Source organism: Marinomonas maritima (assembly GCF_024435075.2).
Taxonomy (GTDB): domain Bacteria; phylum Pseudomonadota; class Gammaproteobacteria; order Pseudomonadales; family Marinomonadaceae; genus Marinomonas; species Marinomonas maritima.
In genome coordinates this window covers 62,672-120,204 of the sequence record NZ_JAMZEG020000004.1, presented here as the reverse complement: position 1 = coordinate 120,204, position 57,533 = coordinate 62,672, and the positions used below count along the sequence as shown (strand labels likewise).

Sequence of the window (57,533 nt, the reverse complement as noted above, 5' to 3'; positions counted from 1 at the left end):
CAACTGACTCGCTCTCGTCATACATCGCCTATTGCTAAGTTTGTTTTGCATTTGGACACGCCGTACACCAAAGCCTTGGAATCGTTAAGTCATTACCAACTTGGCAGTGAGTTATTGGCTCATGGGGTGGTGAATGACGATATTTTGGCTCAGTACTTGAGTTTGACCGCTCGTTTTCAAAGCCTTTTAGCAGAATACGATTTGCCTTTTTCTACTTTGCGCGATGAGCAAGAAAGCGGCTTGTTCTGGTCGTTAAGTGAAGCCCGTGAAGGCAGTACGGTACTGGAGTTTGTTTTGCAGTATTGGCAGGTGTTTACGGGCGTGGGCGTGGGGACGAGCATTTATCGATTTGTGATGGATTATCCTAAGTTGTCGGATGGCTTTAAGCGCTTGAAAGACGACATCAAAACTTTTTTACCAGAACAAAAAGAAGAGCAGGCTTCGATGATGATTGTCGAAGAGGTAGAAAACGAATTGAAAAAATTAAGAGACAACCGTGAGTGAGTTGATCGATTATTTAAAAACATTGGCTTTGGATGAGATCCAAGAGTGGGCGGGCGATAAAATTTATGCTCGTGGTAAAGGCATAGTTAAGCATGTAAGTGATCTTGCTTTGACCATCAATGATGCCTTGTCTGCCAAGGTTCAAGGCACAGAAAAATATAACACGGACGTGTTTCTAGAAGACGGTGAGTTGACGTCGTTTTGCTCTTGTCCTTATGAGTATGGCGAATGCAAACACGCGGTGGCGGTAATCTTAGCAGCCGCCAAACAGCTCAACGCTGGTAAAGATATCCCCCAAGATGATATGCAGAGTGCGACACCGAGAGACATTGAGTTGTCTTTTATTGATAACTCGTTAGAAAGATTGAAACCATCGTCCAAAAAAGAGGCGTTAGATCCGACTCATCCACATACGTTAGACGCACTGCACAAAATGCTTTCCAAGCAGCCGAAAGCCGCACTGGTAAAACAGCTATTGCTGTTATCGATGAAGAATTATGAGATCGAGCAAAGTCTTTGGACATTGGCGGATAAAACGCCAAACCTTGTTAAGGTGAAATCTCAAGTTGATTCACTAAGGCGTAAGATCAAAAAAGTGACCGCAGAAGAAAGTTGGCAAGATTACTGGAACCATAAAGGGCATACGCCAGATTACTCGCCCATACGCGTAGGTTTTGAGACATTGCTCAAACAGAATGCGTTCGATGAAGTGGTTGAATTAGGCGGTGAGCTTTGGACCTTAGGCATAGAACAAATTCAGCACAGTGATGACGAAGGTGAACTTGCCAGCGAACTAAGCCGTACTATGTTTATCGTCTTGGAAGCTTTGCCGAAAACCAGTATGAAGCCGGTTATCCAGCTTTTTTGGTGGATTGATAGAGAGTTGCAAGATGACTATGGGTTGTTGCAAGACTTAGATCTTGTTTACAACCATGAGTGCTATCAAATCGAGTATTGGCAAGAGGTGGCGATGGTTTTAAATCAGCGTTTAGCGACTTTTTCTAAGTCTAAAAAACAGGACTATGAGTATAAAAGAGTCGTTGATATGTTGGCCCTTGTTTATCAAAAGGCGGGCGATGACAACGCCATTCTTGCCATGATGGAAAAACAGGTTCGCAACACCCAAGACTATGCAAAACTGGTCGAAGCGTTTGTGAAACAAGGCAACATGAGAAAAGCCAAAGAATGGTGCTTGGTGGGTTTTAACGACACGCTACAATCAAAACCAGGCATTGCTCGTCGCTTAAAAGATCAATTAATCGAATGGCATAAAGAAGAAGGCGATATTACGCAAGTGGCTGCCTTGTTGGTGGATGATTTCTTGGCGTCGCCAACGATGGAAAACTTTCAAATTATTGGGCGTTTATTCAAAACGAAAGCCCCGCTTATTGATGGTCTGTGGGCATCGGTTCGAACAACGATTTTGGATCTTGTTGAGCATGGTGATCCCGCGACGGATGTGTTGCCCGCTGACTGGCCTTTGCCGAAACCCGACGTGAGTTCTTTAGTCGAGCTAAAGGGGTATTGGAGCCAGACTCAGATTGAAGATCTAATGATTAAGGTTGCCGTCCATGAGCAGCATTTTGATGAAGCGGTAGATCGTTTTGGTAATCGTGTTGGTTTTCAAATTATGACAGATAGCTTGGCTAGATCGTTAGCGATTGCCGTATCTATTTCACATCCTGAAACTTCCATTAACATCTGGAAAGCCTGTACGCTTACCGAGATTGCAGCAACCAAAGCATCGGCGTATCAAAGAGCAGGCAAATATCTCCTTCAACTACGCAAAGTCTATGAACAGCATCAACGACTTGATGAATGGCTGAAATTCGTCAAAAGCTTGAAAGCAGAACACAAACGCAAGATTCGCCTACAAGAGGTATTGGATAAGCTGCTTAGCTCGAAGCGCAGCGCCAAGCTAATAGAGTAATTTTGATCATCTTGGTTCTATTTACGCACTATCACAATTATGTATTGAAAATACAGTTGAGAATGACTACCATTTGAATAATATTTTATTCAGTGGAGAGTGTCGTGGAAGATTCAGTGCAACAGAAAATTGTTGATTTTTTGCAGGTCGGTGGGCCTGTTGTTTGGATATTGATGGTGTTTTCTGTCGTTGCTCTGACGATTGTTCTGCTGAAATTATGGCAGTTTTCCTCACTTCGGGCTGAAAGCCTTAAGACCACTGAGTTGGCATTGGACGAATGGCGTCATGATAACGGTGAAGGGGCGCTTGAAAGACTTGATGAAAAACGCCCAATAGATGCCCTTGTTGGGTACACCATGCGAGCTTTGCTAAGTGCCAATCAAAGTGTTGATTTGATTCGTGAAGAAGTAGAGCGCCGCGCGATGAAGCAATTGAATCAATTACGTTCTTATCTGCGCCCTTTAGAAATTATTGCGACTTTAAGTCCACTACTTGGTTTGCTTGGTACGGTATTGGGGATGATCACCGCGTTCCAACAAATGGAAGGTGCTGGCAATCAAGTAGATCCGTCGGTTTTATCCGGTGGTATTTGGCAAGCACTTCTAACCACCGCAGTAGGTTTGGCGGTAGCGATTCCTGTGGTGACACTACAAAGCTGGCTGGAACGTAAAGTTGAACGTGTTGCTCATAATATGAATGATGCAGTCACTCGGGTGTTTACCAGCAAAGAAGCAAAGCATTTGGTAGAAAAAGCCGCCAAAGAGATGCTTCATGCCGCTTAATCTTTCTCAGCCCAAACGTAAGAATGCGATTAGTTTAACGCCACTGATTGATGTGGTGTTTATCTTATTGCTGTTCTTTATGTTGACCTCCAGTTTTGTTCCTTGGCGTATTGTTGATACGCCATTGTCTGTCGCTTCTGATGTCCTAGTGACGCCACAGGAAAAAGACAATGTGGTTCTGACATTGAAGCTAAATGATGATCAGGTTTGGATGAATGATCAACCGATTCGTTTTGCCGATCAGGCGCGCTTTCAAACGTTGATTGCTGATCATAGCGAGGGCATTTTTATCATCAAGGCGGAAGAAGGGGTGACGCTTCAAACCTTGATGCATCTTGCTGATCGTCTAAAACTGAATGGCGCAAAAACCGTATCGATTGCGAATGCTTTTGCTATGCCGGGGGCAAAATGAAAATAGGCGAAAAATACGCCGCAAGAGCTGCTAGCAACGATGACAACATGGTGCCATTGATTAATGTGGTTTTTCTAATGTTGGTCTTCTTCATGGTGGCTGGTCAAATCAGAAAAGCCGATCCTATTCCGGTGATTCCACCACACTCTATTAATGATACTCGTGCTGTGACAGACCCTAATGTCGTTATCGTGGTGGGTGTTGATGACGGTCTTTATGTTGATGATCAATTGTTCGCTATAGACGAGATACAGTCTTATCTAGAAGCTCAATTTATATCGACGATGAATAAAGAGCGTTTTTGGGTGCAGATTAAAGCCGATGGCGGGATTTCATTAGAAAAATTACGACCTGTGTTTAATCAGGTGCGTTTAGCGGGTCTCACGAAAGTCAGTTTGGCAACGCAGCTAGAGCGAGGAAAAGAATGATTTCCACGCGACATTGGATTATTGCAGGTAGCTTGGCTGTTTCGGTTCATGCTGGTGCTTTTTACACGGTATTTTATAACCCGACAGAAGGTAGCCAAGCGGCGGGCTCGCAAGGTATTGAGTTTGATCTTGGCATGATGGGAGATCTTGGTGTTGCCGCTCAAACAACGGCGGTACAAGAAGAGGCAGCAGAAGTTGAAGAAGTGGTTGAGGAGCCGATTGAAGAGATTCAAGAAGAAATTGAACCGGAAGTGGAGCCAGAACCAGTTGTAGAACCTGAACCTATCATCGAGCCAGAACCGATAGTAGAGCCAGAACCAATCGTTGAGCCTGAGCCAATTATTGAACCTGAAATAATCTCAGAACCGGAACCGGTTGTGGTGAAACAAAAATCTCCTATTGAAGTAAAAAAACCAGAACCCAAACCCAAACCAGAGCCAGAGCCGAAACCTGAGAAAAAGCCTGAGCCAAAACCGAAGCCAGAGAAAAAACCGGAACCAAAAAAAGTTGAAAAGCCTGTCGTTAAGGCTGAGCCTAAAAAAGTGGCGCCGCCTTCAATGGCGAATCAAAAAGCAACAACGGGTCGAGCTAATTCTGCCAACAGTGGTGGTAACGCTGGCGCGAAAGCCAGTTATTTCTCTCAGCTAAAATCAGTACTTGCGCAAAACAAACGTTATCCAAGAGCATCGCGCCGTCGCAATGAAGAAGGTGTTGTGTCTTTGTCCTTTGTGGCGCACGCGGACGGTTCTGTGTCGGATGTGAGTATCAGCAAAAGTTCTGGGCACAAGCGTTTGGATAATGCCGTGCTGGACATGATTAAACGAGCAACCCCTTTGCCTAAGTTCACTAAAGGTATGGAAGAAAGTGAATTACGGATCAACCTGCCGGTCTCTTTTAAACTCAGTGACTTAAGGTAGCTGGCTGGTTAAGAGGAATGGCTCAAAAAAGTAACGCCGCGCTTTAGCAATAAAGCGAGGCGTTTTTACTATTGAATAATAGCTTATTGGGCAATCAGTTTTTGAGGAACAAGGTGTTGTGGCAGTAGCAACCACACCTTGCCGAAATGTTTGAGCTGTCCAGCATGGAAGTGCGCTTCCTCGCCGATACCTTGATACCAATCAATGTGCCCCGACCCCTTAATCGCGCCACCTTTGTCTTGCGCAAGTAAGAGACGAAACTCGTGTCCGACTAAGTTTCCATAAGCATCGAGCTTAGGTACTTGTGCCAACAATATTGAGCCAAGAGGAATGACGCTAGGGTCGACAGCCGCAGAATATAAAGGGGTTAATGGTACATTGGCGGCACCCACGGGCGCTTGAGGCCCTTCACTGAAAAACAAATAACTTGGGTTGGTCGATAGGATTTCGCGATTACGTTCTGGATGGTCACTTAGCCACTGACGAATACTTTGAGCCGAGATATTGGCGCGGTCTATCTCGCCCCTCTCAATGAGTTCTTTGCCTAAACTTCGATAAGCGTGGCCGTTTACGCCACCCCAAGACAACAGTTTTTGTTCGCCATCTTCGTATTCAATAACGCCGGAACCTTGCACGTGTAAGAAAAAATTGTCGACTAAATCAGCTGTATAGGCAATTTCTAATTGTTGCCCGGCTAGCGCGTTTTCGAAGTCAATTTCTTCTCTTGAAGGGAACTCCCCTTTGGCATTGCGTTGTGTCGGCTTACGATAAAGCGGATAGCGATACACTTCGTCAGGTAAGTGGCGTACCGATAGGATAGGGACATAATAGCCCGTGATCTGTACGTTACCTCTTTGATCTTGTCCTGCGAGTTGGTGAGCGACTAGTTGGGGTTGCTGTGTTGGGTAGCGCAGCCAATTGTCTATTTCTGTCGCTACTCGTTTTAAATCGGCGACACTCGTTTGTGTGTTTTGAAGTAAATAGGGTTTATCGGATAAGCGATTCAAATATGCGATTTGTTGCTGCAAGCCCGCTTGGAAACTGATGTCTGGATACGGTAGACCAGGCGGTAGGCTTTCTTTTAAATACAAGGATTCTCTTTTGAGCGCCGTGGTGTCTCGGCCATTATTTTCAAAATCATTGGAGCTATCGATTTCATTAAAGCTGCAACTTGCCAGTAAACTAAAAGAAACAAGGCAAAGTGGACGAAGCAGGGAGCGAGAGTACTTTTTTTTGGGTAAAACATGCTGAAAAAAAGAAGAAAAATTCATAAGCCCTATGTCTATAAAATAAATGAGTAAAATGAAGCTGCGTGGCGTTTTGACCACAAGTGAAGAGCGAGGTTCATCTTGAATAGGAATCGATGCTAAAGCAATGTTTAGCAGGCAGTTTTACATTTTATTGTATGTTGCACGCTGGATTCTAAAGGGTATATTGCAGGGCTCATGAGTTTTTAAAACATGAGGTATTCGTAAGCTTGTCTTAAGTCGATGAACAGGTCTTGATCTCCACCTCGGTCTGGGTGGTGTTGCTGTGCTAATTTACGGTATTGCTGCTTGATGACGGTTTTTGTTGGGTTAGTGCTTTGGATTTGCAGCGTTTTGAGTGCAGACTCTCGATTGCCGCTTAAGCTGATGCCTTTATAAAAACTATTCAGCAAGTGAGATACTTCGTCTATCCCTGTTTTTTCGTATTCTTCCCAGTCTAGGTAGTAAGCGGCCAGTTTTGCGTCTACGCTATCGCTCAATGTGGTGCTGTCAGATCGATTGATTTGCGTGGCACTGACTAAGTGAATACGCATGGCACTGATATAAAGCGTTAGATTATCTTCTTGCCAAAGACTACTTTGGAGTTGATACAAGGCATTCATGATGAGAAAGTGCTGACGAAACAGCAGTAAGTTGTTGTCTTCTGCAAGTTGACTAAACTCCGGAAGTTGCTCTTTTAGTGCTTTAAGAATATCAAATTCACTAACACCATTAGGGTGGTTTTTTAAGATTACTAGAATCGGTCCAACTAAAGGGTTCTTCATATCTGACTCTTATTGTGTAAGTTGTGATACACAGTGTATGTGATGAAGCAGAAATGGGTCAAAGCTGAGCGTGTTTTTTTATTATTTTGGAATCTGGTAAAAACAGACTATGTTGTGGATTATCGTTATTTTGATCGCCGTCGTGCTGATCGTTGGGCCCAGTGCTTGGGTGAAATTTACGCTGAAACGCTATGCGACGGAGCGCAAGGATTTACCGGGAACGGGTGGTGAGCTGGCGACGCATTTAGTGAAACGCTTCGAACTGAACGACGTAAAGGTGGAAACGACACAAGAAGGACAAGATCATTTTGACTACGGACAACACGTAGTTCGTCTTAGTCCAAGTGTGTTTAATGGTCGCTCGTTAACGGCTGTGGCCGTCGCGGCTCACGAAATCGGGCACGCCATCGCGCATGAGAAGAAACAAAAAATATCGCATTTAAGTTCTCGTTATTTACCGTTTGCCCATGCAGCCCGAAAAATCACAACGGGTTTGTTAATCGGCTGGCCAGCCATCTCCTTGTTATTACATTTACCTTATGCCGTACCATTACATGCACTCGTCGTCGGTTTGTCGGGCTTGTTAGCCGTTATCGTGCAACTGGCCATACTGCCAGAAGAATGGGATGCCAGCTTTAACAAAGCATTACCGATCCTTGCCGAAGGCAACTACATACCGCAGGAAGATTTACCCAAAGTGAAGAAAATCCTAACCGCCTGTGCCATGACCTACGTCGCCGCAGCTTTAATAAAAGTGCTCTTCGTTTGGCGCTGGTTTAAGCGCTAGTGTTTTAGAGAAAGCGCGAATAATGCCTAAGACTCAATTTATTGGCGAGCATCCGAACAAAGCTAGAGAAGCCTTTCGTCTCATTTTTTGTAGTGGTAAGGCTGTGTGGGCTCGACGTAATGTCATGTTAAGTATGAATGCATTTTTCTGATGTGATTAATTCAATATAAGAACGTATAGTGCGTTTAACTGATAATGTTGAAATTTAATTAGCACGTACCTGAATTAATAAAAGCTTATGAACTCATTGCACTTGAAAGCACTCTTATTGGCCGTCGAAACAGGTTCCATTTCTTCTGCTGCCCGTCAATTAGGGAAAAAGCAACCTCAGGTTAGCCAATGGATTTCTGATTTGGAAATCGACCTTGGAATTAATTTTTTTGACCGAACCGGTAATAAAACCACTTTAAGCAAAGATGGTGAGCGCATATTGCCATACCTTACGCATGCCATGAGCCAAGTGGATAAATTTGTTCAAAGTGCTGAGATGATTGCGCAAGGTGAATTAACGGTGATGACTATCGGAATTGAAAACTATATTCCCGATATTGCTTTCACACAGCCTCTTGTACTGACATTAGATTTTCCTCATTTAAGTATTGAAGTGTATAGGGAAGAAAGGCATCAACTGACACAAGATTTGAACGAAGGTAATGTCGATATCATTATTACTCATGAGTCCGACACTCTTCATCACCAGCGTTTTGAGTATTGCCGATTAGGTCATTACAAAGAAGTTTTAGTGAGCAGTCCGGATCATCCTCTTGCGGCATTATCTGTGGTGAGTACCAGTGACTTAAGCCAATACCGCGAGTTAATTTGGGGAGAAACGAATAAAACAAGCAACCTTCAACATCCCGATAGAAACAGTGATGGATTTAGTCCGATTTACGGCTTTTTTTCGGATATTCGACCACTTATTGCGATGTTGAAACACAGAAAAGGCTTCGCGTTTTTACCCGAACAATGTGTGAATGATTACATCGAAAATCATCAACTGATTGCACTGAGCTGTGATTTTGAACCTGTAGGAATTGAGCGAAGAGTTGAACTGTGTTGGCGAAATGGATTAGTGCTATCTCAGCTTGGTAGTCAGGTAATAGAGGCCTTTAAAACCACTCACCAACTCGTAGACAAATCTGTATTTTAAGTCATTTTTCGGAATTAACGTCAAGACTGGGATTGTATTTCAGATTTAGACAGGGGTTCTGGCTCAATCTGAAGATTATGTTTTGGTTTATGCTCTGGAGTAGAAACAGGCGCGGCAATTAGTGCGTCCCACCAATCGTATGCGTACAAAGATGCGTAAATGGGAAGGATTGCCCAAAGTAGTGGATCATCCCACACTGTTGAAGTAATTCCAACGGCGGCGATTGCCAAAATGATAAGTTCAGAGATGCCAGTAAACAGTAGCAATTTAGTTATGTGAGCAAGCGTACGTTGAAGTCGATGGTTAAGTTGAGTTTTTTGATAAGTAGCCTCAAAAACACCAATAATACCTGCCGCCATCAATAGCCCTATCACTGCTAATATTGCAGACTGATTTTCTTGATCCATCTGGCGCATACTATCAAAAGTATAACTAAACAATACGGGCACAATGAATATCAGTAGAAACAGTTGCCTTACTGCTACCTCAATATAAAAACGTTTTTTTTGCACACTGATCTCCATAAAAACGGTGCAGAGCAAGCCCTACACCTATGGTTTTATTCTACTGCATTGAAGACGATATCACCTTGTAGTACTGTCATTAAGACTTCTGTGTCTGCTATATCATCGGCTGATAAACGGGTAATGTCTTTTTTTAGGATGGCAAAATCGGCCGATTTCCCAACGGTTATTGAACCCGTAATATCACTAATCCCTAAACTATCAGCAGCATTGATTGTGTAGGAATCTATCGCCGCTTTCACGTCTGGCAAGCCTGTTTCACCCATTTTCAAACTATTCGCGATGCCAACTAATGGATTGATGTCATGAACATTCCAATCACTACTTAATGTAACATTCGCACCGGTATTAAAAATGGCTCTTGGATTCATCAATGCGTGAGTTCGCTTAGCGCCTAAGAAGGGTTCTGCCCACTCATAATCATGGTGTACGATATAATCAGACCCTACTTGGAAATCGGCTGTCGCATCCAGCTCTGCGAAGCGAGAGACGTCTTCTGAGTTCACTAATTCCACATGCGTTAACGTATAAGGCTTTTTCGAACCTTGGTTGCGAACATACTCAATAGCATTTAATGATTCGTGAACGGCGCCATCACCAATCGCATGGATATGAGCGCTGTAGCCAATCTTGTTTAATGCATCAAGCCAGGTTTTCATTTGGTGTGGAGGAATATAGTTAATGCCGTAAGGTTCATCTGGAATATATGTGTCTAAGTATGGTGCGAGTGTTTTTGCCGTACCAGTAATAATAATACCATCGCTGTACATTTTGACTTGATCGACCAATAACAAACGCGACTTGTCACTCGACTGTACTTGCTTTAAAAACGTTAACTGAGATGCCATCGAGTCAGTCGGATAAATCCACGGGCGAAGTGACACGCGAGCGGTTAAATCATCATTTTTCTCGGCTTGTTGCCACACCTCATACCAACCGCGTTTCCAATACAGTCGCCCATCACCAATAGTTGTTATGCCATGTGCTGCCGCTTCTTCAAGGCCATTCATTAAGCCAGCGTAGCTTTGGTCAAACTGATTTTCCAAGCTATTCCAAGCCATCTCCATGATCATATCGCCCGCGTTATCAAATAAAATGCCGTTTAACTCACCGCTCTCTTCATCTTTGAGAATTTTTCCTCCTTGAGGTTCTGGAGAGTCTTTGGTAATACCTGCTAATTTAAGAGCTGCTGAGTTGACCCACATTGAATGTGAGGTTTGCTCCATAAGAACGACAGGCTGTGTCGGGAAAATACGATCAATCACTTCCAATGGAGTGTAGCGATTATCTTCACTTAAGATTGCATCCAAAGAAAAGCCGTAACCCATAAGCCAACTATCAGATTTAGCCTTTCTACTGCAAGTCATTAAATACGGGATTTGCTCTTCAAGTAATGCGTCCCTATCTAATTCACAGTTGCCACCGGCTTCTGAAGCTGCTTCAAATACATGGTTGTGATTATCAATAAAGCCGGGCATGACATAAGCCTGTTCGAGATCTATAAGCTCAGTTTTTGTCGTTCGATATGTATTCGCTTCTGTCGCTTTACCAACAAACACAATATTGCCTTTGTGAATGACAATAGCATCGGCATTGTCATGACCGTAAATTTTTGCGTTTGTTAAAATCATGTCGGCTTGTTCAACCGCCAGTGCATTAGTACTCATGATTAGGCTTACTATTGCTGCCATAGGGTAATTTCGGTTCATTATTCATTCCTTTCATATCCCATATAATGATAGATATAGGAGAAGTGTGTTGTGATGAAGAAAGTGTAGTGCAGTATAAAAGCAAAATAAAAATAGTGAGTATAAGACGATAGGGATAGCGGGAAATTTGGAAGCCATCACTGTTAGAGGCATTATCTGTTTCGCTGCTAACCCGCAAAAACTTTCTTGTAGCCTATTTTAAGTAACAACGCTGTAAGGGTATTAACAACGGATAAAAATTCGTCATCACGTAACCGAATTCAGAACTTAAATAAAATCATCTTCTTAATGTCATCAAAAAAACATGAACTTCGCTTAAATTCGTCTTACTATGAAAACTGACTGTTTGGTTAGTATTCTTAATAAGAAAGATATTTGAATGAATGGAGTAATGTCATGACGTTTTTTGTTCCTAAGGGCGCGGCGCTTTTCGCCTCTTCTTTGCTGTTTACTGCAATGGCGCAGGCTTCTACCATCGACTTGCGAGTGATGGAAACCACGGATATTCACATGAATTTAGTGGATTACGATTACTACGGCGATAAGCAAAGTGATTCTGTAGGCTTGTCCCGCGTTGCCACTTTGATCAAAGCGGCGCGTGCCGAAGTGACGAACTCGGTATTGGTGGATAACGGTGATTTATTACAGGGCACGCCGTTGGGCGATTATGTTGCTAAAGGTCGAGTGCTGCGCTTTGGTGAGACGCATCCGGCGTTTAAGGCGATGAACTTGCTGGATTACGATGTGGGTAATATTGGTAACCACGAATTTAACTATGGCTTAGACTTTTTAATGAAGAGTTTAAGTGGCGCTAACTTTCCGTACGTAAACTCGAATGTCTATGTGGACGATGGCGACAACGATGCGTCTAACGATCAGCCTTACTTCCAGCCTTATATTATCAAAGACAAAACCTTCGTCGATTCTGACGGCAAAAAACAAACGGTCAAGATAGGTTACATTGGTTTTGTGCCGCCACAAATTATGACGTGGGATAAAGACAATTTAACCCATAAAGTCATTGCCAAAGACATTATTGAAAGCGCGAACAAATACGTACCGGAAATGAAAGCCAACGGCGCAGACGTGATTATCGCGATTCCGCACAGTGGCATGATGAATTCTCCTTATATGAAAGGTGAAGAAAACGCGTCTTATCATTTAGCAAAAGTGGACGGCATTGATGCGGTGTTATTTGGTCACTCTCATCGAATCTTCCCCGGTGATAAAGCATTAGATGCCTTTGAAGGTGTCGATGGTGAGAAGGGGACAGTATTTGGCAAGCCAGCGACCATGCCGGGCTTTTGGGGGTCTCACCTTGGGGTGATTGATTTAACACTGGAGCCGGCTGGAGACGGTTGGAAGGTTGCTGATGGCAAAGCTGAAGTACGTGCTATTTCACGTCGTGAAGGCCGTAAAACGGTGGCCTTGGTCGAAGCGGATACCAGTATTAATGACGCGGTGAAAACCGAGCATGAAGGCACTTTAGTGTACATGCGCCGTAAAGTAGGGGAGTCCACTGCCGACATCAACAGTTTTTTTGCGTTGGTACAAGACGACCCATCCATTCAGATCGTGAACAATGCGCAGATTTGGTATGTGGAAAATATCGTTCGTGGTACGTCCTATGAAGGCATGCCGATTCTGTCTGCGGGTGCGCCATTTAAAGCAGGCGGCCGAGGCGGTCCAGATTATTATACGGATGTGCCTAAGGGTGATATTGCGCTAAAAAACGTCAGTGATTTGTATATTTATCCGAACGATTTAAAGGTGGTGAAGCTGACGGGAGCTCAAGTTGTCGAGTGGCTGGAAGCGGCAGCGGGACAGTTTAATCAGATTGATGCCAATTCAACAGCACCACAAGACTTGATTAATAGCAGCTTTCCTACCTACAACTTTGATGTGATTGACGGTATTTCTTATCGTATCGATGTGACACAGCCAGCTCGTTACAATGCAGATGGTGAAATCGTTCATAAAGACGCGCATCGTATTAAAAATGTGATGTTTAATGGCGAGGCATTAAGAGCGAAAGAGGAATTCTTGGTCGCAACGAATAACTATCGAGCGGGCGGTGGCGGGCATTTTCCGAATTTATCGGGCGATACAATTGTGATTGATGCGCCAGATAAAAACCGAGATGTAGTGGCAAACTATTTGTTAAGCCAAAAAACCATTAATCCAGCGGCGGATAATAATTGGTCGTTTACGGATTTTGGTAAAGCGAAGGTGCTTTTTACTACCTCACCTAAGGCGAAAGAGGCAGCCAGTAAAAATATGACCTATCAGTCTTTGGATGAAAGTGGTTTTGCTGTGTTTGAGCTGAAATAATCATAGTGTAAGCCCTTTTTAGAGCTAAAATTCATATAAAAAAAGCCCGCTTGATGCTATCAAGCGGGCTTTTTTGTGGGGATATTTTAGATGAGGATCGAAGAAATAAGGAGGTATCTAAGGTAGGTATATATTCTTGACCTTATGGTTGAATTGTACGTTTTCTATACTATGCTTAACAAACTGTCGGGCTAATAATGAGAGAATTGTCACGACAAAAAAACAATAAATCTTTGAATTTAAAAGAGTTTAGGATGATTTTGTGAGATAAAACAGCATAAAGGAATTGCATCATGACGTTTAAAAAGCAAGTATTGTTAATCCTCATCTGCGTTGGTTTATTGCCCGCTTTAGCGATAACAGGGGTAGCCTTATTTATTTCTTCTAGTTCTATGACGGAAATGGCTTATAACCAATTATCGTCATTACGGGAAACTAAAAAAGACGCGATTAAAGAATACCTTACAGGGCTAGAGGATGAAGTCTATTTACTCTCAAGAAGCCCTCAAATCCAACAAGATATGCAAGCCTTGGATAAGGCTTTTGATGACGCTAGAAACTATCCATATTCAGCGCAACAACCTGCATTTTATGACATCAAAAAGACAACGCTTTCTTATTATGACCAGTACTTTAAGCCGTCTTTAGAGGCAAACAGTCTAGGTGTGAGTTTGCCAGCTATGTCGTCAATTGTAGGGGGTATTTCAGATGCAGGCTTGTTATTGCAATATGGTTATATGGTTGATAACCCTAATGGCGTTGGGAAAAAGGATGCCTTAGACAGTTCTACATTAGGATTGCAGTACGATACAGAGCATAAGCGTATACACCCTTACTTGTCGGAGGTGCAAAAACAATTTGGTTTTTATGATTTATTTTTGATCAACCCAAAAGGAGAGGTTATTTACAGTGTGTTTAAAGAGGTTGATTTTGCAACATCTTTAGTAACCGGACCCTATAGAGACTCAGGACTCGCTAAGGCTTTCGAACGTGCTGTGCAAGCATCAAAAGACCAGCGTATTTTTAATGATTTTTCTTTGTATGTGCCTTCATATAATGTGCCAGCAGGGTTTATTGCCGTTCCTATTATCGGGGCGAAAGGAGAGCGGTTAGGTGTGTTAGCCGTTCAATTTCCTATTGATAAATTGAATGCTCTAATGACTCAGCGTGCAGGATTAGGGGAAACAGGCGAAACCTATTTAGTGGGTGATGATCTTCGAATGCGATCAGATTCTTACTTAGACCCAATTTATCATTCGGTACAAGCCTCTTTTCAGCAGAAGGAAGGCAAAGGGCTTGTGGATACTCAAGCAGTCCAGCGAGCCCTACAAGGGGAGACAGCGACTGATATTGTTCAAGACTATAATGGTCATCCTGTGTTGTCTGCCTTTACTCCTTTGAACGTAAACGGACTTAATTGGGTTTTGGTAGCTGAGATGGATGAAGCCGAAGCATTAGCCAGTACAAAACAGCTACTGGAAGTTATTTTGGTGTTAATTGTTGTGGCAACGGTACTGGTTATTCTGACGGCATTTGGTGTTGTACGCATGGTGTTAAACCCTTTAGGTGCAGAGCCAAAAGAGATGCAGCATATTGCAGAGCGTATTGCGAATGGCGACCTGACAGTAAAGTTCGACACGAAAGTGCGTAAGCAAAGTGTGTATGGGGCGATGGGGTTAATGTCGGCCAATTTACATGATTTGGTCAGCCAAATTCGCCAAAGTGTCCTTACTCAAACCGCCACATCACAAGAGTTAGCGGCTATCTCAGAAGAGACAAGCATTAATGTGCAGTCTCAACATATGAATACAACACAAGTCGCGGCAGCAATGCATGAAATGACCATGTCGGTAAGTGAGGTATCAAACAATATTCAGGAGGTGGCTCGTGCCACGAGCGATGCCCAGCATCGTGTCAGCGAAAGCGTTGCTGCTGTATTAGGTGCCGCTCGAGATATGCATGATGTTGCAGATGAATTACGTCGCTCTCAATTAATCGTGAGTGCTTTAAATCAAAGTGCAGCCGATATTTCAGTGGTTATTGAAACCATACAAGGCATTTCTGATCAGACAAACTTACTTGCTCTAAATGCTGCCATTGAAGCGGCACGAGCAGGAGAGTCTGGTCGAGGTTTTGCGGTAGTCGCAGATGAAGTGAGAGGCCTTGCCCAGGGCACGCAGCGAGAAACAGAGCAAATAAGCGCGATTATTGATGCATTACAGCGTGGTGCGAAAGAGGCGCAAACCGTATTAGATGATAATGTGAAGCACGCAGAGAAAGTGTCTAATCAAGCAAAAGGTACGGTTGACCAATTGGAAGAGGCTATGCATTTTGTTGATAAAGTCGATGGGATGGCCATTCAAATTGCCAGTGCATCGGAACAGCAAAGTTCGGTGGTGAATGATATCAGTAAAAACGTGGAGGCTGTCAGCCAGGCTTCATCACAAAATGAGCAGGCCATCAATGAAATTTCCCAGTCGAGCGAGCAGATTTCTCAGTTATCGACAGCATTAAATGACTTGGTGTCGCGCTTTAAGCTGCAATAAAGAGGTAGTCATCAATAAAGCCCCAAGAGATGCGTACAAATCTTGGGGCTTTTACGGTTAGATAGACTAACGTTGCTTGGTTTCGAACTCTGGGTGAATCCAAACGGGCACGTTTAAGCTTGGTAATGCGTCTTTCCCAAGAATCATATCCGCGGCTTTTTCGGCCACCATGATGGTAGGTGCATTCAAGTTACCGTTGGTGATCGTCGGGAAAATTGACGAATCCACTACACGCAGGTTGTCAATGCCACGAACTTGGCAAGCTTCGTTTAACACGGCCATAGGGTCGCTGTCGCTACCCATCTTACAAGTACAAGAAGGATGATAAGCACTTTCTACGTTTTCTTTCACCCACTGGTCGATGTCTTCATCACTTTGAATACTAATGCCGGGTTGAATCTCTTCGCCACGGTATGTATCCAATGCGGATTGCTCAAGCACCTCACGAGTAAGGCGAATGGTATCGCGCCAATCTTGTTTGTCTTGTTCGGTTGAAATGTAATTGAACAATATACGTGGTTTGGCTGCTGGGTCTGCGGATTCAATCCACAATTTCCCACGACTTTCTGGCTTGTTTGGTCCAACGTGCACTTGAAAACCGTGCCCATCAACCGCTGCTTGACCATCGTAGCGCATGGCGGCTGGCAAGAAGTGGTATTGAATGTTTGGCCATTTCAAACCCGCACGAGAGCGAATAAAACCACAAGATTCAAAATGGTTGGTTGCGCCTAAACCGCTTTTGAACAAGATCCAGCGAGTGCCAATTAAGCCTTTGCTGATCAAGTCCAGTTTGCCATTTAGGGTGACTGGTTGCTTACAGCGATATTGGAAGTAGACTTCTAAGTGATCTTGTAAGTTTTCCCCGACACCGGGCAGTTCATGCACCAGCGGCACACCGGCTTTTTCTAATACGTCTTTTGGACCCACTCCAGACAGTTGCAATAACTGTGGTGAGCCAACGGAACCTGCGGACAGGATGACTTCTTTGCTGGCATGCACTTGGCTGACTTGGCCTTTCTTACTGAACTCAATGCCAGCGGCTTTTTTACCTTCCGCTTTGTTACTTTCAAATAAGACTTTGTGGCTCAGTACGCCAGTTTTCAGTGTGAGGTTAGGACGTTGCATCGCACGACGTAAATAAGCGTTAGACGTGGAAGCACGTACACCATTTTTCACGGTCATGTGCATTGGGCCAAAACCCTCTTGACGATGACCATTATAATCCGCTGTTTCGCCGTAACCTGCTTGGTTACCTGCATCAATAAATGCTTGATACAGTGGATTGTAGGTCATGTCGTTGCCGTTGTTGGTCGACAAGGGGCCGTCACCACCGCGATAAGTGTCTGCGCCGCCTTTCCAAGATTCGGCTTTTTTGAAGTACGGTAAGCAGGTTTGGTAATTCCAGCCCGTCGCACCGTTTTCTTCCCATTGGTCAAAATCGCACGCGTGGCCGCGAACATATACCATGCCATTGATGGAAGAAGAGCCGCCCAATACTTTACCGCGTGGGCAATGCATTTCGCGATTATCCAGTCCTGGTTCTTTCTCTGTGTGAAATTGCCAAGCGTATTTGTCTGAGTTCATTGGGTAAGACAACGCCGTTGGCATCTGGATAAAAATGCTTTTATCCGAGCCGCCCATTTCTAATAACAGAACGGAGTGTTCGCCGCTTTCTGTTAGTCGGTCTGCCAATACACACCCAGCAGAACCAGCACCAACGATAATGTAATCGTATGTTTCGTTTGCCATGACTTTTCTCATATCTTAAGAGTTAAGAGTCTCGCTTAGTAAGGTTTTTGAATGTCGTTTAGGTCAACAAAAACACTCTTGTTTTGTGTGTAGTGGTATAACGTATCGATACCATTCTCACGGCCAACACCAGACTCTTTGTATCCGCCTACGGGCATTTCTGCAGGGGAAGAGCCCCATGCGTTTATCCAACAAATACCGGCCTGCATTTGATTAATCACACGGTGTGCGCGAGCGAAGTCTTTCGTGAAGACGCCAGCAGCCAATCCAAATTTAGTATCGTTTGCACGCTTGATCACGTCGTTTTCATCAGTAAAGCTTAATACTGACATCACTGGGCCAAAAATTTCTTCTTGCACTTGTGGCATGTCATCGGTGCAATCAGTAAAGACCGTTGGCGCCACGAACGCGCCTTTGTCTAAGCCGTTTTCAATGACTTGGTAACCGCCACAAAGCAAGGTTGCGCCAGCGTCCTTCGCGGCCTGAATGTAGCCGAGAACCTTGTGCATGTGGTCTTTTGAAATCAAAGCGCCCACTTGTGTTTCCATGTCCATTGGGTCGCCAATGATCATCGCTTCTGTGCGCGTTTTTAGTTCTTTGGTGAAAGCGTCCATGATGTCTGCGTGAACGAATACGCGTGTGCCGTTGGTGCAAACTTCACCTTGTGTATAGAAGTTAGCGAGCATCGCTGCAGAAACCGCTTGATCAACGGGCATGTCAGGGAAAATGATCATTGGGGATTTGCCGCCCAATTCCATGGTCACATCTTTGAGAGACTGTGCAGACGCGGCCATGACTTTTTTGCCTGTACCGACTTCACCAGTGAAAGAGACTTTGTCGATGCCTGGGTGAGCGGTGATCATTTGACCTGTGCGACCATCACCTTGAATCACGTTAAACACGCCATCTGGTAAACCGGCTTGAGTGTAAATTTCAGCCAATTTAAGCGCGGTTAAAGGCGTTTCTTCGGAGGGTTTGAAAATCATCGCGTTGCCAGCGGCCAGTGCTGGGCCCGATTTCCACATGGCGATTTGAATAGGGTAGTTCCACGCGCCGATGCCAGCGCAAATGCCTAATGGCTCGCGGCGAGTGTAGAAAAAGTTGCCGTTGCCAAGGTCTTGGTATTCGCCTTGAATCTTGTCAGTTAGGCCAGCGTAATATTCAATGACGTCAGCGCCTGTTTCGATGTCGACACAAATGGCTTCTTGAAGCGGTTTACCGGTGTCCAGTACTTCTAAACGTGCGAGTACTTCGTTGTTTTCACGCAGTAATTCAGCGGCTTTTTTAAGGATACGACCACGTTCAACAGGGCTCATTGCGGCCCAGACTTTTTGGCCCTTCTTGGCGGATTCAACAGCAGCATCTAGCTCGGCTTGACCGGCGTGCTCAACGGTTGCAATCACTTCCCCTGTGGCAGGGTTAATGGTTTCAAAGTGTTCTCCGCTAGTGGATGCATGGTAGCGGCCGTGAATGTATTGCTGCTGATGTGCCATGATGTGCCTCTTATTGGTTAGTCTGTTTCGATGCTCTTTATGGAACCATCGAGGTATTAATGTTTTTTGTTAAACGTACGTTTAATAAAAACCATTGTACACATTTTTGATCTGTAATGGCAGTCGGGTATCAAGAGAAAGGCGTGAAGAGGACGTTTACAAGCCGTTTATGGCGCTAATAAGTCAGTTGGTGAAAAAGGCTTTTATATAGGAGGAATTGCCTCTTTTTGACGGTGGAAATAAAAAGAGGCATAGGAGAGTTATAGGCTTAGCACACCGTTTGAATCTTGGCTGATGGGGCTCGGAACATAGGCGTCTGCCATGTCATCGTTTAGCCAGTACTGATTGTCAACAAGGTAGCGGAATTGGTAAGTGTGATTGATTTCTAGATTTAAGGTGGAAGCAAAAATACCGGACTTTTGTTTGCGTAATGGGTGCGCTGAAGCATCCCAATCGTTAAAGTCGCCAACCACTGAAACGTTTTGGCCATCACCAATTATGTCTGCTGATAGCGCAAATTTCACTTTGCATTTTGGTTTGGTTTTTAAATATGTTTTCTCGATCATTTCCAGCTCCATGGCCTAGTCATAGGCAAAAAATTAGGCTACTGCAAAAGCCTGAGGGTTGATGAAACGACTATTTAAAATAGTCTCTTTAAATAAGCTCTTTAAATAAAGAACAGGCAAAACTTACGCCATATTACTTAAGTAATTAATCTATCGAAGAAAAGTGTATTACGTGCTGTTTAAAAAGCCTTTAGTTGGGTAGGCATCGCCTCTTTATTGGGTATAAATGCCCTGTTATTGGGCTTACGAAATGAATACATCCCGAGACGTAAATTCACAATTAGATGCGTTTAAATGTTCTACACTCAAAAGACACCAACAATAATAATGAGGTGTTTTTATGGATATTCAAATGATAGTTCTCATTGCGCTTAGTGTGATGTTGGTTATTAAAATTGTGTATCTGGTTGCTTTTAAACGCTCAGATCATGAACATCATCATCATTCCCATAGTGACCATTCTCATAGCCATCATCACGATCCACGGTCGTGAACGAGTAATAGAACTAGAGGCGACTCACTTCGTTGTGCCCTCGGTAGCGTTTGTTTTTCGCTTCTTTGACTGTATTGAGGTCTACTAGGACTAAACCGTCCACGCAGTAGCCAAAGTCTGAATCGACACCAAAGTCTAAGAAGCGAACTCCGCCCGACTCACATAGCTCACTGTATTGCTTAAACAGCGTAGGTACGCTGGCGCCAAAATGGCTGAGTTGTTCTTTTAAAATCTTGAAATCCTCATCGTAGTTGTCGCCACTAAACAGGGCTGAAATGATGTCAGTGTGTTCAGTATTGACCTGATAAGGTGTAAAAGAACGCGCTAAGTGTTCTTTGTCTGCGAAATACAATCGGTAGAATGACACGATGAAATCTTTTGCCACTTGTGGGTAGCTATTGCTCAAACTCACAGGCCCGAACATGTAGCGTATTTCTGGATGCCGATCTAGATAAGCGCCAATGCCATACCATAAATAATCTAAGCTGCGTTTGCCCCAATATTTAGGTTGGATAAAGCTTCGTCCTAGTTCGATGCCTTGTTCAAAGTAAGGCTCCATATCACACGAATACTGGAACAGTTCTGCACTGTATATTTTATTGGTTTTTTCTTCTTTCATGTAGCGTGCGACTTCGCCAATACGATAAGCGCCGACTATTTCTAATTCTTCTTCATCCCATAAAACCAAATGCCGATAGTACTGGTCGAATTTATCTAGATCAGAACGCTCTCCTGTACCTTCGCCGACTTTACGAAAGGCGATTTCGCGTAAGCGCCCGATCTCTTTCATCGTGACCGACACAGAGTCGTAATCGAACAGATAAATTTGTTTGTTGTCTTTGGTGCTACCAAGGTGTTCAGACTGTTTAAGTTCTTGTCGTATGAGCTGTCTATTCTGTGGGTGCTCAACTGTTTTTTCTGTTTTCAACAGTGGTTTTTTTCCCTTGGCGATACGGTACAGATGGCGTTTCACCAGTTTATTTTTTTCTTTGTCGCTTAAAGGTAATTTTGCTAATTCTTGAATGGGAATCGCCTGGCCTACTTGCATAGGAATCTTACGATTCTTTTGACGGAACATCTCATTGGCAAGCTGGATAGTAGATAGCGGGCGATACAAGAGTGAGCTTGTGTAAAACAACATAGAGTTACGGCCACCTATGTGCACCGGCAGTAATGGGCTATTGGTTTTTTGCGCCAGTTTTAAGTAGCTCTGATTCCACTGTTGGTCTTTTACACCACTTGGCGACATACGAGACACTTCGCCGGCGGGGAAAATAATTACGGCTTCTTCATTATGTAAGCAGTTCATAATGGCTTTCAGTTGCTGACGGCCCGTTTTCCCTCCTAGATTATCGACGGGTAAAACGAGACTTCTCAAGCCATCAAATCCCATTAATAAATCATTGGCGACGATTTTGACATCGGGTCGTATTTCACCAATGAGTCGGAGTAACGCTAAGCCGTCTAAAGCACCTAGAGGATGATTAGCAATGATCATCATACGGCCACTGGCAGGGATATTTCGGCGATCAACTTGACTTACTTGGTAACTAAAGTTGAAGTGATCCAGTATGCGGTCAATAAACTCGAAGCCAACACAGCCGTCGTTTTTTTCCAGGAATTGGTTTACTTCATTTTCGTGGAATAAGCGTTTTAAGACGCTTAACGTAGGGCGTGTAATAAATGGGCTTTTATCGAAAAACTGAGGAGATTTACTGGCAATCATTTGCTCGACTTGTATCACAGTGTTGCTCCGCTCTAATAAGTATTTTTAGTTCCTATTAGTGAGAGTAGAGCGTCAATATGACAGAGTCGTGACATTTAGATGGCGAAAATATGACCAGTCATTATGGTGACTGAAAAATGAGAAGGGCGTTAGCTGGTGGCGCGTGTAAAGCATCGTGGGATTAGCCAGAGGGTGTTTGGTCGTCTTCTTTTTCGAATTTGTAAAAGAAGTTCCATAAACAATATAAGGTAATACCTACTGCAACGGTGGCCCAAATTGGTTCATTTGATACCCATTCAAGAACAGACCATGCTACACATAATAGAGTGACAACCACTCGACGCCATTTAGGGCGAAAAAAAGCGCGATCAGATTCGGTAAGCATAATATTCCTGTGTCGGTAAGAATGTCATTGTAGAATTGTCTAGCATAGCAATTTGATCCGCCAACCTATATGCATTTAAGAACGGGCTTAAAGCAGCATTTATAGGGTTGGCGTACAAACGAAAATAGCGTGGAGTATTTTGGATAAACCAAATACTTTTAAGCTTGTTGTGGTTTCGTTTTGCTATTTCCTAGAGATATATGGCGTGATCCTGTTAGCTGAGACTGACCGCTAACCCCTGAATTGATTTTATCTATCTGCCCACCACGAGCAAGGAACTCTTGCATTTGCTTTTCAATGGATTCTGACGTCTCCGAAGCGGCCGGCTGTTTCTTCTTAGTTGCCATGATAAATAGTCCTTGTTTTTAATTTGAACAAGGACTATACCAGAATTTCACAAAATTTGCTCGTTCTAAGCTAACGTCTACAATCGTGCACCTATCGTTAGCTATGGTGGCTTGGCTCATGCTCTTTTTTACACATGGGAGTACGGGTGGTAACGACGAATGATTGGGTTTAAGAGGCGGGTGAACCAGCCTGTAAACTCAATCGGCGCGTCCAACACAGTTAAGCAAATACATTCGGCATCTTTAGTAACAATCGGCTTATGTTTATGGCTGGCATCGCGATTGATAAAGTCACCTTGACGGTAAACGCCACTCTCGTCAGAAAATGCGCCTTCTAACACCAAGGTAATTTCATCTCCAGTGTGAGTATGAGTAGGCATATGTGCTCCTGCTTTTACTCTTGTTAGCGCAATTTGTGCACCGCCTTCTTCGTTATAAAGCGTCGCGATTTTAAAAGAAGGTGATAAGCGTAGCCAAGTGAGGTCGTCGTAACCTTTTGTAATGAACTGGCGCAAGCTGTTGGGGATATTATAATCGTCCCACTGGCTGCTGCTGGCTACTTGTGCTAGTTGATTATCGACACTTTTTTGAACTGGCTGTTCGACTAGATTCTTGAAGAAATTGTCCTTCAAATTACTTAACTGACGGCTTTCTGTTTTTGCTTGATCAAAAAGGTGAGACCCCAGCATTTCTAGTTTTCTAATTTGCTGTTGGCATTCTGGGCAATGCTCTAAATGCGTAGACACACACAAAGAATGCACCAAAGGCAATGAACCCGCAGCGTAGTCGGTTAATATTTCTATCGATGGATGGTAGTTAATCATCGGTACTACCTCTTAACGTAAATAGTGAGTTTGTGTAAAGCAAGACGAACGCGCGACTTTATTGTGCCAAGAGGAAGTGATAATTCTTCGGCGGCTTCCTTATGGGTTTTGCCTTCTAGGTATACTTTCGCTAATACTTGCTTTTGGTCTGATGGCAATTTATCTAATCCTTGTTGAATGCGTTCTTGATCTCTTTTTTGCTGTGCGTCTTTAAACGGATCGGCATTTTCATCCACCACATTACGCCACAAGTATTCTGGGTCGATGTCTGATTGATGTCGGCTGTTTTTGCGTAAGTAGTCGATTCGGGCATTTCTTGCCAAGGTAAAAACCCAGGTATTAAGCGAAGCCGCTTCAGGCTTGTAGGTGTGTGCTTTATTCCAGATACGAATCATCACTTCTTGAGCAATATCATCGGCCATTATGTTAGAACCGGGTTGTGCGGCCAGACAAAATGACCTCACTCTTGGAACATAGTGATCAAACAAGCGCGCTAAGGCGGCTTGATCTCTGTGTTGAGCAATGGCAAACATGTCAGCCACTCGCTGTTCATCGGGTTGTAATGTTTTTGCGCGTTCCATTGATTGCTCCAGAAAGGAAGACGGTCATGACGCTTTGTGCGCTTTGGTACAGTTACGAGCCTAGTGTCAGTGTGGATCACTTTTTTTGTAGTGAACAGTAGAAAAAATACGTCTATCGAATAATGCCTTTCTCTTTGTCTATCGTATCCGAAAAAAATAGTGATCCAATTGTCTGTTTGATACGTTTATCTATTTATGCAATATGAAATGAAGATCCTCTTTTTAAAAGCAACAGTGAAGGTAAGTGGCGAGTATGACGGACTCTAAAATGGACGCAAATTCTTTGTTGATAGAACGCTTTAAAGCCTTCTATCAAGATGTTAAGCATCCACAACTCGATAAAATAGATGACGTTTACACGGATGATGTGTGGTTCAAAGATCCTGTCCATGAGTTGCGAGGCGCGGAGAAGTTACACGCCTACTTGTCCGCCATGTGTGTCAATGTACACAGCGGCCGCTTTGAGTACTTAGATCAGGTTGTGTCTGACAATACAGCGTATATTAAATGGAATATGCACTTTAAACACCCGAAATTAGGCAATAAAACCATTACCGTGCGCGGTGTTAGTCAGGTGCAATTTAATGAACGAATTTACTACCATGAAGATGTTTATGATTTAGGTGAGCTAATCTACGAACATGTGCCTTTGCTGGGTGCGGTCGTCAAAGGGTTAAAAAAACGTTTAGCGTTATGATGCCGGGAGAAATAGATGAGTCAAGTAACAGAAAACGGTGTAGTTTGGGTGACAGGGGCAAGTTCAGGGATTGGCCTATCGCTTACCAAACGTTATTTAGACGAAGGTTGGCGGGTTTTTGCCAGTGCAAGAAGCCAAGGAGGCCTTTCTGAATTGTTAGCAACGAATGATACCCTAACGTTTATTCCTTTCGACATTACGGATGAAAGCCAAGTGGATTTGGTTCGAGAAACGCTGAGTCTCTACACGCCTTATTTAGATTGTGCTGTATTAAATGCAGGGACGTGTGAATATTTAGATATGAAGGATACGGACCCAGACTGGAAAATGATGGATCGAGTGATGGCGGTTAACTTCTTTGGTTTGGTAAACAGTGTCGATGTTTGTTTGCCATTGCTTAAAAAGTCGGCGCGTCCTCATCTGGTTGGCGTCAGTTCTCAAGCGGTTCAAGCGGCTTTCCCACAAGCGGAAGCGTATGGTGCTAGCAAAGCCGCCGTTCGATACTTTTTATCTGCGTTAAGAATGGACTTGAAGCAGTTCAACATCGATGTAACATGCTTATTACCCGGTTTTGTCGACACGCCATTGACTCGAAAAAATACCTTTTCCATGCCTTTTCTTATGTCAGCAGACGACGCGGCAAATCGAATGTATTCGGCGTTGGCGTCTCGCCCTTTTGAATATGCGTTTCCTAAACGACTATCGGCCATGTTGTGGGCTGGAAGACATTTTCCCAAATTATGGCTCTCCTTGTTAACACCTAAAAAAACAGCCAGCAATTGACTTAACAAATACATCAGCGTGTCTGGTTAATGACGACACACATTTAAGGAGACAATGAGTGAGAATTGCCATTATAGGGTCGGGAATTTCAGGTTTAACCAGTGCCTATCTTTTACAACAACAGCATGATGTAACGGTATTTGAATCCGCAGGCCGTATTGGCGGACATACCGCCACGGTAGAGGTTGAGGAAGGTGGACGTACCAGAGCTATAGATACAGGTTTTATTGTTTTTAATGACTGGACGTACCCTAATTTCATTCGTTTGATGGACGAGCTTGGCGTTCCTTCTAGAGCGACTGAAATGAGCTTTAGTGTGAGTTGTCAGCGTACCGGACTTGAATACGGCGGCAATGATTTAAATACCCTGTTTGCCCAGCGCCGCAATATTTTCAACATTCCGTTTCTTGGCATGTTGAAGGACATTTTACGCTTCAATAAAGAAGCCATCCAAGATTTAGAAGGTGGTCAGTTAAAAGAAGGTGTGACATTAGGCGAGTATCTAAAAGAAAAGGGCTATGGCGCTCGTTTTGCCAGTCATTATTTGATTCCCATGGGAAGTGCCATTTGGTCATCGACACTCGACGAAATGATGGACTTTCCTTTGGTGTTTTTTGTTCGCTTCTTTAAAAATCATGGATTGTTGAGTGTGAATGACCGTCCGCAGTGGCGTGTGATTGAAGGCGGTTCATCAGCGTATTTACAGCCGTTAGTTGCTAAATTCAAAGACAGAATCCAGTTAGGAGCGCGCATCGCTCATGTCCAGCGTTCTGGTCATGATGTCGTGATTCAATTTGAAGATGGCGCTCAGCAGACCTTTGATCAAGTGGTGTTCGCTTGTCATAGCGACGAAGCATTACGTTTGTTAGCAGACCCAACACAAGATGAACACGCGATTCTTTCTGCTATTCCTTATCGAAATAACGATGTTGTGCTGCACACTGATACCAGATTGCTGCCGAAGAAAAAATTGGCTTGGTCAAGCTGGAATTACCATCTCGGTGCAGATCAAACCAAACCCGCGACACTCAGCTACAACATGAATATCTTGCAGCATTTTTCCAGCGATACTACATACGTGGTTACCTTGAATCAGACCGATATGATTGACGAAGACAAGATAATAGGGCGTTATCAGTACGCTCATCCTACTTTTTCGTTGGAAGGCATTAAGGCTCAAGATCGTTGGGCAGACATTAATGGCGTCAAAAATACATGGTTTTGCGGTGCGTATTGGCGCAATGGTTTCCATGAAGATGGGTGTTGGAGTGGTGTGCGTGTCGCCAACGGACTGGGCATTACTTGGTGAACAAAATGGATGGTAAGACAGAGGGTGATTTGAAAGGCAATTACGACCCCAAACACAGCGCTATTTATCATGGCACGGTTCGTCATCGTCGATTCTTACCTCGTGGCCATGCCTTTCGTTATCGTATTTTTATGATGTACTTTGACCTAGATGAGTTAGACGATGTGTTAGCAATGAGCCCTTGGTGGTCTATGGCGCCTTGGTCTTTAGCGAGGTTTTCCCGTAAAGACTATTTTGGCGATTCTGCCTTACCGATCAAGCAAGCCGTACAGGAAGAAGTGAATCAACGCCTTGGTTTAAGGCTATCTGGTGCGGTGCGAATGCTCACTAACTGTCGTTATTTTGGCTTCATTATTAACCCCATCACCATTTATTACTGCTTTGATGAAAATGAACAACTGCAAGCCATGCTGCTTGAAGTCACTAATACGCCGTGGGGCGAAAGTATTGCCTATGTATTAAAGTGTGATCCAAACAGCGTAACGCAACGTATTCAGTTCAGTAAAGAGATGCATGTGTCTCCTTTTCATCCTATGGATCATTTTTATGACTGGCGCAGTAATGTGCCGAATAAGAAATTAGCGGTGCATATGCAAAACAAAGAGTTGGCTGGTGAAGAATGCGTGTTTGATGCCACGTTATCACTGTCTCGTATGCCGTTGACGTCGTCCTCTATGGCCAAGGTACTGTTTAGTTACCCTGTCATGACGGCGCAGGTGGCATTTGGAATTTATTGGCAAGCACTTAAACTTTGGGTGAAAAAAATCCCTTTTCATCCACGCCCTACTAACTCATCGTCTACCACTAAGTAGCAAAACACATTAGGAGACTAATCATTATGAACTCCGTCAGTATGGATAATCGTAAAGTGAGAAAAAATAGAACAACAACATGGTTTGATAACCTAGCGCGTAAAATGGTATTTACCATGTTAGAACGACTCGAAGTCGGCCATCTTACTCTAGAAGAGAATGGTGAGATCTATCTATTTGGCGAAGCAAAAGAAGAGTCAAAATACATCGCTCACATACATATCCACGATATTCATACTTACCGAGATGTGTTTTTAAACAGCAGCATTGGTGCAGGCGAAGCTTATATGAAGGGCTGGTGGTCTTCTTCTGATGTGGTGTCGGTGATTCGTTTGATGGTCGCCAATCTTAATATTATTAATAAAATGGACGCAAAGCGGCCGATTTGGAGCCGTATTGGCGCAAAAATAGCTCATAGATTAAACGCCAATACCAAAGATGGATCGAAAGAAAATATTTCGGCTCATTACGATCTAGGTAATGATTTTTTCTCGCTCTTTCTTGATCCTACGATGATGTATTCATCTGCCGTTTACCCTCAAAAAGAGGCGTCTTTAGAAGAAGCATCTGTTCACAAATTAGATCGTATTTGTCAGAAACTTCAACTTAGCGAAGACGACCATCTATTAGAAATTGGAACGGGTTGGGGTGGTATGGCGATCCATGCTGCGAAACATTATGGCTGCCAAGTAACCACGACGACCATTTCTAAAGAACAATATGAATTTGCTAAAGCACGAGTCGAAGCGGAAGGGTTACAAGATAAAATCACCTTGTTGCTAGAAGACTACCGAGACCTAAAGGGCCAATACGACAAGTTAGTGTCTATCGAGATGATTGAAGCCGTTGGACATGAATACTATGACAGCTACTTCATGAAATGCAGTGAGCTATTAAAGTCACATGGTGTGATGGTTATTCAAGCCATTACGATTGCCGATCAACGTTATGATTATGCTCGTCGTTCTGTGGACTTTATTCAGCGCTATATTTTCCCCGGTGGTTGCTTGCCATCTAATCAAGTGATTGCTCATAAAATCGCCTCTAAAACCGACATGCAAATAGTAGGGTTGGAAGACATTACCGAGCATTACGCAAAAACCCTTGCCGATTGGCGGACACGCTTTCATGCGGCGCGTCATGAAGTCGTCGAAATGGGCTTTGACGATGTTTTTTGTCGGATGTGGGATTTCTACCTTGCCTACTGTGAAGGCGGCTTTAAAGAGCGAGCGATCAGTACTGGGCAGTTTATTTTTGCCAAGCCAGATCATCGGCTCTCTATTGAACAAAAATAGACGAGACGAATAACATGCAGCGTTTAATCAATGCGGTTCTGTTTCAGTTGGTATGGTTCGTTTGTTTATTGGCGGGCAATGTTTGGGCACTTGTGGCGACAGCGGCGTATTTGTTGCTGCATGACCGCTACTTTATGCACACTCGTAGAGAGTGGCGTTTGCTCGGCGTGTTTTTGGCACTTGGCGTCATCATTGATGGTGCTTTGTTTCAGCTAGGATTTTTTTCCTTTGGTGCCAATGTCACCAGCCAGACTAGTTTTCCACCTCTGTGGCTACTTTGTCTGTGGGTTAGTGTTGCTACTTTATTTGCTCACAGTTTGGCTTTCTTGCGTTCTCGTTATTTATTGGCTGCTACAATGGGTTTGATCGGGCCGACATTGAGTTATTTAGCTGGAGCAAATCTGGCAGGCATTACCTTAGCAGATCCAATTTGGTTATCTCTATTGGTGGTGGCTTGTGTTTGGTCAATGGTTCTGCCATTCGGGCTTTTCTTAGCCGAGAAATGGACACTATTTCAAAAGTAAGGATAAATCATACAATGAAGCATTCTCTTAATTCTTTATCGAAAAAGTGGCCTTTAGTCATGGCACTTTTTACGTTTTTATTTAGCTCGGTTACTACAGCTGAAGCGCTTTCTTCTAATATTGTTGGCAGTGCTTACAGTTTAAAAACAGGGTCTTTACTATACCGAGAAACACATCAACCGCTCAGTGATAAAACGTATAGAGTTGAATACTCAGAACCTGATGGGACCGTTTTTGGGCATAAGACAATTGATTTATCTAAGTCTGCTATAACGCCCAGTTTTAGTCAGGTTAATGACCGTAATGGCGAAAGAATCGATGTCATGCAAGCGAATAACAGGTTGCAAATAGCGTATCAGGAAAATGGTGCCACGGAAGTAAAAAAAGATTCGGTAAAACTGGTCGCAGGCATGATCGTTGATGCGGGTTTTGATGCCTTTATTAAACAATATTGGGACGCGTTAGAAGCGGGCAACGAGATGGATGTTGAATATCTGGTTCCAAGTAAGCAAACCACGTTTACTTTTCGATTCAGTCAGGCGTCTTGTGTTCAAGGAACTCAAAAAGGGGCGGAATGTTTCTCTCTTATTCCGGTGTCTTGGTTTGTGAAGCTCGCCGTCGATCCAATCATTGTGGCGTACGATCCTGTTCAAAAAAGACTATTACGATTTACGGGCCGTGCGAATATTTGTGATTCGCAGGGTAAATACCAAAGTGTTGATATTCAATATCGCTATTTATAGTTCGATTTTTTTAGGTGATGCTATGAAATCCATGATGAAACGTTTTATTTCGCCGCTTATTATTGCTTCTATGAGCATTCTTTTATTGTCCGCGTGCTCGACGCCAGATGTGTCCTTGTACGCAAAGAATGAGCCTAAATTTGAATTGCAGAATTTCTTCTCTGGGTCATTAAAAGCTCATGGCATTTTAAAGAATCGCAGTGGCGAAGTCATACGCTACTTCAACGCCACGTTAGAAGGCGATTGGGAAGACGGTGTTGGAACGCTTGCTGAGGTTTTTACTTTTGATGATGGGGAAATTCAAAATCGAACATGGATAATGACGCCCAATGATAATGGTGAATATACCGCCACCGCGAACGATGTTATTGGTACCGGCGATATTAAAATAGCGGGCAACGCCTTGTTTATGAGTTATGTTTTACAGGTTCCTTATGACGGTGATTTACTGGAGGTCAATGTGGATGACCGCATGTATATGGTGAAAGACGGTGTAGTGATGAACGAATCTATCATGACTAAATTTGGCGTTGAAGTCGGTTATTTATCTATTGTGATTGAGAAAATAAAGGCAGGCATATAAATCATATCCAAAGTTTGAATGCGATAGTAAGGGTGATATTACCAAAATAAATATCATCTGGTCGTGAACAGTAAGTTTATTTGTGTTTTCCATAAAAGGCTGCCTTTGGGTGGCCTTTTTTATTGGTGCAAGAGAACTTGTATGTAATTATTTGATACTAGTAACATTTTATTACAAATGATTTTTTTACATCAGCGTTCATGGAATAGGAAGTTGCTTAATGTTTAAAAGTATCAACTCAATAATGCCCTCTAAAAAGAAGTGTTTCTTTTATTATGGTTTTATTTCTTTATTTCTAAGCGTATTTGTTTTTATGTTGGGGCTTTATGCTTATCAGCTAAAGGATTTAGAAAATAGGGCTGAGTCTGCAAAAAATGCATTAACGTATCGAATGAATGATATCTTTCTAGAACTAAAGCACATCGTTGATAACAGCGAACTTTCTTGTGAAAAAGAAGACATTGATAGATTACGACGTATGACATTCTATTCACCAACCTTTAAAGAGTTTGGTCTGTTTAACGATAATTTTCGCGTATATTGCACAACCTACGGGCCAAGAGATTTTGCTATTTTTTCGTCCATTGTGAATCGAATAAAAGAAAGTAGCGAGCGCAAAACTGTTTCTTTGGTACGCTCCCATAGTCTTGGAGAAAGTACATTTTTTGCTTTTTACCAAGGCGCGGATGGTTTGGGTATCAATGGTTTGGCTCCGTCCCAAGTTCTAGCGGTAGACGTAGATTACTTGTTGTCGCCTGACCTCCCATACGAACTCACTATTGGTAAACAAACGGTAGTGTCTAGCGAATATAACCATAAATCGTCAGTGCTGGCTAAGCGAGTTGAGTCTTTAGATGGCTGGGCTATCAGTTTAGTGGTCTTTTCGCCTTTCAGCTTGTATTGGGGCCATTTGGTCTCTTTGTTGCCTTTTATGTTTATTTTTTGTTTGTTGTGCTGTCTTATTTTTTATACTGCACACGGTGGAATTTTATATTATCGCTACTCTTTACCTTTGAATATAAAAAGAGCCATCAAAGACAATTCAATAGATGTACATTTTCAGCCGATTGTGTCACTTAAGGCTGGTGGGTTTCATGAAATGGAAGCGCTTATCCGATGGCACTCTCCTTATCATGGTCAGGTATCTCCTCTTGTGATTGTCGAGACTTCAGAACGTCTTGGTTTAATAGACGACCTTACTTGGATGGTGATTCGCAAGGTGGGGGATTTCTATCGCGAGTATCCTATACAGCTCAAAGAAATAAATATTTCTGTGAATGTGGACCGATACAGTTTACTCAAAGAAAGCTTCGCTCCAAACTTGGAAGGCATTATTGCAGAGTACCCTGAGTTAAAAGGTCGTTTAGGTCTTGAAGTAACAGAAACCAGCGCCTTAACAGTCACTGAATTACCTTTGATGGTGAGTCGCTTCGAGCACATTAAAGCATTAGGTATTCGTTTGTCTGTGGACGATTTTGGAACCGGTTATGCGGGTTTAGATTTCCTTCGTCGTTTCCCATACGACACGTTAAAGCTGGATAAGGTTTTCATCGACAGCTTAAAAGACGATCAGTTTACGCGTCAGATCTTAACTTCCATTACTAAGCTAGCAAAAGAGTTAAACATGGCGTTGGTGGCCGAAGGGGTCGAACGCGAAGACCAACTTGATGCAGTTCGAGCGCTAGGAGTGGATCGAGTGCAAGGCTATTACTTCTGTCGTCCTCTTCCGAAGGACCAAGTTATTACTTGGGTCGAGAAAAACGCTACCAAGTAGCGCCAGTTTGGTGATGCAAGATTGTATTATTGTCTGGCTTCTCTTACTCTTTAGCGCTTCATTTTTCACGCTCAAGGTTATGACATGGCGACTCTGGTTTTTCGGCTTAAATATGTTCCTGATGAGGAAGCGGATGAGATACGTCAATTATTAACCGATCATGACATCGCTTTTTATGAAACGAATGCAGGTCGTTGGCAGATATCCATGGCAGGACTTTGGGTTAAAGACAAAGAACAAGCATTAAAAGCATTGGCGCTTATTCGGGAAGATCAAATTCTTCGTGCCCAAACAATGCGACCTATTACGCTTGGGCAGTGGGTGTTGGGGTATCTACAGCATACTCGTCAAAATCCAGCAGAAGCTCTTTTTACCTTGGTCGCTGTCCTGCTTATTTTAGGCATTTCGATTATTCCTTTTACACTGTGGCTATAACCGTCACATTCAGCTTAGACGACGTTACTCAGTGGTTTTGCAAGTAAGGCGGCTTTACGTTGAACCCTTGCGCTAATCAACTGCACGTTAATGGCGCTGACGATCACAATCAACATACCAAATAAGCTTAATAAATCGGCATGGGAAGAGCCGATGATGCCTGTCCACCAACCAAGAGCAACACAGGACTCTGTTAAAATGAACGCCGTAACAGGGGTTAATGCAACGGAAGCGCTTACCTGTACCGTTTGCCAATACCGCATTGCTTGAGCAAAAGCGCCATAAGCAATCAGCGTATTGAGACAGCAAAATGCCGCAATCCAAGCGTCGTCCGAAGACATACTTAATAATGTGCTAGGGGATGCAAAAGGCAGCATGACGACCAAGGCATAGGCATAAATTGCTAGTAGAATATTGGACGGTGCTAAGCGCTGAAACAAAGATTTTTGCAATAACGCATACATAGACCACGCCGCGGCAGAGCATTGTACAATCGCAAAACCCACCCAGATTGAGCCTTGACTTCCTTGTCCCAAAATAGGGTGGAAGAAAACCAACATACCTAATCCAATGCCAACGAAACACATCCACTGTTGCCAGTGAATGGTGTCTTTCAAAAAGAATAAGCCACCTAATGCCAGAAATAATGGAGCGATCTGGAAACTCAGTTGCGCGGAACCTGGCAGTAAAAAGTCCAAACTCCAAGCGAAAGTGGTGTAGTTAACAATCAAAAATGTACCAGCCGCTGCCAGGCGTAACCAATCTTGTTTACGAAGATTTTTGAACTCTCCCAGTTTGCCGCGCTGCCACTGCCATAACCCCAAAATGATACCCGCCACAGAGAAACGCAACCAAGTGAGTGTAATGGGGTCCGAAAAATCCCCTGAGAGCTTTAAGGCGATTGGTAACATTCCCCAAAACAGTACGGTAATGGAGCTAAAGAAGAGCCCGTACAAAAAAGTCTGCTTGGCGGTTGGCATAACGATAACCTTATATAAAAGAAGTTGTTCTGATTTTCCATAATGGCTTTCCCTCTTAATTAAAGCCAATGCATAATAGGTCTAATCATTATGCATAAATCGGAATTTGGTTATGATCCCCAGCGCATTACAGCATTTGGACCTTAAATCACTCACAGGGCTGTTATATTTACTGGAAGAGCGCAATGTTGGCCGCGCGGCGGATCGCTTGTATCTGAGCCAGTCCGCCATGAGCCGATTACTTAATCGACTGCGTGATGCCTTCAATGACCCTTTGTTTATTCGTACGGCAAAAGGCATGGTGCCAACATCGAAAGCATTAGCATTGGAAGCGCCATTAAAGCTCATGCTAGAGCAAATGGCAGGGTTGTGGGCAGAGTCTGAATTCCAGCCGCAAAGCAGTTATCGTACTTTCCGTATGCAAACGACGCATTATCAAGCTCAAGCCTATATGCCCGCGATTGCTGAGCAATTCTATCGAGAAGCGCCTTTTGCTTCGTTAGAAACCAGCACACTGACCGAAACAAGTTTGCTTAGCCAGGCGGAACACTCCTTTGATTTGGCTTTGTGTAGCGAGTACATACAGCTTCCTAATAGTTTTGAGAAAAACCTACTCGGACGTGAAAAATTTCGCTGCGTGATGTCTGCGAATCATGCATTAGCCGCGAAAGAGCACATCACGCTAGATGACTATTTGGCTTATTCTCATGTATTGGTGAATTTAGGCGGTTCTAACCCTGTGATTAGCGATGCATTGCTAGGCGAACGCGCGAGAGAGCGTCATTTTGCATTTCGTACTCCTTATATGCTGGCAGCGCTGGAAACCGTAGGTCGAACGTCTTTGTTAATGAGTAACAGCGGTTTATTACCGGAACGTTTTCGAAAGCAATTTGGTTTGGTTATTAAGGACCTTCCGATGGATTTTCCTTTTATTCATTATTATTCAAGTTGGCCAAAATCTGTGGAGAACGACCCCGGTGTGATCTGGTTTAGAGGTATTTGTGAGCGGGTCGTCAAAGCCTTAATTCCTTATCCTAAAGAGTGACGGTGACGCATTTTAGTCCATGATCAGGAATTCGGTTATACTCCCCTTTTGGTTTAACTCAATGGCATCTACGTGGTCTTAAAAAGCAAGAATACGAAAAGCAAACGCACCAATAAACTAGAGCTTCATCCTCGTAATCCGCATCGTGCGCGTTATGATTTTGCACTCTTGGCGGATTCTTGTCCCGAGCTTTCTGGTTTTATCCAACTCAACCAGTACGGCAATGAGTCGGTGGATTTTGCTAACCCTAATGCGGTTAAAACCTTAAACCGAGCCTTACTCAGTCACTTTTATGGCGTTGCATTCTGGGACATCCCACCGGGTTACCTTTGTCCGCCGATTCCTGGTAGAGCCGATTACATCCATTATTTAGCCGACTTACTAGCGACCAGTAATCAAGGCGTGATTCCGCGTGGAAAAAACATCAAGGTTTTGGACGTTGGTGTGGGGGCGAATTGTGTTTATCCCATTATCGGGCATCAAGAATATGGCTGGCAATTTGTTGGTTCCGATGTGAATCCTATAGCCGTGTCGGCCTGCGATACCATTATAAAATCCAATGTTTGTTTGAAAGGCGCTATTACGGCACGTTTGCAAACTCACTCGGCTAAGATCTTTGATGGCGTGTGGAAAGAAAAAGACCGATTTGATTTGACTCTGTGCAACCCTCCGTTTCATACCAGCGAGTCGGCGATGATAGATGAATCGCAGCGTAAATGGCGTGGTGTAAAAGGTAAAACACCGAGCGTAGAAAAGCCTGTTTTAAACTTTGGTGGAACGGCGCCTGAATTATGGTGTGATGGTGGGGAAGCGGGCTTTGTGTCTCGAATGGTAAAAGAAAGTGTTCAATACGCTGATCGATGTTTTTGGTTCACGTCTTTGGTGGCGCGTCAGGGGAATTTAGACACTATCTATCGTACATTAAAAGACGTTGGTGCTCGCCAAGTTAAGACGATTGACATGGCTCAAGGTCAAAAAATCAGTCGGTTTGTCGCTTGGAGCTTCCTCGAAGACAACCAAATAGATTACTGGAAAGACAACTACTGGCAGGGTTAACGTGAGTGCTAGTCGTTGTCCTTCTTTTTACGCCTTATCTAGAGCTCGATAGCAATCTTGGCGGCTAGACGAGCGTTGTTAAATACTAACTGAATATTACTTGCTAGGCTGTCTCCGCCCGTTAATTCAGCGACACGTGCTAACAAGAAAGGGGTCGATTCCTTTCCGGCAACGCCTTGTTCTTTCATCTCGGCTAGTGCTTGATTGATGGCTGAATCAATCGCGGCTTTATCCATCGCAAATTCTTCTGGAATAGGGTTGGCAATAATCACCCCACCATGCAATTGCATTTCCCATTTTGCTTTGAGGAAATTCGCAATGTCATTTGCGGATTGTAGATTATAGTCGACGGTTTGATCACTCTCACGGGTATAAAAAGCGGGTAGAGTGTCCGTTTTATAGCCTAAAACAGGCACGCCTTGAGTTTCTAAATATTCACGTGTTAGCGCAAGGTCTAGAATAGATTTCGCCCCAGCACACACAACCGCCACGCTGGTTTTTGCTAGCTCTTGTAAATCTGCTGAGATATCAAACGTTTGCTGTGCGCCTCGATGTACTCCGCCAATTCCACCTGTTGCAAATACTTTAATACCGGCCATTGCCGCAATAATCATTGTCGCCGCTACGGTTGTTGCGCCATGTTGTTTTTGGGCAATAACAAAGGGTAAATCGCGGCGTGAGCACTTCGTTACAGACAAACCGGCTTTGGCTAAGGTGTCTATTTCGTCATTGCTTAATCCCGCTTTAAGGCGGCCATCAATGATGGCGATGGTCGCTGGTACTGCGCCGTTATCACGAATGATTTTTTCCACTTTTTTAGCGGTTTCGGCATTTTGTGGCCATGGCATACCATGAGAGATAATGGTGCTTTCCAGAGCGACAACAGGTTTTCCCGCTGCAATGGCGGCGGCAACATCTGGGTGTATATCTAGGTATTGGTTCATAGTTTTTCTATCCATTGAGTGACGTTTTGAACAGTGAGATCTGGGTAGTTTGCATGAGGACTTTCTAGTGTCATCGCCGCGCAAGCGAGGGCAAAAGAGAGTGAATCTTCGAGATTTTTATTTTGCTGACAGGCACTTAAATAGCCCGCTAAAAGCGCATCTCCCGCACCGGTATCGCTGACTGGCAAGGTGGGATGGCACGCTTTAAGTTGGCTGTGTTCGGAACGGCTAAAAAGAACACCTTGGCTTCCTAGGCTGAGCAATACTTCATCAACGCCTGTATTAAGTAAGGCTTTTGCGAGTTTATTAGGATCTGTTTCATTTGAGTCAAGAATGGCTCTTGCTTCATCTTGATTGACTTTTAATAAGGTTAATTTCGCTAATATGGGCCGTAATCTAGGTGCTTTCGCTGTGGACACTGCGTCAGCGACAAGTTGAGCAGAAAGAGATTGTTGTGCGAGCCATTCGATGGTGTTGGAGGAAAGATTAGCATCAACAATGATGCTATAAGCACTTTGCAGTAACGCTTGTTTACTACTGAGTTTTTGCGCATCAAGTGTGTCGATGATTCGCATGTCTGCAATAGCGGCTTGTAGCTGCCCACTGTCATTATTGATGGCTAAGTAGGTGCCTGTGGGTAGGGTGTCATGACGCAAGATATTGTGTGTTTCTACGCCACTTGCACGAGTTTGTTCTATTAGCCAATTACCACGTTGATCCAATCCAATAGATGCAATCAAATGTACGTGTTCACCTAGGCGTGCTAAATTTTCAGCAATATTTCGTCCAACGCCACCGGGACTTTGGCTGATGGTTCCTGGGTTAGAATCATGTGTGGTTAATACCGCACTACTGTGGCCATTGATGTCCACGTTGGCACCACCAATGACGACATAGGTATTTTGCTCTGCGAGTAAATAGCCTTTTCCTAAGATATAGCCTTGCCGAGTCAGTTGCATAATATGCCCTGCAACTGATTCTCTACTCATATTGAGTCGATCAGCGAGAGCTTGCTGTGAGGCAAGTGGATCGAGCTTTATGGCTTCATAGACGCGATAAGTTTGATTTTTCATAGTCAACATAACAAATGTTTAAAGAATTAACATATGTTTATATTGAGTTGTATACAAGTTCTTTTTGGGTGGATATAGCGTAAAAGAGGTATAACCCCTATTATTCTTGATCATCCGTTGCGTTTTTAGGTTTAAGTCCAATAGCCGATTCGATAAGGTCTATGTGATTCGTATTAAAAGAGATTTCAAGGTGTTTAAAAGCTTTCAAGCACAACTCATTATGTTTGTCTTGATGTTACTTGCGCTGGCTCAACTGGGAACCGCGCTTGCTGTGTTGTCATCTTTAAAAGAAGACAACTATAAGCAAGGTGTGAGCTCCATTGACGTATCGCGTAATGTATTTGATTTGTTCTTAAAAGCGCGTGCTGAACAGCTTACCAAAGGGGTGGAGATTTTGACCTCTGACTTTGGTTTTAAGCAAGCTGTGGCCACCAGAGAAACAGGGACTATCCGCTCTGTTTTGCAAAATCATGGTGCCCGAATTAGCGCGGACGTGTCTATTTTAGTGTCGCCGGGCGGCGAGCTTATTACGGCGACTCAGCCTGTTAATGTCAGTGACACAGTTTCTGAACTTGTGCTTGCAGCGCGTCGCACTGGAGGCTCGTCAATTAGCACCATGATTGACTTGGATAATCGTGCGTACCAACTTGTTTTAGTGCCTGTTAGAGCGCCGAATGTCATTGCTTGGGTCGGCATGGCGTTTTTATTGGATCAAACGTTGGCAGAGCAAATTAAGAACGTCACAGGCTTGGACATTAGCTTTGTTCATGAAGTGGGAGATACTCATGTACTTGATGGCGTATCAACATTGCCTAAAGACGAGACAACCACCTTGCTTGAAGGAATAGGGAGCATCAGCAGTGTTCTTAAACTTCCGGCGTTTTCTGCTGATGAGAAATACTTATCGTTGGGCGTTGATTTAGGTGTTACTGATCAATGGGGCATTATTCATCTTCCTTATGGTCCTTGGATACAAAGCTACAACAGTACTCGAAATCAGTTGGTTTTGATTTTCACGGGGGCGTTGGCGTTGGCCTTTTTATTTGGTGTGATGCTTGCCCGAACCATGACTAAACCGATCGGTCGCTTGGTCGATTATGCAACGCAGATTGGATTAGGAGCGAATAACCAAAAAGTGAAAGCACCAGCAATAAGCGGCGAGTTTGGTGTGTTATCTAACACCATGAAAACGATGCAAGATGCTATTGTAAGTCGCGAAGAAGAACTGACTTATCGGGCTTCGCGTGACCAGCTTACGGGACTATTCAATCAAAGTGCTGTAGAGCTGTATTTAGGTGAAGCCTTGCCTAAGGCTCAAGGTGGTTTGATACTGATTAATATTCGACACTTCAAAAACATTAATAATATGTTGGGCTTTGATGTTGGCAATGTTTTGTTATCAACAGTGGCGGAGCGCCTTAAAGTGTGGGGAAGTGACGCTGACATGATTGCACGTCTTAGCGGCGATAAATTTTTGCTTATTTTCGAACACAATATTTCAGAACAAGACTGTGCGGATTTAAAGTGTTTTTTCTGCGAAGAGTTTGAAGTAGAAGAAGGTTCAAATATTCGTCTTGATATCAGCATTGCTGTACTGCCTTTTGAGCATGCCACTGCCGATGTAAACAGCGCCATGCGCCGGTTAGATATCGTTGCTGACAAAGCTCGAGAAGAAAGTAATCTTTGTGTGTTCTATGAAATCGGACAAGATGAAAATCACCGTCGTCAGTTGACGATTATTCGGGATTTGCCTGCCGCCTTAGAAGGTGGTCAATTGTTTGTTGTTTACCAGCCTAAGGTTGGCCTAGCAGGTAATGATTGTCACGAGGCAGAAGCGTTGATTCGTTGGGTCCACCCTGAGCTGGGTTTTGTTCCACCGGATGAATTTATTTCTATACTTGAACACGCGGGCAGCATCCAATTATTAACCAAATGGGTATTGAACACGGTGTTGTCTCAACTGAGCCGTTGGTGGGCCGATGGTCATGAGATTCGTGTTGCGGTGAATTTGTCCGCTCATGATCTGGTGGATGAAGAATTACCCGCTATGGTTGCTCATGCATTGAAAACGAACTGTCTACCAGAGCGTGCTTTGGCACTTGAAGTCACAGAAAGCGCTGTGATGAAAGATCGGGTGAAAGTTACTAATGTGCTGAAAGCCTTGCAGAAAATGGGCGTTCATCTTGCTATTGATGATTTTGGTACAGGTCAGTCTTCATTGTCCTATTTGCGTGAGCTACCTGTGAATGAGGTGAAGATCGACCGCGCCTTTATACAGTTTATCGATACCAATAAAGGCGATGAGTTTATCACTAAGGCGACCATTGATTTGTCCCATAGCTTGGGCTTTCAAGTAACAGCAGAAGGCGCTGAAAATGCGGAAGGTGTGGCACTTTTAGGGCTGTATCATTGTGATAAAATACAAGGCTATTTCTTCTCTAAACCTTTGATTGCGGAAGATTTCTTTAAATGGCGTGAAAACTTTCATAAAATTTAACGAGAGTGACACGTTGTTAATGTGAGGCTTATTGCAATATGTTGTTTTTGATACGTATAGCACTGTTATTGCTATTGATTATTGCCGTTACCTTATTCGGCATTATTTTCTGTTTGTTCACCTTACGCTCAAAAAATCGAGTTTATCATTTAGGCCGAGTATTGGCGCAAGTAGGGGCGCTGTTTGGTTTATCGGTTGAGGGTAGAGTTGCGTCTCAATCAAAACATTCTCCTCAAGCGGTTTATGTGGCAAATCATCAGAACAACTTTGACTTATTTACCTTGGCGACTGTCGTGCCAAAGGGGGTTGTTACTGTCGGAAAATCAAGTTTGCGATGGATTCCCTTTTTTGGTGCTTTGTACTGGGTCAGTGGCAATATTTTAATTAATCGTGATAACCGAAAACAAGCGATAGCGACGATAGACCAAGTGGTTGCTAGTATGAAAAGAACCGGTTTATCTATTTTGATGTTTCCAGAAGGCACACGTAGCCGAGGCCGAGGCTGGCTACCGTTTAAGCGCGGTGCGTTTCATGCCGCGATTCAAGCAGGTGTGCCCGTCGTCCCCATCGTTTGTAGCAGTACTCATCAACAAGTGAATTTGAATCGCTGGAGTAATGGTAAGGCGATTGTTGAAATGCTTGAGCCAATTGATACCGCAGACTTACATGAAGCGGACATCATTGCCTTGATGGAAAAGTGTGAGCAACAGATGCACGACACTCAACAACGCTTAGATCAAGAGCTTGCTCGTTAGTGTTTGTTCGAAGTAAGCGCTTTTTGTAGAATTGCTTGTATGCCTTGTTGGGTAGGGTGCGACTCTGATAGAGCGTAATTTTCCCATTCTGGATGTTGTTGAGCTTGTTTCCAAAAAGGCTTCATTTGGTCAATAAACTCATTATCTTTTGATGGGGTGATAAGTTGGTAAGATTGCTGAGAGGCATGACCGCGTTGATGCAAATGCTGAATGGCAGTCAAACCGCGTAAACATAACAGTGTGAGCGTGGCGCTATCTAAGCACAAATGGTGACGGTTCGTGAATTTGCTTTTTAGTGTGTCTTTATAATGCTGTCCTGTTTTCCACGTGGCGCCCAAAATTGCGCCAATAGTGGTGGCGGTTCCTAACGTCAACCCTGCCGACATCACATCAATCCCTGCGCCAATCGCCGCGCCAGTTAATGCACTTGTGCCAGTTTCAATGCCCCATTCTTTTAGTGTCTCTGCCTCGAAAATATCCTGCTGCCAGCGGTCATTTTGAATCGCCAATGGCGACACAACTAAGTCTTCTTCTTGAAATTCATAAAGACGCAATAGCTGGGTAATATGATGTTGTTCCAATTGGCGTATTTTATTTTCGAATGCGGTTGATTCTGCTCTTTCTGGTGGGTACTGGACGCACTCAAGGCGGGAGCTCGCCGCTTTGATCAGTAATTCAGCCAGTTGATTGCTTGCCATTGTTAGGCGTAGTTGAGCCGCTTCTTCACGTGATGTAACCAATTGATTGACGGCGTCGTAATGCTCCGGCATTAAGCTTTGAATACTTTGATACAAACGCTTTTCATCTTCAAAATAAAACGCAACAGAGTCGTATTTAACGACCGCATGTAAGTGGCGTTCTGCCAAGACTTTACGCCACGCGTCTAAATGCGCACTTGGTGTCGCGCTGAAATTTAATATCGGAATAATCGGTTTATTGGCGCTGGCCAGTAACGCAAGTTCGTCTAAATATTTGCCGAGTGGGGCTTGTCGAATATCAATCACATAGAGAATGATATCGGTGTTTGTTAGTTGCTTGAGTATTTTGGCTTCTTGTTCGAATTCATCTTGGGCAAAGTGGCTGTCACAAAAAGGCCCTAACCAATCTGCGCCTTGAAAGGAACGAAAAGGCTCAGTGTGACGGATGTCCCATAAACCAATGGAATCTTCAAACCCCGGTGTGTCAGTTAACGTCACAATGGTTTGATGTCCTATGCTGATCTTGACGCTTTCCACATGGCGCGTGGTTCCAGCTCTGTCGCTAACGTCACCAAAGTCTTGCCGACGCAATAAAGTGCGAATGAGTGATGTTTTGCCGGTATTAGCGTGACCAACGACCAAAAGAGAAATCGACACGGGTTAATCCTTTCGTAGTATTTGGGTGGAAGGCAAATGTGTTTCTCTGGCAAGTCGTTGCCAATCCTCGATGAAGGTAGCGTGCTCATCGCCACATATCACCATATACAGCGAGCTATAAGAGGCACTTACTCGGGCAAAAAATCGTCTGCTACCGCGGTCTGGGCTTTGTTCACCATCGACTAAGATGTAAGTAGGCTCTTGGTTGGGTACGTCTAAAAACCGATCTTGCTCTTCTCGGCTATTTAAAAACGACAAAGAACGCGCGGTGCTCAAATAATTGGGTTTTAAACCGCTCCATTCAAATAAAGCCCAGTGTTGCAAAAAGACACTGTCTGGAAGAGTGCTCATGTTCTCGTCATGAGCATTGCCTTGTAACGTAGACGATGCATGATGGTCATTGTCTAAGATCGTTCTATTCTGACTCTCTTGACGTGAATAGCGATTTTTAATAATACGTTCTTGTGTGCCAAGTGGTTGAGTCGCGCGTTTAAAATGGTACATTCCTAAGCTTATAAGCATGAATAATAGTCTTGGTAGCACACCGTAAATCATAATGCTGGCCAGTAAAAAATTAGCCCAATGTTGTCGGGTAGACGCATTTTGTGAGATGAGATCCACACGACTCGCCAGAATATCCAGTTGGTTAGGCAGTGAAATACCAAACCATTGTGGAATCACATTTAATGTTTGAGTCAGGTGAATAAACGCCTGATCACTTAATAGTGTCGTTTCCCAAACAAAATTCACTTGATTGGTAAGCAGCAACAGTAACGTCATGATACAGCCTGCCAACAAATAACAGCCCCACGCGCCATGTGAAATACTACTGATCAACCATTTATTTGAGTGAGCTGGACACTGCCAATGCAGATACGCCGCACTGATATCATCTTCAAAATGTGAGTGCTTACTTATTTTCTTGTTCAGAAAAATCAATAATCCAAGTAAAAAGCCTTTGCTCTCATTGCGCTGGTTCATTGTCGCTATCATAGTGATAAACCAAAGCGCGAAGTTAAGTGCGTGAAAACCCAGTAATATGATGAATAACCAAAAAATATTGACCTGATTAGATTGGCTTGTTGCAAAGGCGGGAGGCACGGCGATTAAGCCGAGCAAAAATGAGACGGCTAGTACACCCAAAATAATGCGATTAAAATAGCGCTTTAAGCGAGAGAATTGAGCTGAATAACTGTTGGTCTGAGGCTGGGTGTCGAGCGCTGCTAGTGCGGAGGTGAGATCACTCGCATGGGCAGACAGCCGAAACTGAGTGTGAGTTTCTAACCAAGCCGCAAGGGCGAGTTTGGCACGGTGTGTGGGGAAGCTCATTTTATCGCGTTGCTCTTTTCAAATGTCAAAATAGTGAAGCATAGATGAGGCGTGACTATCCTCTTAATAATGCTGTTTTACTTGATGTCATAGACAAAGGCAAAAAGCGTCTTTAGATAAACGTATGTTAGACCCTGCTTTTTTATTTTTTGCCTTATTTGTTTCACTTGAGTTTGTCACTATAAATGCTTTCTTAATATAGAAAACACTATAACGGCAACGGCGCATCGCTTTTAATGGCTCGGATCGCAAAATTACTGTGAATGTCTTTCACGTAAGGCAGATTTTGCATGGCTCTTAAAATGCTCTCATAATCCGCAAGGTCTTTCGCCACAACTTCTAGTCGGTAATCGGCAAACCCAGACACCAAATACGCACTAATCACATTGGGCAAGTTGGCCACGCTTTCCTCAAACGCTTCACTGGCTTCGCTAGTATGGCTCTTCAAGCGAACCTCAATAAACACTGTCATCGACAAACCGACCTTTTTACGTTCAAGGCTCGCTTTATAGCCTTTAATCACCCCTGACGATTCTAATTGTTTAACACGACGCAGGCAGGGCGACGCGGATAAGTGAATTTGCTCCGCTAATTCAACATTACTCAGGCGGCCATCATTTTGTAGGTGCGTTAATATTTGAACATCTGTGTTATCAACTTTCAAATTGGCATACCTGCATTTATAAGGTGGTTAAATAAGTATATTCTGCCAATAATTTAATATTTAAGGGTACTAATGGCAAGGACATGCTCATGAATCTATCCCTATAATGAATACATTACTTCATTTTTGACATACGTATTTTATCAGGGCAGATCATGAGCGACGTTACACATCCAAAAGCAGCATCAAATCCAAGCTATCGGCATATTGCCTCAGGGGCGACGTTAAAATTTGGGCTGATCGCGGCTTTTATTACCGCGTGTATTTGGGCCAGCTGGTTGGTCAGCGTCAAAATGGGCGCACAATCTGCGCTGACGACATTTGATTTAGCGTTGATGCGCTATGGTATTCCTGCACTGGTGCTGTTCCCATTTTTGTATCGCTCTCGTCGGTTGTTATTGACGGTTCCTAAATGGACCTTGTTTGGTATTGTGCTCGGGGCTGGTGTGCCTTTCTTTTTCTTAAGCTCTGCTGGTATGCATTATGCGCCCGTGTCTCATGCTGGCTTATTGATTCCAGGTACGTTCCCTTTGTTCGTCACGGCCATCGCGTTTTTTGTGTTTAAAGAACCGCTGAGTCGTCCTCGTTTATTGGGGCTTATTGCCATCATGATTGGCGTTGTTGCCTTGTTGCTTATTTCTATGTGGTCACTCAATGGTGACGTGTGGAAAGGGGATTTATTGTTTATTGGTGCGAGCTTCTTTTGGGCGGTTTATACCATTTGTCTGCGAGTTGCAGGCTTGCCGCCTTTGGCCGCCACCGGACTGCTTGGCCTAGTGTCGACTTGTATATTGGTGGGATTGCTGGCAACCGGCGTGGTGTCATCGGGAATGAGTTTGGTCAGCGTCAACGAATTGGCGTGGCAGTTCTTTGTTCAATCTATTCTTGTCGGGCTTTGTACAGGGTTTAGTTATGGTTACGCCATCAACTCATTAGGCGCAGAAAGAACCGCAGCAATGGGCGCATTAACGCCAGTATTAGCATCGCTGTTAGCGATTCCTTTATTGCATGAATCCATCGGCTTCGCGGCTACAATAGGGTTATGTTTTGTCTGTGTCGGGGTGGTGTTCGCGAGTGGAATCGTAAAATCATCGCGCTAGTCGTTTTTTATTATGTCTCTTAAACTGTTCTTTTTCTGTTGAATTTACGGAAGGTATCTGATGTTTAGCAATCTTATTCCCGCTGCGAAAGACCCTATTTTGTCTCAATCGCTGGCTTGTCAGCAGGACGCTCGCGCAAATAAATTGGATTTGGGTGTGGGTGTCTATCGTAATGAACAAGGCGTCACGCCTGTTTTGCAATCCGTTAAAAGAGCAGAAGAGCGTTTGCTTAACACACAAGAAAGTAAAGGCTACGTCGGCTTGGCAGGATGCGAACGCTTCAATAGCGCCATGATAGAATTACTATTGGGCGAAAACAGCAGTCGTTCGCGCGCTATAGCTGTTCAAACACCTGGAGCCAGTGGTGCGTTACGATTACTGGCTGATGTCATCGCCATGGCGAACCCATCCGCCAAAATATGGATGAGTGATTTAAGTTACGCAAATCATGCGCCGATTATGAAAACAGCCGGGCTTGAGGTGGCTTATTACCCTTATTTTGACCCTCAAACCAAAATGGTTAATGAGACGGGCATGTTGGCGACGCTGTCCACACTGGGTAAAAATGATGTGGTTTTGCTGCATGGCTGCTGTCACAACCCAACAGGCGCAGACTTAAGTTATCGCGCATGGCAGTCAATCACGGAGATGGCCAATGCCCAAGGCTTCTTGCCCTTTATTGACATGGCGTATCAAGGTTTTGGCGACGGCATGGAAGAAGACGCGGCAGGTTTTCGTTACCTTGCTGAACGTGTCCCTTCTTATTTAGTGGCCAGCTCTTGTTCAAAAAACTTTGGTTTGTATCGCGAAAGAACGGGATTAGCAGTGATTGCGTCCGACACCTTACAACAGAGCGAGTGTATTAAAAGTCGTATCATGGAATGCGCACGCAGCTCCTACACCATGCCACCTGATCATGGTGCTTCGATCGTTCGTATCATTTTGGAAGACCAAGCATTAAAAGAGTTCTGGCTGACCGAAGTAACACAAATGAGACAACGCATCCAAGGTGTTCGATCTTCCTTAGTAGACGCCATGCAAATTCAGACTGGCACGCATCAGTTTGATTTTATAGCTCAGCATAAAGGCATGTTCTCTATCATCGGCGCAAGCGCAGACCAAGTGATGCGCTTACGAGAGCAATTTGGTGTGTATCTTGTTGATGGTGGTCGAATCAATCTAGCAGGATTGAAAGAAAGTGATGTTCCTTTCTTGGCAAGTGCCCTGTCTGAGGTGATGGCGTCGTAAAAAGACAAAACGAAAAAGAACGATCAGCAACAAGCCTGCTTTTTATCAAGGCAAAATCTTGTATATTAGCGTTTCTATTTTTGCTCTTAATGCTTGATGCTGATCTGTTTTTTTAGGGATTGTTGAATGAATTTTACAGAATACTCCGCCATTCTCCGTGCGTTTGAAGACGGTGCTTTTACCTCTATTCACGATAACTACGACGACATTTGTCATGCACAGGACCAATTGATTGCCGAGCTAACGAGCAAAGGTGCGGTGATAAAAGGCTGGAAAGTTGTCGACGATTCGGGCGTGTTTATTATCTCTCCTATTTTTGATTTTCAGATTTTCGACAATCAAGGAACTCAATTACCGAAAAACGAATTATCCGGCATAGAAGTTGAAATTTGCTACCAATGCAGCGTGCCTATCTTGGCCAGCGACATAGCATACAGCGTGAAAAGCAGCGAACCGCTGGTGGCCATCGAAGTATTGCGCCCTAAAATTAACCACAACAGCTCCCCGTCTTGTGATTTTTATTATAACTACGGCATCCTAGTTTCTAGCCAACCTATCGCTGACGATTTTACTCTTAAAAGCGGTCACCAAAACCAAACTTACGACTATTCAACCAGTACGCCAGACTTCTTTGAACAGAAGAAAAAAGTGCTGTTGAAAGGCGTGCAAGAATGCGTTCGCCGAGGTTACGTTGACGACTTTTTTTTCATGACCGGCAGCTTAAACGGACTTATCGGAACCGATATTTGCTTAGGTAAAAATGACGTTGTTGGCGAACATGGTATGTTAATCAGCGTGGATGTTGTGTAACACCAGCTTCTTTTTTCACAGCCGTTTACCGAAAGCCGTTTACCTACAAGTAAGCGGTTTTTTTTCCACTAGTGAATTATTGATGTTACCGTTAAATTGTTGGAAGAGGTGCACAGGATGTGTTGAGTATTGTTGAAATACTACCCAAGGAGGGTATACTTTGATTTATAAAACGAAAGAGTTTTGTTCTTTAATTAAAAAAGATCGTTTGTCTGATATGGATCTCATCGAAGCATGTGATGAGATCCAGAGAGGATTAGTTGATGCTGACCTAGGTGGCGCTCTCTATAAAAAGAGAGTGGCAACAGAGAGCAAAGGTAAGAGTGGCGGCTATCGAACAATTATTGGCGCTGTCATTGGTGAAAAATACTTTTTCTTGTATGCCTTTGCTAAAAACAAACGCGCTAACATCACGAAAAAAGAGCAAATCGCGCTAAGGGAGCTAGCCCAAGTCTTTATTAGTTTTAGCCAGAGCGAACTAGAAAGCTTGATGGCTTCGAAAGAATTAATCAAAGTAGAAAATTGCCAAGAAGGAGATCGCCATGAGTGATATTTTAACGTCTGTTCATAAGACAGCCAAAGGCCTTAAGAAAGCAGGTGTGATTGATAAAACCACCATGCGTCGGTTTGATACCTTATGCTTAACCTCTATTCATGACTTCACGCCTGAACAAGTCAAAAAACTAAGGCTCGCCAACCATCTTTCCCAGCCTGTTTTCGCGCAATACCTCAACGTCAGCGATAAGCTCGTTAAAAAATGGGAGCAGGGCGAAAGTAAGCCTAGAGGTGCCGCATTGAAAATGCTTTCGTTGGTGGAGCGAAAAGGGATAGAAACGATAGCCTAGCTTTACTAATTCGAGGATGACTAACATGAAATTTGTATCTCACTATTTCATAAAAATGAGATACAAGATGGTTTGTCTCTCACTCGTGTACATCAAACTCGCTAGTCTCTCATTTTTTCAAGAAAATGAGGGACTACATGTTATGGGGTGGATCAATGTTTAATCGCTCATTAAATTTTGATGGAGTGGAAAAATCATGAATTTATATAAGTATCAAACGGTCAGCACTAGATCCCTTGAGGCATTGTTCAAGCATAGTTTGTATTTTGCTAAGTCGGATCAGTTGAATGATCCGACAGAAAATATGTTTCAACTTTTGGATGCTGATTATGTAGATCGTTATAGACCTGACATTTCAGGTTTAGGCGAGTTTGGTATTCTTGCAATGGCTAAGGGAGAAAGCACAGATGTTGAAGCATCGCCTTTTATGTGGGCTCATTACGGTAATCAATTAAAAGGATTTTTTTTGGTGTTTGATTTTGATTCATTTGTTCAAGGCATTCAAAGTCGACTCTTTTTACATGACGAGGTTGATTACAATAAGTATCGAAAGGTACTGTCAGGGGCTGATAATTTGATCAATGAAAGTTGGGGAATAGAGCAAGTAGCAGGTGTTGATAATACTTCTAGAAATACAAAACGTATATGCAAGTTTTGCTTTTTCCAAAAACCTAAAGAGTTTGTGAATGAAAGGGAATATCGTTTTTTATCAGAGACGTCCGGTCTCAAGCATTATCATATTGAGTCTCTTTCTAAAGTGATTATAGGTAAACGAATGGACCCAAGTGATAAGGCAGTATTGCTGAGTACTTTAGAAAGTTTAGGTCTTTCAGATAAAGTTGAATATGCTACAACCAAAAATAATAGCTTTAAAGTACATATTACAAAACGGGACCCGCAATAAAAGAACCGCTTCCATTCCTGCAAGCGGTTTTTGTTTTCTAAGCGTTAACTCAACAACTAAGCATCAATACGTTTGTATTTGATGCGCGTTGGTGTCGCGTCGTTTCCTGTGCGTTTTTTGTGGTCGATTTCGTATTCCGCGTAGTTACCTTCAAAGAAGACGGCTTTAGAATCGCCTTCGTACGCTAGGATGTGTGTCGCGATACGGTCAAGGAACCAACGGTCATGGGAAATAACAATCGCGGCACCTGGGAAGGCAAGTAACGCGTCTTCCAGTGCACGCAATGTCTCAACGTCAAGGTCGTTGGTCGGCTCATCCAGTAGCAATACGTTGCCACCTTCTTTAAGCAGTTTTGCAAGGTGCAAACGGTTACGTTCACCACCAGACAAATGCTTAACGAGCTTTTGTTGATCCGATCCTTTGAAGTTAAAGCGACCGATGTAAGCGCGAGACACAACTTTGTAGTTGTTCACCGTGATCATGTCTTGACCGTCTGCGATTTCTTCAAAGACGGTTTTGTCTCCATCCAGTTCACGCATTTGATCCACGTAAGCAAGCTGTACGGTTTCACCCAAAGTCACTGTGCCTGTATCAGGCTTTTCTGTGCCAGCGATCATTTTGAACAGAGTCGATTTACCCGCACCGTTACCGCCCACCACACCGACGATCGCGCCTTGCGGCACCACCATGTTGAAGTCTTCAAGCAGCATCTTGTGTTCGAAGCTTTTACTTACGCCTTCGATTTCGATGACTTTGCTACCAAGACGTGGCCCTGGTGGAATGTACAATTCGTTGGTTTCGTTACGATCTTGGAATTCTTGTGAATTCATTTCTTCGAATCGAGCCAAACGCGATTTAGATTTAGATTGACGACCTTTGGCGCCTTGACGAACCCATTCAAGCTCCGATTTGATGGCTTTTTGGTGGGACGCTTGTTGCTTCGCTTCGGTTTGTAGTCGAGCATCTTTCTGCTCTAACCAAGAAGAGTAGTTACCTTCGTATGGAATACCGTGACCACGGTCCAATTCCAAAATCCAGCCCGCGGCGTTGTCTAGGAAGTAACGGTCATGGGTAATTGCCACAACGGTGCCCGGATAATCTTTCAAGAAACGCTCTAACCAAGCCACGGATTCGGCGTCCAAATGGTTAGTCGGCTCGTCCAGAAGGATCATGTCTGGCTTGTTTAGCAATAGACGACAAAGTGCGACACGACGACGTTCACCACCAGAAAGATGCTCAACGCTGGCTTCCCAAGGTGGAAGGCGAAGAGCGTCAGCAGCGACTTCTAACGCGCGTTCTAGATTGTGACCTTCTTTCGATTCGATCAAGGCTTCAAGTTGACCTTGTTCTTTTGCCAGTGCATCAAAGTCGGCATCTGGTTCGGCGTATTCGGCGTAAACCGCGTCTAAGCGCGCCATCGCCGTGATAACTTCTTCGAAGGCTTCTTCAACAATGCCACGTACGTTTTTGGTTGGGTCAAGGTGAGGTTCTTGTTCCAAGTAGCCGATTTTAATACCCGGCATTGGGCGTGCTTCACCGTTATGTTCTGTATCAACGCCCGCCATAATGCGTAAAAGCGTCGATTTACCAGAACCGTTAAGACCCAAAACGCCGATCTTAGCGCCAGGGAAGAAGGAAAGAGAAATGTCTTTAAGAATTTCGCGTTTAGGTGGAACAACTTTCCCAACGCGATGCATGCTGTATACAAACTGAGCCATAAAAGAGTCAACTTATTGAATGATTGAAAATACACGTCATGGTTGCCAAATGAAGGTAGGCGAATCGATGACGAGCCAAACGAAACGAGTGCGCTAAGAATAGCACAGCTAAGGCTAATGAAGAATAATCAGAGCCGCACCTGTCACTACTAAAATCGCACCAAGCCAAGCGCCAAATGTTGGCCTTTGACTCGTGGTAATCCACAATCCCGGTAGGATAAGTACGGGAACCACCGCCGAAAGCGTGGTGACAATACCGACATTGGCGTTGCCAACGCCCCATACCAAAACGCTCATACCAATCACCATGCCAATCGTGGCGAGAGCGGTAATACCGATGAAGTCTTGCCGAGTGAGCTGCGAAAAAGCAATGGCGTGTTCGGGTTGTCTGTGTCGGTAAAACAATCCATAAGCCAACATAAGGGCAACCGCGCCAGTGGTAACTCGCAAAGCAGAAACAGCGATAGGGTCTGCACCATCCAATAATGCGGGCTTGCTGAGCAGTGCGCCGCTGGCTTGACCCAATGCGCCGCCGAGCGCCATCAAAATTCCGATGCTAAGCTTGCCTTTGGTTTGCTCCCAAGCATGAAGGCTGTGTCGTTTCCCAAACAATATGGCGATAACCACGCCGCTTAACACTAAGCCACAGGCGAAGAGTTGATTCAGCGAGAGGTGCTCATTGAGAAACAACCAGCCGAGTAAAATTGACATGGGCGCATTCGTGGCAAAAATGACCCCAGTGCGCCGTGGACCAAGACGATGAACGGCGGTAAACAACATGGTATCACCAAGAAAAATCCCCAGCACCCCCGACAGCATAATAAGGTCAGCATGCTGCCATAATGACGCGTTAAACCGCTGAGTGACCAAACAGATGAGTAGCAGAATAGCGCTGGCGATCATGATCCTCATGGTATTGAACCGCATAGTACCAAAACGCTGTATGAGCCCCGGTGCCATTAAGCTTGAGATGGTCCAGCAAAGCGCAGCAACCAAACCTGATAATTCTGCAAGTGGCATAAATTTCCTTATGACCTTATCCATTTTTTGATGAAACAAAAGGATGAAACGCTCGCTGTAGCTCAGTAGCTAAATGATGGCGAGATTGGTATGATTTGAGCCAGAAAATGACGGCCTATACTCAGGCATTTTTACATCAAATTAGCGATATTGGAAGCACTATGCGATGCCCTTTTTGTGGAACTCAAGATACTAAAGTAGTGGATTCTCGACTGGTTTCTGAAGGCGCACAAGTTCGCCGTCGCCGTACCTGTAACCATTGCCAAGAACGCTTCACTACGTTCGAAGTGGCCGAGTTACAAATGCCAAAATTGATCAAAAGCGACGGCAGTCGTGAACCCTTTGACGAAGACAAGTTGCGCAATGGCATTATTAAAGCCATTGAAAAACGCCCCGTCAGTATTGAAGCCGTCGAAACCGCGATCTCTCGTATTAAAGAGAAAATGCAAGCCACTGGTGAACGAGAACTGCCTTCTCGTTGGACGGGTGAAGCGGTAATGGAAGAATTACAGCGCCTTGATCAAGTCGCTTATGTTCGCTTTGCTTCTGTGTATCGAAGCTTTAAAGACATCAGTGAATTTCGCGAGGCGGTAGATCGCCTAGAAAGCCACAGCGCCGACGCCCTAGAATCTCCTAAAGAAGACAAAGTATGACAGTGAATAACCACGAACATTGGATGGAAAAAGCCATTCAGCTCGCGCGAAAAGGCCTTTATACCACGCACCCTAATCCACGTGTGGGCTGTGTGTTGGTTAAAGACGAGCAAATTATCGGACAAGGCTTTCACCTAAAAGCCGGAGAAGGCCACGCCGAAGTGAATGCACTGGCCGACGCGAAACAAGATGCCACCGGCGCAACCGCGTATGTGACATTAGAACCTTGTAGTCATCATGGCAAGACACCGCCTTGTGCGGATGCCTTGATCAAAGCGGGTGTCGCTCGCGTTGTTTACGGCATGCAAGATCCGAATCCAGACGTCTCTGGTCGTGGTTTAGCGAAAATCAAAAAAGCAGGAATCGACGTCATCGGGCCGGTGTTAGAAGCCGATTGCGAAGCGTTAAATCCTGGTTTTGTAAAACGCATGCGCGAAGGACTTCCCTTCATTCGAGTGAAGTTGGCGATGAGTTTAGATGGCCGTACGGCCATGGAATCTGGCGAAAGCCAATGGATTACGGGACCGGAAGCGCGCCTTGATGTACAACGATTACGCGCTCAAAGTGATGCGATTGTCACCGGTATTGGGTCTGTCCTAATGGACAACCCAAGCATGACGGTTCGTATCGACAGCGACGACCAAGACGCCGACGCAAAAACCGTTCGTCAACCTCTTCGTGTTGTGATGGACACCGCGCTGTCTATTCTTCCAGAAGCAAAAATTCTGTATCCAAGCAATCAAGCCTGTGTGTTTTGTGTTGAAGACGATCTAGAAAACGAGCATTTGGAAGCGTTGAAGAAAAAAGGCGTCACAGTTCGCTTTTCGCCGCGCGGCGAAGACGGACGTTTAGACTTATTAGACGCGATGGAGCAGCTCGCTGACGCTGGAATCAACGAAGTCTTGTTAGAAACGGGCTCGGAATTGGCAGGTGGTTTTTTACAAGCGGGTTTGGTCGATGAAATTGTGGTCTACATGGCACCGAAACTACTTGGCTCCAGCGCACGACCATTATTTCAACTACCATTAGAGACAATAGACGAAGCCGTCGAGCTAGAACTTAAATCGGTGAGCCAAATAGGGCAAGATTTACGCTTGGTTTATCAACCAAATTACCTAGATGACGATTTTGGCGACGACTTTGATGATGGCTTAGAAGAATAGACGAGACGTGAGTGATTGCTTTCTCAGCCTTTTTTAAGAAAATCACGGGAAACCGTGTTTTCTTAACGATATTTAGAGAACTTTGCCAAGAAACGTAGAATAAAAATTGCTATAATCGCCGGCCAAGATAAATAGTATATTTGTACCTTTGGCCATAATGACCGTAGGTGTTGTTTATTAGAACGCCTAATAGACAAAACAGGTACTTCCAAACAGACGAAAAACGTCAGCCCATAAGGCGGCGTAGTCTGGACAACTGAGGCGAAAAATGAGCGAAGTGGAAACAACAAACGACCAAACTCCAGCACCAAAACGCAAGGAAAAGAAGCCTTCGCGTTCGCAATTGCGCAGTGCTTCTCGTCGTTTGGCATTACAAGCGGTCTACCAATGGCAGATGAATCAATCTGCGGTTAGCGAGATTGAAACCCAGTTCGTGATGGATCAGGACATGGATTCTTGCGACAAAGTCTACTTCCGTGAAATTTTGCAAGGCGTTACTGCCAGCGCGAAAAAATTGGATAACTTGTTTGAAGAGTTATTAGATCGCCCATTGAGCGAACTAGACCCAATTGAATTGGCCATCATGCGCATCGGTTCATTCGAACTGTCACAACGTTTAGACGTGCCATACCGTGTAGCGATCAACGAAAGTGTTGAGTTAGCAAAAGGTTTTGGCGCAACGGAAAGTCATAAGTATGTTAACGGCATTCTAGACAAACTAGCGCAACGTGTTCGTCGCGAAGAAATCGCTGAACGTCGACTAGCTAATAAGTAATTGCAAACAATTATTTAAACGCTATTTTAAGCGTTCTTGAAAGATTACTAAGAGCCTCGTTATTACTGGTTAATAACGGGGCTTTTTTATGCCTCGATTTTGGTGGAACCGGTTGTTTTGGCGGTGATAATCAATATTATGGCGGTGTTAGTTGGTAATGCAGGGGAGAATAAGAATAGTGTCGTAACAGGTGATGCCACTTTAATGGATTAAGCCTAATAATAGGGCTGTTTGTGTAAACAGCGGAGGTAGGGAATGGTTCAGGTATTGTCAAAGGTTTGGGCTTTATTGCTCGGTATCGTGCTCATTATGTTGGGCAATGGTATGCATTCCACTCTGATCGGTTTACGGGGTGGAATTGAAGGTTTTTCTTCTGCTTCGCTGGCGATTATTACATCAGGCTATTACGTTGGTTTTTTATCTGGCGCCCGTTTTGCCCCATTATTGATTCGTCGAGTGGGCCATGTGCGTGTGTTTGCGGCACTGGGCAGTTTTATGTCGGCAGGCTTGATTACCTTTCCGTTGCTGACAGACCCTTGGGCCTGGACGTTTATACGGTTGTTGGTGGGTTTTTGTATGTCGGGCATTTATGTTGCGGCAGAAAGTTGGTTAAACGATTCGGCGACCAATGAGACCCGAGGCAAAGTGTTATCCACCTATATGATTGCCCAAACATTTGGCATCATCGGAGCGCAGGGCTTACTCACATTGGGTGATGCAGGAACGTCAGTGCTTTTCATCTGTGCTTCGATCCTTGTGTCGATTTCTTTTGCGCCCATTCTTCTCTCTGTGTCCTCTGTTCCAGCCGTTGAAGTGGCACGTCCAATGTCTCTGCGGTCTCTCTTTATGAACTCGCCACTCGGCACGGTGGGGATTTTCCTATTGGGTAGCGTTTATGCTACCCAATCAGGTATGGGGGCGGTTTTTGGTAGTCAGATTGGGCTGACGGCGAACAGCATCGCGCTGTTCATTGCGATGTTGTTCGCTGGTGCGCTTTTAATGCAATACCCTATTGGCTGGCTTTCTGACCGGATGGATCGACGTAAGCTGATTTTCGTGGCGTCTTGTGTCGGGGGCTTATCCTGTGTGTTTGGTTGGATGAGCCATGGTGCTTTTTGGCCTTTGATGGCGTCGGCCTTTTTTGCTGGCGGTGTAACAACGCCGCTTTACGCTTTGTTTTTGGCTTATACCAACGATTCTCTTTCTCCAAGTGATATGCCAGCCGCATCTGGAGGGCTTGTTTTCACGTTTGGTTTGGGTGCTATTGCGGGGCCCTTGTTGAGCGGTTGGTTTATGCAAATGTTCGGGCCTGACGCTTTTTGGGTTGTGGTGGGAGTAACGTTTCTAGGCATTGCAAGCTTTGCCTTATACAGCATGACTAAGCGAGATGAGGAGATAGCGGTTGAAGACACTGACAGCTACTTAGGCGTCTTACCTACCGCCTCACCTGTCGCCGTTGAAGCGGCGGGTGAATGGGCAGCCGATCATGCGGAAGCCGAGCGCGAAGCCAAAGCAGAGTTAGAAGTTGAAATGGAAGATCACTCAAACAAGCGTCCCTAGATCGGGTCATAGCGTGTGAAAAATAGCGTTTCAGTTTCTATAATGCTTTATCTTCATAACCACGACGATAATTCTTCTGCAGGTTGTGAATAGACAAAGGAAAAATGCTTCTAATCGCTCATATTCATGGCCGGATACTGCTTAAACCGCTATCATATGTAGCTATTAGGGTTGTTGTTACGCTGCCTTACCCAATATTTTTAGGATCATAATGAAAAAGAACTTTGTATTGTCTCACCCAAAAAAACCATACCAGCGCCTCATTGAAGAAGCGAAAAATGAAGTTAAGCAGTACATCAAAGCAGAGCGTAATAAAGCCTTGCCTGAAGGCGCGGATTTTTGGGGATTTAACTGCAAGTTTGGTCAAACGGCTGACAAGGCGAGAGCGATTCACGAAGGTGATATTAATACCAATATTAGCTCGGCGCAAAGCCAACATTGGAAAACTTTTTACGTTGAAGTCGTAGCAATACCAAAGACACGTGCTAAGCGTTCAGAAGAAGATTAAAGCGCCACTTTTAGCCAACAATCAAACACAAAAAAAGCAGATCAGCCGTCGAGCGATCTGTTTTTTTTGTGTCTGCGTTCTGTTGGAAATTCGAGCGTGCTTCATGCTAAGCAAGCTCGGATTTCAGTTATTATTTTTCGCCTTTCGCCAAATACTGCTCAAAAGAGAGTCGCATGTTGGTGCCTATGCTTTTAAATGGCTCGGGCGGTATCCAATTTGGGGATGAGCTACTCAGAATAAAGTTTAGATTGTTACTCTTGTTACCAACCATCATTTCCGCCATGTAGTAGCCAAGATAAGTGCCTTTTGCGATGCCAACACCATTCATTGCGGCGATGGCAAAAACGCCGGGGTAACACT

General features: G+C 44.0%; 57 protein-coding genes (2 of these 57 running past the window's edge). 36 read left to right on the top strand and 21 right to left on the bottom strand.

From position 1 onward, the window contains the following. The 6 genes from M3I01_RS15760 to M3I01_RS15735 all read left to right on the top strand — a co-directional run. On the top strand, positions 1-504 hold the final stretch of the coding sequence (locus M3I01_RS15760) for a type I restriction endonuclease subunit R (RefSeq protein WP_255896874.1). The gene continues 3,381 nt to the left of window position 1, outside the view; only the last 504 of its 3,885 coding nucleotides appear in the window; its start codon lies beyond the left edge, outside the window; it ends in the stop codon at positions 502-504. Beyond that, a complete protein-coding gene (locus M3I01_RS15755; RefSeq protein ID WP_255896873.1) occupies positions 497-2,434 on the top strand; it encodes an SWIM zinc finger family protein in 1,938 nt (645 codons plus the stop codon). Before M3I01_RS15760 ends, M3I01_RS15755 begins: the two co-directional genes overlap by 8 nt. A gap of 104 nt (positions 2,435-2,538) precedes the next feature. Then, positions 2,539-3,216 (top strand): MotA/TolQ/ExbB proton channel family protein, encoded by a 678-nt coding sequence (locus M3I01_RS15750; protein ID WP_255896872.1) that lies wholly within the window; start codon positions 2,539-2,541, stop codon positions 3,214-3,216. After that, entirely contained in the window at positions 3,206-3,628 is a 423-nt protein-coding gene (locus M3I01_RS15745; RefSeq protein WP_275565182.1) for an ExbD/TolR family protein, read from the top strand. The genes M3I01_RS15750 and M3I01_RS15745 overlap by 11 nt, the downstream gene beginning before the upstream one ends. Continuing rightward, a complete protein-coding gene (locus M3I01_RS15740; protein ID WP_112135013.1) occupies positions 3,625-4,056 on the top strand; it encodes an ExbD/TolR family protein in 432 nt (143 codons plus the stop codon). The genes M3I01_RS15745 and M3I01_RS15740 overlap by 4 nt, the downstream gene beginning before the upstream one ends. After that, positions 4,053-4,973, top strand: coding sequence for an energy transducer TonB (locus M3I01_RS15735; RefSeq protein WP_255896870.1), 921 nt, complete (start codon positions 4,053-4,055; stop codon positions 4,971-4,973). The genes M3I01_RS15740 and M3I01_RS15735 overlap by 4 nt, the downstream gene beginning before the upstream one ends. Before the next feature lie 83 nt (positions 4,974-5,056). Here the strand turns inward: M3I01_RS15735 and mltA are convergent, their stop codons facing one another. Together mltA and M3I01_RS15725 are read right to left on the bottom strand one after the other, a co-directional pair. After that, a complete protein-coding gene (gene mltA, locus M3I01_RS15730) occupies positions 5,057-6,244 on the bottom strand; it encodes a murein transglycosylase A (RefSeq protein WP_255896869.1) in 1,188 nt (395 codons plus the stop codon). A gap of 182 nt (positions 6,245-6,426) precedes the next feature. Further along, complete coding sequence (locus M3I01_RS15725; RefSeq protein WP_255896868.1) at positions 6,427-7,005, bottom strand: DNA-J related domain-containing protein; 579 nt, start codon at positions 7,003-7,005, stop codon at positions 6,427-6,429. A gap of 109 nt (positions 7,006-7,114) precedes the next feature. On the opposite strand from M3I01_RS15725, the gene M3I01_RS15720 reads away from it, so the two are divergent. Both M3I01_RS15720 and M3I01_RS15715 read left to right on the top strand, forming a co-directional pair. Then, complete coding sequence (locus M3I01_RS15720) at positions 7,115-7,792, top strand: zinc metallopeptidase (RefSeq protein WP_275565181.1); 678 nt, start codon at positions 7,115-7,117, stop codon at positions 7,790-7,792. Positions 7,793-8,030: 238 nt separating this feature from the next. After that, a complete protein-coding gene (locus M3I01_RS15715) occupies positions 8,031-8,942 on the top strand; it encodes a LysR family transcriptional regulator (RefSeq protein ID WP_255896865.1) in 912 nt (303 codons plus the stop codon). A gap of 20 nt (positions 8,943-8,962) precedes the next feature. Here M3I01_RS15715 and M3I01_RS15710 read toward each other — a convergent pair whose 3' ends face one another. Both M3I01_RS15710 and M3I01_RS15705 read right to left on the bottom strand, forming a co-directional pair. Next, positions 8,963-9,454 (bottom strand): hypothetical protein, encoded by a 492-nt coding sequence (locus tag M3I01_RS15710; RefSeq protein WP_255896863.1) that lies wholly within the window; start codon positions 9,452-9,454, stop codon positions 8,963-8,965. A 47-nt stretch (positions 9,455-9,501) separates the two neighbouring features. Next, entirely contained in the window at positions 9,502-11,175 is a 1,674-nt protein-coding gene (locus M3I01_RS15705) for an amidohydrolase (RefSeq protein WP_255896862.1), read from the bottom strand. A 396-nt stretch (positions 11,176-11,571) separates the two neighbouring features. Between M3I01_RS15705 and M3I01_RS15700 the strand changes: the two genes are divergently transcribed. Both M3I01_RS15700 and M3I01_RS15695 read left to right on the top strand, forming a co-directional pair. Further along, positions 11,572-13,506, top strand: a complete 1,935-nt coding sequence (locus tag M3I01_RS15700) for a bifunctional 2',3'-cyclic-nucleotide 2'-phosphodiesterase/3'-nucleotidase (RefSeq protein ID WP_255896860.1) — start codon at positions 11,572-11,574, stop codon at positions 13,504-13,506. Positions 13,507-13,799: 293 nt separating this feature from the next. After that, entirely contained in the window at positions 13,800-16,052 is a 2,253-nt protein-coding gene (locus M3I01_RS15695; RefSeq protein WP_255896859.1) for a methyl-accepting chemotaxis protein, read from the top strand. A 66-nt stretch (positions 16,053-16,118) separates the two neighbouring features. Here the strand turns inward: M3I01_RS15695 and betA are convergent, their stop codons facing one another. The 3 genes from betA to M3I01_RS15680 form a co-directional block, all read right to left on the bottom strand. Next, positions 16,119-17,801, bottom strand: coding sequence for a choline dehydrogenase (gene betA, locus M3I01_RS15690; protein ID WP_255896858.1), 1,683 nt, complete (start codon positions 17,799-17,801; stop codon positions 16,119-16,121). 35 nt (positions 17,802-17,836) lie between these two features. Further along, positions 17,837-19,294 (bottom strand): betaine-aldehyde dehydrogenase, encoded by a 1,458-nt coding sequence (gene betB / locus M3I01_RS15685; RefSeq protein ID WP_255896857.1) that lies wholly within the window; start codon positions 19,292-19,294, stop codon positions 17,837-17,839. A gap of 260 nt (positions 19,295-19,554) precedes the next feature. Next, positions 19,555-19,860: an isoamylase early set domain-containing protein gene (locus tag M3I01_RS15680; RefSeq protein ID WP_255896856.1), complete on the bottom strand. Its 306-nt coding sequence runs from the start codon at positions 19,858-19,860 to the stop codon at positions 19,555-19,557. 340 nt (positions 19,861-20,200) lie between these two features. Here M3I01_RS15680 and M3I01_RS15675 point away from each other — a divergent pair, with 340 nt between their 5' ends. Then, a complete protein-coding gene (locus M3I01_RS15675) occupies positions 20,201-20,353 on the top strand; it encodes a hypothetical protein (protein WP_255896855.1) in 153 nt (50 codons plus the stop codon). A gap of 13 nt (positions 20,354-20,366) precedes the next feature. On the opposite strand, the gene M3I01_RS15670 is transcribed toward M3I01_RS15675, so the two are convergent. The 5 genes from M3I01_RS15670 to M3I01_RS15650 form a co-directional block, all read right to left on the bottom strand. Continuing rightward, the gene (locus M3I01_RS15670; protein WP_275565180.1) at positions 20,367-22,097 is read right to left on the bottom strand and encodes a GNAT family N-acyltransferase; all 1,731 of its coding nucleotides are present in this window, start codon (positions 22,095-22,097) and stop codon (positions 20,367-20,369) included. Between the two features lie 163 nt (positions 22,098-22,260). Beyond that, positions 22,261-22,464, bottom strand: coding sequence for a hypothetical protein (locus M3I01_RS15665; protein WP_255896854.1), 204 nt, complete (start codon positions 22,462-22,464; stop codon positions 22,261-22,263). 158 nt (positions 22,465-22,622) lie between these two features. Continuing rightward, positions 22,623-22,811 carry a hypothetical protein gene (locus M3I01_RS15660; protein ID WP_112134985.1) on the bottom strand — a complete coding sequence of 63 codons (189 nt, stop codon included), beginning with the start codon at positions 22,809-22,811 and terminating at the stop codon, positions 22,623-22,625. Positions 22,812-22,939: 128 nt separating this feature from the next. Further along, complete coding sequence (locus M3I01_RS15655; protein WP_255896853.1) at positions 22,940-23,635, bottom strand: ChrR family anti-sigma-E factor; 696 nt, start codon at positions 23,633-23,635, stop codon at positions 22,940-22,942. A 5-nt stretch (positions 23,636-23,640) separates the two neighbouring features. Next, positions 23,641-24,216, bottom strand: coding sequence for a sigma-70 family RNA polymerase sigma factor (locus tag M3I01_RS15650; RefSeq protein WP_255896851.1), 576 nt, complete (start codon positions 24,214-24,216; stop codon positions 23,641-23,643). 253 nt (positions 24,217-24,469) lie between these two features. On the opposite strand from M3I01_RS15650, the gene M3I01_RS15645 reads away from it, so the two are divergent. The 10 genes from M3I01_RS15645 (at position 24,470) to M3I01_RS15600 (ending at position 33,171) form a co-directional block, all read left to right on the top strand. After that, positions 24,470-24,913: a nuclear transport factor 2 family protein gene (locus M3I01_RS15645; RefSeq protein ID WP_255896850.1), complete on the top strand. Its 444-nt coding sequence runs from the start codon at positions 24,470-24,472 to the stop codon at positions 24,911-24,913. Positions 24,914-24,928: 15 nt separating this feature from the next. Continuing rightward, positions 24,929-25,696: an SDR family NAD(P)-dependent oxidoreductase gene (locus M3I01_RS15640; RefSeq protein ID WP_255896848.1), complete on the top strand. Its 768-nt coding sequence runs from the start codon at positions 24,929-24,931 to the stop codon at positions 25,694-25,696. A 58-nt stretch (positions 25,697-25,754) separates the two neighbouring features. After that, positions 25,755-27,005 (top strand): NAD(P)/FAD-dependent oxidoreductase, encoded by a 1,251-nt coding sequence (locus M3I01_RS15635; protein WP_255896847.1) that lies wholly within the window; start codon positions 25,755-25,757, stop codon positions 27,003-27,005. 5 nt (positions 27,006-27,010) lie between these two features. Beyond that, positions 27,011-27,817 carry a DUF1365 domain-containing protein gene (locus M3I01_RS15630; protein ID WP_255896846.1) on the top strand — a complete coding sequence of 269 codons (807 nt, stop codon included), beginning with the start codon at positions 27,011-27,013 and terminating at the stop codon, positions 27,815-27,817. A gap of 26 nt (positions 27,818-27,843) precedes the next feature. Further along, the gene (locus tag M3I01_RS15625; protein WP_255896845.1) at positions 27,844-29,112 is read left to right on the top strand and encodes an SAM-dependent methyltransferase; all 1,269 of its coding nucleotides are present in this window, start codon (positions 27,844-27,846) and stop codon (positions 29,110-29,112) included. 14 nt (positions 29,113-29,126) lie between these two features. Further along, entirely contained in the window at positions 29,127-29,636 is a 510-nt protein-coding gene (locus M3I01_RS15620) for a DUF2878 domain-containing protein (protein WP_255896844.1), read from the top strand. Between the two features lie 14 nt (positions 29,637-29,650). Continuing rightward, the gene (locus M3I01_RS15615; RefSeq protein WP_275565179.1) at positions 29,651-30,379 is read left to right on the top strand and encodes a hypothetical protein; all 729 of its coding nucleotides are present in this window, start codon (positions 29,651-29,653) and stop codon (positions 30,377-30,379) included. Positions 30,380-30,401: 22 nt separating this feature from the next. Next, entirely contained in the window at positions 30,402-30,962 is a 561-nt protein-coding gene (locus tag M3I01_RS15610) for a DUF3833 domain-containing protein (RefSeq protein WP_275565178.1), read from the top strand. A gap of 220 nt (positions 30,963-31,182) precedes the next feature. Then, the gene (locus tag M3I01_RS15605; RefSeq protein ID WP_255896842.1) at positions 31,183-32,736 is read left to right on the top strand and encodes an EAL domain-containing protein; all 1,554 of its coding nucleotides are present in this window, start codon (positions 31,183-31,185) and stop codon (positions 32,734-32,736) included. An 84-nt stretch (positions 32,737-32,820) separates the two neighbouring features. Next, positions 32,821-33,171, top strand: coding sequence for a DUF6164 family protein (locus M3I01_RS15600; RefSeq protein WP_255896841.1), 351 nt, complete (start codon positions 32,821-32,823; stop codon positions 33,169-33,171). A 14-nt stretch (positions 33,172-33,185) separates the two neighbouring features. Here the strand turns inward: M3I01_RS15600 and M3I01_RS15595 are convergent, their stop codons facing one another. Beyond that, the gene (locus M3I01_RS15595) at positions 33,186-34,151 is read right to left on the bottom strand and encodes a DMT family transporter (RefSeq protein WP_255896840.1); all 966 of its coding nucleotides are present in this window, start codon (positions 34,149-34,151) and stop codon (positions 33,186-33,188) included. A 112-nt stretch (positions 34,152-34,263) separates the two neighbouring features. Here M3I01_RS15595 and M3I01_RS15590 point away from each other — a divergent pair, with 112 nt between their 5' ends. Together M3I01_RS15590 and rlmF are read left to right on the top strand one after the other, a co-directional pair. Next, positions 34,264-35,196: a LysR family transcriptional regulator gene (locus tag M3I01_RS15590; RefSeq protein WP_255896839.1), complete on the top strand. Its 933-nt coding sequence runs from the start codon at positions 34,264-34,266 to the stop codon at positions 35,194-35,196. Between the two features lie 72 nt (positions 35,197-35,268). Then, positions 35,269-36,252, top strand: a complete 984-nt coding sequence (rlmF, locus tag M3I01_RS15585; RefSeq protein ID WP_255896837.1) for a 23S rRNA (adenine(1618)-N(6))-methyltransferase RlmF — start codon at positions 35,269-35,271, stop codon at positions 36,250-36,252. A gap of 38 nt (positions 36,253-36,290) precedes the next feature. On the opposite strand, the gene M3I01_RS15580 is transcribed toward rlmF, so the two are convergent. After that, positions 36,291-37,196 (bottom strand): pseudouridine-5'-phosphate glycosidase, encoded by a 906-nt coding sequence (locus M3I01_RS15580; protein WP_255896836.1) that lies wholly within the window; start codon positions 37,194-37,196, stop codon positions 36,291-36,293. Next, on the bottom strand, positions 37,193-38,269 hold the full coding sequence (locus M3I01_RS15575; RefSeq protein ID WP_255896835.1) for a carbohydrate kinase: 1,077 nt from the start codon (positions 38,267-38,269) through the stop codon (positions 37,193-37,195). Before M3I01_RS15575 ends, M3I01_RS15580 begins: the two co-directional genes overlap by 4 nt. Before the next feature lie 190 nt (positions 38,270-38,459). Between M3I01_RS15575 and M3I01_RS15570 the strand changes: the two genes are divergently transcribed. Both M3I01_RS15570 and M3I01_RS15565 read left to right on the top strand, forming a co-directional pair. Next, a complete protein-coding gene (locus M3I01_RS15570) occupies positions 38,460-40,766 on the top strand; it encodes an EAL domain-containing protein (protein ID WP_275565177.1) in 2,307 nt (768 codons plus the stop codon). 38 nt (positions 40,767-40,804) lie between these two features. Further along, positions 40,805-41,521, top strand: a complete 717-nt coding sequence (locus tag M3I01_RS15565; RefSeq protein WP_255896832.1) for a 1-acylglycerol-3-phosphate O-acyltransferase — start codon at positions 40,805-40,807, stop codon at positions 41,519-41,521. On the opposite strand, the gene M3I01_RS15560 is transcribed toward M3I01_RS15565, so the two are convergent. The 3 genes from M3I01_RS15560 to M3I01_RS15550 form a co-directional block, all read right to left on the bottom strand. After that, positions 41,518-42,876: a DUF3482 domain-containing protein gene (locus M3I01_RS15560; protein ID WP_255896831.1), complete on the bottom strand. Its 1,359-nt coding sequence runs from the start codon at positions 42,874-42,876 to the stop codon at positions 41,518-41,520. The two genes, M3I01_RS15565 and M3I01_RS15560, sit on opposite strands and share 4 nt — an antisense overlap. Before the next feature lie 3 nt (positions 42,877-42,879). After that, positions 42,880-44,205 (bottom strand): DUF2868 domain-containing protein, encoded by a 1,326-nt coding sequence (locus tag M3I01_RS15555; protein WP_255896830.1) that lies wholly within the window; start codon positions 44,203-44,205, stop codon positions 42,880-42,882. Positions 44,206-44,413: 208 nt separating this feature from the next. Beyond that, entirely contained in the window at positions 44,414-44,869 is a 456-nt protein-coding gene (locus M3I01_RS15550) for an Lrp/AsnC family transcriptional regulator (RefSeq protein ID WP_112134946.1), read from the bottom strand. A gap of 155 nt (positions 44,870-45,024) precedes the next feature. On the opposite strand from M3I01_RS15550, the gene M3I01_RS15545 reads away from it, so the two are divergent. The 6 genes from M3I01_RS15545 to M3I01_RS15520 all read left to right on the top strand — a co-directional run bounded on the left by M3I01_RS15545 (position 45,025) and on the right by M3I01_RS15520 (position 49,776). Further along, positions 45,025-45,969: a DMT family transporter gene (locus tag M3I01_RS15545; RefSeq protein WP_112141406.1), complete on the top strand. Its 945-nt coding sequence runs from the start codon at positions 45,025-45,027 to the stop codon at positions 45,967-45,969. 60 nt (positions 45,970-46,029) lie between these two features. Continuing rightward, complete coding sequence (locus tag M3I01_RS15540) at positions 46,030-47,217, top strand: amino acid aminotransferase (protein ID WP_255896828.1); 1,188 nt, start codon at positions 46,030-46,032, stop codon at positions 47,215-47,217. Between the two features lie 126 nt (positions 47,218-47,343). Beyond that, positions 47,344-48,027 carry a hypothetical protein gene (locus M3I01_RS15535; protein ID WP_255896827.1) on the top strand — a complete coding sequence of 228 codons (684 nt, stop codon included), beginning with the start codon at positions 47,344-47,346 and terminating at the stop codon, positions 48,025-48,027. A gap of 160 nt (positions 48,028-48,187) precedes the next feature. Next, positions 48,188-48,577, top strand: a complete 390-nt coding sequence (locus M3I01_RS15530) for a type II toxin-antitoxin system RelE/ParE family toxin (RefSeq protein ID WP_255896825.1) — start codon at positions 48,188-48,190, stop codon at positions 48,575-48,577. Further along, positions 48,570-48,872, top strand: a complete 303-nt coding sequence (locus M3I01_RS15525; RefSeq protein WP_255896824.1) for a helix-turn-helix domain-containing protein — start codon at positions 48,570-48,572, stop codon at positions 48,870-48,872. Before M3I01_RS15530 ends, M3I01_RS15525 begins: the two co-directional genes overlap by 8 nt. Before the next feature lie 196 nt (positions 48,873-49,068). Beyond that, positions 49,069-49,776: a DUF2971 domain-containing protein gene (locus M3I01_RS15520; RefSeq protein ID WP_255896823.1), complete on the top strand. Its 708-nt coding sequence runs from the start codon at positions 49,069-49,071 to the stop codon at positions 49,774-49,776. Positions 49,777-49,832: 56 nt separating this feature from the next. Here the strand turns inward: M3I01_RS15520 and ettA are convergent, their stop codons facing one another. Together ettA and M3I01_RS15510 are read right to left on the bottom strand one after the other, a co-directional pair. Continuing rightward, a complete protein-coding gene (gene ettA, locus M3I01_RS15515) occupies positions 49,833-51,494 on the bottom strand; it encodes an energy-dependent translational throttle protein EttA (protein WP_275565176.1) in 1,662 nt (553 codons plus the stop codon). A gap of 114 nt (positions 51,495-51,608) precedes the next feature. Next, positions 51,609-52,514, bottom strand: coding sequence for a DMT family transporter (locus M3I01_RS15510; protein WP_255896822.1), 906 nt, complete (start codon positions 52,512-52,514; stop codon positions 51,609-51,611). 161 nt (positions 52,515-52,675) lie between these two features. Between M3I01_RS15510 and nrdR the strand changes: the two genes are divergently transcribed. The 5 genes from nrdR (at position 52,676) to M3I01_RS15485 (ending at position 57,173) form a co-directional block, all read left to right on the top strand. Then, positions 52,676-53,167: a transcriptional regulator NrdR gene (gene nrdR / locus M3I01_RS15505; protein WP_255897209.1), complete on the top strand. Its 492-nt coding sequence runs from the start codon at positions 52,676-52,678 to the stop codon at positions 53,165-53,167. Next, positions 53,164-54,330, top strand: coding sequence for a bifunctional diaminohydroxyphosphoribosylaminopyrimidine deaminase/5-amino-6-(5-phosphoribosylamino)uracil reductase RibD (ribD, locus tag M3I01_RS15500; protein ID WP_255896821.1), 1,167 nt, complete (start codon positions 53,164-53,166; stop codon positions 54,328-54,330). Before nrdR ends, ribD begins: the two co-directional genes overlap by 4 nt. A 268-nt stretch (positions 54,331-54,598) precedes the next feature. Further along, entirely contained in the window at positions 54,599-55,105 is a 507-nt protein-coding gene (gene nusB / locus M3I01_RS15495) for a transcription antitermination factor NusB (protein ID WP_255896820.1), read from the top strand. Between the two features lie 255 nt (positions 55,106-55,360). Continuing rightward, positions 55,361-56,665 (top strand): MFS transporter, encoded by a 1,305-nt coding sequence (locus tag M3I01_RS15490; RefSeq protein ID WP_255896819.1) that lies wholly within the window; start codon positions 55,361-55,363, stop codon positions 56,663-56,665. Positions 56,666-56,876: 211 nt separating this feature from the next. Further along, positions 56,877-57,173: a DUF6172 family protein gene (locus tag M3I01_RS15485; RefSeq protein WP_255896818.1), complete on the top strand. Its 297-nt coding sequence runs from the start codon at positions 56,877-56,879 to the stop codon at positions 57,171-57,173. A 130-nt stretch (positions 57,174-57,303) separates the two neighbouring features. Here the strand turns inward: M3I01_RS15485 and M3I01_RS15480 are convergent, their stop codons facing one another. Next, positions 57,304-57,533, bottom strand: partial view of an NAD(P)/FAD-dependent oxidoreductase gene (locus M3I01_RS15480; RefSeq protein ID WP_255896817.1) — the 3' end only. Its footprint extends 1,087 nt past the window's final position; the window shows 230 of its 1,317 coding nt (coding positions 1,088-1,317); the start codon falls outside the window, past its right edge; its stop codon occupies positions 57,304-57,306.

Bases quoted from the DNA above. Each gene is read 5' to 3' on its own strand.
- M3I01_RS15745 (WP_275565182.1), top strand. From the start codon at position 3,206: ATGCCGCTTAATCTTTCTCAGCCCAAACGTAAGAATGCGATTAGTTTA.
- M3I01_RS15740 (WP_112135013.1), top strand. From the start codon at position 3,625: ATGAAAATAGGCGAAAAATACGCCGCAAGAGCTGCTAGCAACGATGAC.
- M3I01_RS15735 (WP_255896870.1), top strand. From the start codon at position 4,053: ATGATTTCCACGCGACATTGGATTATTGCAGGTAGCTTGGCTGTTTCG.
- mltA (WP_255896869.1), bottom strand. From the start codon at position 6,244: ATGAATTTTTCTTCTTTTTTTCAGCATGTTTTACCCAAAAAAAAGTAC.
- M3I01_RS15725 (WP_255896868.1), bottom strand. From the start codon at position 7,005: ATGAAGAACCCTTTAGTTGGACCGATTCTAGTAATCTTAAAAAACCAC.
- M3I01_RS15720 (WP_275565181.1), top strand. From the start codon at position 7,115: ATGTTGTGGATTATCGTTATTTTGATCGCCGTCGTGCTGATCGTTGGG.
- M3I01_RS15715 (WP_255896865.1), top strand. From the start codon at position 8,031: ATGAACTCATTGCACTTGAAAGCACTCTTATTGGCCGTCGAAACAGGT.
- M3I01_RS15705 (WP_255896862.1), bottom strand. From the start codon at position 11,175: ATGAACCGAAATTACCCTATGGCAGCAATAGTAAGCCTAATCATGAGT.
- M3I01_RS15700 (WP_255896860.1), top strand. From the start codon at position 11,572: ATGACGTTTTTTGTTCCTAAGGGCGCGGCGCTTTTCGCCTCTTCTTTG.
- M3I01_RS15695 (WP_255896859.1), top strand. From the start codon at position 13,800: ATGACGTTTAAAAAGCAAGTATTGTTAATCCTCATCTGCGTTGGTTTA.
- betA (WP_255896858.1), bottom strand. From the start codon at position 17,801: ATGGCAAACGAAACATACGATTACATTATCGTTGGTGCTGGTTCTGCT.
- betB (WP_255896857.1), bottom strand. From the start codon at position 19,294: ATGGCACATCAGCAGCAATACATTCACGGCCGCTACCATGCATCCACT.
- M3I01_RS15680 (WP_255896856.1), bottom strand. From the start codon at position 19,860: ATGATCGAGAAAACATATTTAAAAACCAAACCAAAATGCAAAGTGAAA.
- M3I01_RS15675 (WP_255896855.1), top strand. From the start codon at position 20,201: ATGGATATTCAAATGATAGTTCTCATTGCGCTTAGTGTGATGTTGGTT.
- M3I01_RS15665 (WP_255896854.1), bottom strand. From the start codon at position 22,464: ATGCTTACCGAATCTGATCGCGCTTTTTTTCGCCCTAAATGGCGTCGA.
- M3I01_RS15660 (WP_112134985.1), bottom strand. From the start codon at position 22,811: ATGGCAACTAAGAAGAAACAGCCGGCCGCTTCGGAGACGTCAGAATCC.
- M3I01_RS15655 (WP_255896853.1), bottom strand. From the start codon at position 23,635: ATGATTAACTACCATCCATCGATAGAAATATTAACCGACTACGCTGCG.
- M3I01_RS15650 (WP_255896851.1), bottom strand. From the start codon at position 24,216: ATGGAACGCGCAAAAACATTACAACCCGATGAACAGCGAGTGGCTGAC.
- M3I01_RS15645 (WP_255896850.1), top strand. From the start codon at position 24,470: ATGACGGACTCTAAAATGGACGCAAATTCTTTGTTGATAGAACGCTTT.
- M3I01_RS15640 (WP_255896848.1), top strand. From the start codon at position 24,929: ATGAGTCAAGTAACAGAAAACGGTGTAGTTTGGGTGACAGGGGCAAGT.
- M3I01_RS15630 (WP_255896846.1), top strand. From the start codon at position 27,011: ATGGATGGTAAGACAGAGGGTGATTTGAAAGGCAATTACGACCCCAAA.
- M3I01_RS15625 (WP_255896845.1), top strand. From the start codon at position 27,844: ATGAACTCCGTCAGTATGGATAATCGTAAAGTGAGAAAAAATAGAACA.
- M3I01_RS15620 (WP_255896844.1), top strand. From the start codon at position 29,127: ATGCAGCGTTTAATCAATGCGGTTCTGTTTCAGTTGGTATGGTTCGTT.
- M3I01_RS15615 (WP_275565179.1), top strand. From the start codon at position 29,651: ATGAAGCATTCTCTTAATTCTTTATCGAAAAAGTGGCCTTTAGTCATG.
- M3I01_RS15610 (WP_275565178.1), top strand. From the start codon at position 30,402: ATGAAATCCATGATGAAACGTTTTATTTCGCCGCTTATTATTGCTTCT.
- M3I01_RS15605 (WP_255896842.1), top strand. From the start codon at position 31,183: ATGTTTAAAAGTATCAACTCAATAATGCCCTCTAAAAAGAAGTGTTTC.
- M3I01_RS15600 (WP_255896841.1), top strand. From the start codon at position 32,821: ATGGCGACTCTGGTTTTTCGGCTTAAATATGTTCCTGATGAGGAAGCG.
- M3I01_RS15595 (WP_255896840.1), bottom strand. From the start codon at position 34,151: ATGCCAACCGCCAAGCAGACTTTTTTGTACGGGCTCTTCTTTAGCTCC.
- M3I01_RS15590 (WP_255896839.1), top strand. From the start codon at position 34,264: ATGATCCCCAGCGCATTACAGCATTTGGACCTTAAATCACTCACAGGG.
- M3I01_RS15580 (WP_255896836.1), bottom strand. From the start codon at position 37,196: ATGAACCAATACCTAGATATACACCCAGATGTTGCCGCCGCCATTGCA.
- M3I01_RS15575 (WP_255896835.1), bottom strand. From the start codon at position 38,269: ATGAAAAATCAAACTTATCGCGTCTATGAAGCCATAAAGCTCGATCCA.
- M3I01_RS15565 (WP_255896832.1), top strand. From the start codon at position 40,805: ATGTTGTTTTTGATACGTATAGCACTGTTATTGCTATTGATTATTGCC.
- M3I01_RS15555 (WP_255896830.1), bottom strand. From the start codon at position 44,205: ATGAGCTTCCCCACACACCGTGCCAAACTCGCCCTTGCGGCTTGGTTA.
- M3I01_RS15545 (WP_112141406.1), top strand. From the start codon at position 45,025: ATGAGCGACGTTACACATCCAAAAGCAGCATCAAATCCAAGCTATCGG.
- M3I01_RS15540 (WP_255896828.1), top strand. From the start codon at position 46,030: ATGTTTAGCAATCTTATTCCCGCTGCGAAAGACCCTATTTTGTCTCAA.
- M3I01_RS15535 (WP_255896827.1), top strand. From the start codon at position 47,344: ATGAATTTTACAGAATACTCCGCCATTCTCCGTGCGTTTGAAGACGGT.
- M3I01_RS15525 (WP_255896824.1), top strand. From the start codon at position 48,570: ATGAGTGATATTTTAACGTCTGTTCATAAGACAGCCAAAGGCCTTAAG.
- M3I01_RS15520 (WP_255896823.1), top strand. From the start codon at position 49,069: ATGAATTTATATAAGTATCAAACGGTCAGCACTAGATCCCTTGAGGCA.
- ettA (WP_275565176.1), bottom strand. From the start codon at position 51,494: ATGGCTCAGTTTGTATACAGCATGCATCGCGTTGGGAAAGTTGTTCCA.
- M3I01_RS15510 (WP_255896822.1), bottom strand. From the start codon at position 52,514: ATGCCACTTGCAGAATTATCAGGTTTGGTTGCTGCGCTTTGCTGGACC.
- nrdR (WP_255897209.1), top strand. From the start codon at position 52,676: ATGCGATGCCCTTTTTGTGGAACTCAAGATACTAAAGTAGTGGATTCT.
- ribD (WP_255896821.1), top strand. From the start codon at position 53,164: ATGACAGTGAATAACCACGAACATTGGATGGAAAAAGCCATTCAGCTC.
- nusB (WP_255896820.1), top strand. From the start codon at position 54,599: ATGAGCGAAGTGGAAACAACAAACGACCAAACTCCAGCACCAAAACGC.
- M3I01_RS15490 (WP_255896819.1), top strand. From the start codon at position 55,361: ATGGTTCAGGTATTGTCAAAGGTTTGGGCTTTATTGCTCGGTATCGTG.
- M3I01_RS15485 (WP_255896818.1), top strand. From the start codon at position 56,877: ATGAAAAAGAACTTTGTATTGTCTCACCCAAAAAAACCATACCAGCGC.